Source organism: Gammaproteobacteria bacterium, from assembly GCA_027296625.1.
In the GTDB taxonomy this organism is placed as follows: domain Bacteria; phylum Pseudomonadota; class Gammaproteobacteria; order JAKEHO01; family JAKEHO01; genus JAKEHO01.
This window is the reverse complement of record JAPUIX010000107.1, coordinates 1-57,671: the sequence shown is the minus strand read 5'-3', so window position 1 is coordinate 57,671 and position 57,671 is coordinate 1. Positions and strand designations below refer to the sequence as shown.

Below are 57,671 nucleotides of genomic sequence, written 5' to 3'. Positions count from 1 at the left end.
ACATCAGCAGCAGCACCGTCCAGTGTGCCTACATCTATACCGCGTAACACGATACTGACTCCGAAGCGTTGCCTACGGAAAAACGGATAGCTCCCGACGATTACATCCGGATAATGTGCCTGAATCACCTTTAGACCATTTACAATCTGCCCTTCTGAAAGATTCGTCGACACTGTGCGCGAGAGAATGGGCGCACCCCCGGTAAGTCGGTGAGTAATTCCTTCAAACATGACACGCATGATCGCGGGCACGCCAGCGAGCACCCATACGTTCTCGATCTCGAAACCTGGTGCCGCGCTCACCGGATTGTCAATTAATCGAGCACCCTTTGGAACATTCGCCATTCTGAGCCTCTCTTCGTTCAGATCATCCGGCCCGTAATACGTCTTCAATCGCGCAACCGCTTCTGCATCCCGCTTAATCGGTGTACCAAATGCTTTTGCAATCGATTGAGAGGTTATGTCATCGTGCGTCGGACCAATGCCACCCGTCGTAAACACATAATCGTAGATCCGGCGGCATTGATTCACCGTATTAATAATGGCATCTTCGGTGTCAGGTATCACCCGCGCCTCATCCAGATGGATACCAAGCTCCCCGAGTCGCTGGCCAAGATACGCCAGGTTGGCGTCGCTTGTCCTACCCGACAGGATCTCATTACCGATGATAATCACGCACGCGGTAACTCTCTTATGAAGCGTTTCCATCAGTTGCGAAGGACGAATATTTGGGTGTCGCCATGATAGACGATAGGTCGAGAAACGTGTAACGGCACCGGATGGCTTTACCCGGATCACGCCGGTTAACCACCTCAGCAAATTGAATCAAGACGAAACAGGAGATGACACCTGTCACCGGGTGATGAGGTTCAGATACTCTCGCCCCTATTACTACTGATTATTCGCGGCGTAAACGTTGGCCTCTTATAGAGGCTTCGAGATAACGTTCTGATCATTGTGTCACTCCAAGGGCGAGGATCGATCAGTTCTTCAACCTCTCCCCTGCCGCCACAATAGGCACATTCCTCAAGTGCATCAATTGAGACGACCACCTGCCGAACATCTCCCCGCGTGCCACGGCCACCGCACCTTGTACATATCTTTGTCGTCATTCCAGCACCATGTCCATTAGCGAATTGCAAATCAGCCAAGCATTCGCTGTATCAAAACGCCATTTCCATAAGACCTCGGCGTCGTGCCAAAGTTTAATAAAACCAAAACAGATTATTGGCAAAACACAACGGCACAAATTGGCTGTGATATATCGACTACACCTACGTAGTGGACAGTCGCGTCTACTCGTTGGTTTTGAGAAAGGTTGAACGTAACGGATGTTCAATGCGCAATTTTGATGCAACAGGTATCGAATGCCTCGGACGCCCACTCGTGATCATTCGCTCCAGCAATTCAAAGACCCAAAGACCACTCGATACAGCGACAGCGATTTAGGCCACTTGGACAGGGATATCTTGGCGAGTTTCAGTGGGCTGATTTCGCTCGTCCAGATAGACCAGCTTGGGGTTAAAGTTGGGCGCCTCACTCTGCTCAATGGTTACATAGGCACAGATGATCACGCGATCGCCAGGGTTCGCTTTATGTGCGGCCGCCCCATTCACAGATACGATACCAGAGCCCTCTTCGGCGCGAATGGCATAGGTGGTAAAGCGTTCGCCATTATTGATATTGTAGACCTGGATTTGCTCATACTGATGAATGCCCGCAAGATCCAGCACCCTGCCGTCGATTGCACAAGATCCTTCATACTCCCGCTCTGCGTGCGTTACGCAAGCCCGATGAACTTTTGATTTAAGGAGCGTGATTTTCATGCGGTTACACCAGATCTCGGCAGGGATTCAGATTATGGCTCAACACAGCCGAGGGTTCAACGATAGTTTCGCACTGCAATGTTATCAATAAGCCGCGCCGCGCCGAGCCAAGCGGCGGCAAGAATAATCAGATTCGAATCCCCGTCCCCCGGGTCATTGAGATCCTCGGCATTGGCAACTCTAAAGTATTCTGGCCTAAAGCCGGCTTCAGCAAGCTCCTGCAAGCCTATAGCCTCTATCCTTGCGTAGTCGGTGTTCCCCTGTTTGATCCGTGCGGCCGCGTTTTTCAGGAACTCAAATAATTTCGGTGCGATCCGGCGCTCAGCATCAGTCAAATAGTGATTGCGCGAACTTAGCGCCAAACCATCATCCTCACGTACCGTGGGAACGGCAACAATATCCACTGACATGCAAAGGTCCTTTGTCATCCTTTTTATCAATAACCACTGCTGGTAATCCTTCTCACCGAACACAGCGACCTGCGGTTGCACGATGTTAAGAAGCTTGGCGACTACGGTGGCAACGCCTGTAAAGTGCCCGGGGCGGAATGCACCACAGAGCATATTGTCGAGGGATGGGACAAAGACGCGTGTCTGATCCGCCCATCCCTCCGGGAAAAGCTCATGCACGTTTGGAGCAAACAAGAGATCCACGCCTGATTCCGCCAATTTTCGGGTGTCCTCATCGAATGGGCGGGGATAGGCCTCAAAATCCTCCCCCGCAACAAATTGCATCGGGTTGACAAAAATGGTCGCGACTGTGTGATCGGCGATCGTTCGCGCTTTCGTGACTAGGGCGAAATGCCCGGCGTGGAAGCCACCCATCGTCGGAACCAAGGCAATGCGCTCACCCGCAACACGCCATTGGCTCACAATATCTTGCAATGCCGCGATTTGCTGCACGGTTTGCATTAGTCAAAACCATGTTCTGGCGCGGGAAATTCCCCGGACTTGACGGACCGAACATAATCCTCAACAGCCGCCTGTATTGTTGCGTTAGACGCCAGAAAGTTTCGCGAAAATCTCGGTTGCCGACCGCTAATCCCCAGAACGTCATAAAGCACCAGCACCTGTCCATCGCAGTTGTTACCCGCACCGATGCCAATAACGGGAATCTCTAGCGTGCGCGCAATCTCCTTTGCCACACTGCGCGTCACACATTCGAGAACAAGCAGCGCCGCCCCCGCATCTTGTAACACGATGGCGTCCTTTCTGATCGCATCTGCGGTGCGCTGATTGCGCCCCTGAACAGGATAACCGCTCAATTTGTGTACCGATTGTGGTAACACGCCCAGATGTGCACACACTGGGATCCCCCGTGCATCGAGTTGCTGCACGGTATCAGCCAACCATGCACCGCCTTCCATCTTAACGACCTCCGCTCCGCCTTCGCTGACCAACCGCGCTGCGTTACCTACCGCCTGAGCGGTGTTGACGTAGCTCATAAACGGCATGTCCACCACTACCATCGCGCGCTCCGCACCCCGGCAAACGTGACGTGAGTGATAAATCATGTCGCGTAAGGTCACCTTAAGTGTCGTGTCCTCACCCTGCAGAACCATGCCTAATGAATCACCAACTAACAATATGTCGACACCCGCGCTATCAAGTTGCGCGGCAAAACTTGCATCATAGGCGGTAAGACAAGCAATCTTTTCCCCAGCCCGCTTCATTGTGCGCAAGCTGTTGAGTGTTACCTTTTCACTCATAGTTCTGCTGGGTTGAAATAGCGACGACCTGGTGGAAGGTTGCGAATATGGCGCAGCAGCAACTCATAGTGGTGGTTTTCGTGAACGACGTCGATCTCGGCAGCATTTACGATAAGCAGTGGAGCAATGTTAAAATTGTAAAAGAAATTCACATACGCATCGGCAACGCGTTGCAAATAGGGTTCTTGAATATTGCGCTCGTAGGGTACTCCGCGCTCCGAAATGCGTTTGAGCAGAACCTCGACTGGCGCTTGAAGGTAAATCACCAAATCCGGTACGGGCGCGTCGAGCGTCAATTTCTCGTAAACTTGATTATACAAGGCTAACTCATCGTCGCTCAGGGTGAGCTGAGCAAACAGTCGATCCTTTTCCATCAGAAAATCGGCCACTCCAACCCGCCTGAACATATCAGCCTGCCGCAGCGACTGGATCTGCCGTGCCCGGTTAAAAAGGAAGAACAGCTGAGTCGGTAAGGCCCCAGACACGGGGTCTTCATAGAAACGGGGCAAGAAGGGATTGTCCTCCGCGCCTTCCAGCATCAGATCGGTGCCGAAGCTATCCGCAAGGCGACGCGCGAGTGTTGTCTTACCGACACCAATTGGCCCCTCAATCGCGATATAGTCCGGGTAACCTTTAGTCATCACCCTGCAATCTGCGAAGCCCTTTCGATGGACAGGCTTTTAGTAACTCAGGCAAAGGCCCAAAACCCGGTATATTTAAATTAGGCGCTACCTCGCTCAGGGGATATAGGACAAAAGCGCGTCGCGCGATCCCGGGATGTGGCACGGTCAGTTCACTGCCCGACAACCGCTCTTCACCATAAACCAACAGATCGAGATCCAGCGTTCGAGGCCCCCAACGCTTGCCGGCACGTAATCTTCCCTGGCGTTGTTCAATGTCCTGCAGGTAATACAGCAACTCGTGCGCTGGCAACTCTGTATCCAGCACGGCCACTGCGTTGATATAGTCAGGTTGATCCTGAGGACCCATCGGCTCGGCGTGATACAGAGAAGAGTCTCTCAGCAACGTCGTCCCGGGCAACGCCGACAGGGCGTGCAATGCCATGTGAATTTGTTTCTCTGGATCGTCGAGATTACTTCCCAGCCCAATATAGGCACGTGTCATGGGTACGCACTCTCATGGTCGCATCAGTGATCAGCTTTGATCCTGTGCCGCCGCCGACGTTTTCTCCGCCCGCGACCTGCCGGCAATTCGTCAAGCATCGCTCGGCGTTCGGACTCATTGGCTTCCTGGAAAGCTGTCCACCACTCGGCGGCGGCCTTGACATCTTCGCCGGCTTCAGCGCGCAACAACAAAAAGTCATAAGCCGCACGAAAACGCGGATGCCGCAGCAGACGAACCGGGCGATTGCCGCTCAGGTTTCCAATCCTAGCTTGCAGCGCCCAGATCTCGCGAGCCATCCGTGTCATGACACGCGGCATGGCCATTCGCCTCACTTGCCTCGATATGACCGCGTCACTAGCCAATTGCGTGGCCTCCATTTCATTTAGCCCGTTGGCTCGATATTCATTAGCGAGCCGGCGCATTGGGTCCCATAACAGGGCCGCAAACAAGAAAGCAGGTATAACGGGTTTGTTTTCCGCAACGCGAGCGTCCGTATTTGCAAGCGCGCGCACCAAAAGCATATGCGGGAAGCGCCCTTCCTCCTCGCTCAGGCAGCGCTCCGTCTGAGGGAAAAGGTATACGAATAATGAGTGGTGACGAAGCCGTTCGAACGTCTGTAGCGCGTAGCCACCGAGAAACAGCTTCATCACTTCATCGCACAACCGCGAAGGTGGAATTTCCGCGAGAAGATAACCCAGCTCGTCTATGGGGGTTTCCGTATCCGGATGGATCTTGAAGCCCAGCTGCACCGCGAAACGAATGGCTCGAAGCATACGCACGGGATCTTCACGATATCGCCTAGCTGGATTACCAATGAGACGCAACTGTCCCGCTCTAATATCGCCCATACCTCCAACGTAATCTACAACGGTAAAATCTGCGATGTTGTAATACAGCGCGTTAACTGTGAAATCCCTTCGCCAAACATCATCATCAATATCACCATAGACGTTATCGCGGACAATGCGCCCACCTACAACGCGCCCGTCACCTTCAGGCTCGGCGTCATGAGGCGCGCGAAAGGTGGATACCTCAACAATCTCCCGTCCAAATCGTACGTGTGCGAGACGAAACCGGCGCCCGATTAGGTAGCAGTTGCGAAAGAGTTCCCTGACCTGCTGGGGCCGGGCGTCGGTCACGACGTCGAAATCCTTCGGCTCGCGACCCAGCAATAGATCGCGCACCCCACCACCCACCAGATAGGCCTTATATCCTGCATTCTTAAGGCGATACAGTACCTTTAGGGCATTTTCGCTGATATTGGCACGTGAGATGACGTGCTCTGCTCTAGGAACGATATGTGGCTCGATCGGGAGCCTTGCAATATTGCTTTGGCTCGTTAGCTTTTTCATAAACGCATTTGACCCGCGCAACAGTCTATAGAAACCACTCTTCTAAGGTCGCCGGGATGAATTTGAGCAGTACAGGCGCGCCCGTATAATAGCATCGTTTTCTTATCGTGCTGATCACATCGCCCGCTCCCTTCGTCTAGCGGCCTAGGACGTCGCCCTCTCACGGCGAAAACAGGGGTTCGAGTCCCCTAGGGAGCGCCACATCATGTGACGCGATGCCTCGTCGCACAGATTCCAATCAGACGACCTAAGATGCCGCAAACTATCCGTACGTCTCAACCTAACCATCCCCTGCAGCTTTGCCCACCAAGGATCGGAGCGCATCCGCCTGCTCGTTGCTGACACTACGACGCACAAGAATATCGACTGGTGTTACGGCCTTACCGTAATAAGCGTGATTCCATTTATCCCGAACTGCAATCGCCGCTCCTTCAACCGTCAGTCCCGCAAAGATCCCTTTAGACCGGGAGAAGGCCAGGATATCAGCGGTCGCCACTTTGGCACCGGCGCCGACCGGTCCCGCCGCGACGCTGGCATCTGCACCGAGATTAACAGAGGTAGAAAGCATCGAGTCCAGTCCCTTCTCCGTCATTACCATGAGTACTACCTCAGATAATTCAGCACCAATCTGCAAGCCAAAGGTAATATTCCCCATGGTGTAGAAGGCCGGATAACTCCAGTTGCCAGTCTTCGAATCCCGTGCCAGTAGCGCACCGCTGCCACCGGAGCCCCCAAACCAAAAACCCGCTTTCAAGAGTTCCGGCACGATAAATATTGCCTTTGCGGAACTTACATTATTACGAAACCAGCTCATATTTGGATCCGCAATGAAGTGCTCAAGTGTTGCCTGCGACAGGGTAACAAGCTGCTCGGGCCTCGCGATTTCCTCCTCAGCTGCTGCCACGGAAACATTCAAAAATACAGCGGCCATAATATAAGTCACCCTACGGAATCGAATGTGCTTCATTTCATCCTCCTAAGCCTGTCTCTTTGCCGGCGCAAACGGCTGTCATTGTCCTAAATGGGCAGCTGAGCATATCGCCCAATCACTCGGCCAGACTGGGGGAATTGGTAGGCTATGGCAAGACGAGTATCCGAGGTGCCCGTACGGCATAACTGAAACAAAAACGAGCCAAAAATCCCAATCGCCAAATTAATCATAGGATAGACCAAGCGCACTTCTGCCTACGCAGGCCAGGCATAGCTATTACGACACGATGGATGACGCTCTCGAGGGATGAGCACGGAAGAAAGAAACAGTGCGTCGGCGATTAACGTTTTCGTTCGCCGTGAAAAGGCGATGCGGATCTTAAATTACCGATGCAGCCTCTCAGGGCCCATTTTGTGCGAAGTACTCAACCGAAGTCGAGTCCACGATAGTCGAAACGGCATTGATAACTAAGCCGGGTTCATCCAGGTGAATGGAATGCCCGCTATGTTCGGCAACCAAATGCACTGAGCGTGGCGCTAATGTAGCCAGCTCATCTTGAAGTTCCGTCCATACTTTTTCCATAAGATCGCCATAATAATTAGTCGGCCAGACTCGTTTACCCCGCGTCAAAACCATGAGAGGGACATTCGGCAACGGGCCAGCGCTGGCCACTTGAGACGCACTGATTTTAAAGCTCTCAAGTTCCAGACGCTGAGTGATCCCGGCCTTGCGGGTAGACATGAGCGCAAACGCCTGCAGGCGCACCTCATGGGGGTAATTGTCTGGCATCACGGGTCTCGATATCCAGACGCGTGTAGTGTAAGGCGCATAGGAATCGTATACCTTTACGATGCGGGGCGGTGGCCCGACTTTTTTCGTCTTCCTGCTCGGCAATCGTGCATCCTGGTCGGGATGCGACGAATCAATCAGGACTAGGCCTTGAACATCCGCCGGGTGTTTACTCGCAAAATAGCGGATGTTGTAACCGCCAAAGGAATGGCCAACCAATATATACGGACCGCGGATATTGGCATTCTTCAATAGCGTGTACAGTTCCGTTGCAATCTGTTTGGTCGTGCGAGGTAGCGGCCCAGGATCGCTCCAACCGTAACCGGCGCGATCATAGGTGCAGACCTGATAGTGTTTCGCCAACGCGTTCTGGATACGCGTCCATTCCAGCGAGAACCCACCAACACCGGAGTCAATCACCACCGTCTGCCGCCCGTGGCCCTTGCAGAGGATATGGAGTTTATGGGATCCGACGCTCACGCGTTGTCCAGGGGGGTTCGTCCAATCGAAGCCCGCTTCATCCGTCGCCCCGACGGCGAGCGGCAGCGTGGCAATCAGCACCGCCACAAGGCATACCAAACCCTGTCCCAAACGGTAGGGAAGCTCGAAAATGTCTTGCATGTGCCTGTGGCTCGTATTCATCATTCACACACTACTTGATCTGATGCGATCCATCCGCTTTCCTGCATAGCCGGGGATCCCAGGGCAAACTCCTTAACGGTACCAACGGCACTCTGCCGCTCCGGCGCCTCCTTATTAACCCGTTAAACCATGGGCGCACGACCTATATAACGAATGAACCCGATATTTTGCCCACTTTGTAACCTCTAGCAGCTTGATTGGGGCCTGTCAGCCGAAACCGGACAAAGGGTGCATCTCGGCCGATAAACGGCTGACAACGAATCTCCCTGGTGGGGTTCGGCGCTGTCTCCATAGTACATATGGCTAACTCTATTAAGATCAATAACAACAATGATTAAATTGAGGTTGAGTATAACGTATCCTAAGCATCCGCGCAGGGCGATCGAGCCCCCCTCACCCATCGTAGCAGGGACTTCAATTATTTTACCATAATTTTCAGGTAGTTATATTTGCCTTGCCTAGGCCATCCTGAGACCGTTCAACAATGCGCCGATACCTTCCGCGATCGTGATTGTTGCGCTGCAACATAATGATAGCCCAGATACCCCCCATTGCAACCCCAGCCAGCGCCAGATGGGGATGCACGTAGGCTACAAACGCTCGGTAGCCAAAAGCAAAGCCCAATTCTCGGTGACCACATTGTCTATGCGAGGCAACGCGCGTTTAATACGCCCACCAGTGCCAACCTTCACCACCTCGATGCAATCGAATACATCATCTAACCAGTATGTCGGGCTGGCGCGGCGCCTAGCGGCGATTTCTTACGACGCCTTGCTGTTATTCTCCGTTTTATTTGTCGCAACGCTCCCCTTACTGCGCTTTACCGATGGTGAAGCAATTCCTCCCGGAAGTGCGTTCTATGCAGCGTATCTGCTGCTCATTAGCTTCCTGTACTACGGATGGCATTGGACCCGGGACGGACAGACACTCGGTATGCGTACGTGGCGAATTCGCATTAAGCAGGAAGACGGTCAGAAAGTATCCTGGCGGCGCGCAGCATTACGCTTCCTCTGCGCAATCGGGTCCTGTCTGCTTCTCGGCTTAGGATTTCTCTGGTCTGTGTGGGATCGCGACAAGCTCGCCTGGCACGATCGCCTTTCTGGCACGGTCCTGGTCAGTGCTGAGCCAACTGACGCTGGTCGTCATAAGTGAATATTTTATCTTTGAAAAAAAAATGACCTACGCCCGTCGCATCAGCACTAAAGTGACAGCAATAATGATCAACGTCGGGATAGCCACACTGATCCCGAGGTTAACGTTGTATATAACCCCGAGGTGTGCGCTCAACTGATTGGCAATGTAAAAGGCGATGCCGATTAGAGATGCGATAAATACGCGCTGGGCCATCCCAAACCCCTGCAAGGAGGCGAGCACAATGGGAACCGCAATCAGGACCATCGCGCCAATGCCAATAGGATGCGTTATTTTGCCCCACAGCGCTTGCTCGTAACGAACGCTCTCTTGTGCGTTTGTTTTTAGGTAGCGGATGTAGTCAAACAGTTCCCACCCCGAAAGGTGTTTAGGTTTAAGAATAACCATATTGATCATATCGGGGGTAAGCACTGATTCCCACTTAGCACGATCTATTTTATTTTTGCTGACGCCATCGTCACCAATGGACGTCTGTTCCAAATCCTCGAGAAACCATTGTCCATCCGAGTAGTACGCACTCTTGGCAATTGTGGTTGCCCGTAGTCGGTTCGCATCATCAAATTCATATATATAGATCCCCCTGAGCCTATCTCCTGGCAAGATTGTCTTAACATTAATAAAACTTTGGCCATCGCGCGTCCAATAGCCGTGCTTTCCTTTCAATGAGATTTGTTCGGTCAACGCCACTGAACGAAGATGACGCGCATATTGTGCAGCAGGTGGTGCGATGAACTCGCCCAAAACAATCACCAGTGCAGCCAACACCAATCCAGCCTTCATCACCGACACAAGAACACCTGCAACTGACACGCCGGCCCCTCGGACTATAGTAAGCTCGCCATTCCTTGCGAGAATGCTGAGCGCAACCATACTCCCAACGACGGCTGCAATCGGAAACAGCTCATAGGTATGTTGGGGCACACTCAAGAGGGTAAATTCAACGGCCTGCAAAACACTGTAGTTTGCCTGGCCCGCTCGTCTCAATTCATCGATCAATAGAAAGAAGGCAGATAACGCAAGCAACCCTGCTAGAATGACAAGCGTGGACTGGACCACGGCCAGGCCAATATAGCGATCCAGGATCTTCATGCTTTTGAGGCGAAAACCCGCCGCGCGCCAACGCCTTTCCACCAGCGCCTTAATACAGGAAAGTAGTATAGGATCGCAATCACGATAACTAATGCCCCGTGTGCCCACCAGAGACCAATATAGGTAGGCAGCTCCCCTCGCTTTAGCATATGAATGGATATCTCCAGCAGATTGATATAAAGAACATAGATTAGGATTGCAATTATGAAAACGGCGTGCTGGCGACGACCGAGTGTCATACGAGATAGCAACGCAGCCAGCAGGGGCAATAAAATACAGGCCAGTACTTTTGCGGCACGCGATTGCAGTTCAGCGGCATATTTGGCTTGATCATAGTGCCAAAGCACGCTCGTTGGTATCGCACGAGTGCTGACAGCCGTACTTACATCGCTTGCACTCTCAATGAGCATTGCATAGCGTTTATAATCAGTCACCTTATAATCGAGTTGTCCTGGCGTCCTTTCGTAGTGGCGCCCCTCTTCAAATACCACAAAGCGACCCCCGCTGCTCTCGTCCGTCTCCAGCTGCGCTTGTTTAGCCGTGAGAATCCCTAGCTTGTCGCGTTCACGTACCTGCAAAAACACATCCCTCATGACTCGGCCATCCGAGGACACCTGATCCACATAAACGACGCCATTGCCCTTGCTAAATTCCTTGAAGCGCCCCGCGGCTATCCCCGTGATATCAGACTCCTTTATTGCCTGTGCGCGAAGTTGCAGGGACTCCGACCTTGCCCATGGGCCCGCGTAGAATGAAATCAACCCGACAACCAGTGCAAATGCCAAGGCGAAGCGGAGCACCGCCCCGAGAATAAAGGACGGACCGAGTCCAGAGGCGAAAATCGCCATTAGCTCACTATCGCGCCGCATACACGATAAGGCGATCAGGACTGCAACATACAGCGACACGGGAAGCAGCACGGTAAGCTTTTCTATCAATTTAAAGGCGAGCATCTTATAAATGAGAGCAGTTGCTAGCGCGCCCATCGCAACGTCTGCCAGATACTTAGCGAATAGGATGCCGCCGTACATGACGACGAGCAGCATAGTAATCGTAAACATCCACCGGAAAATCTCGCGATAGATATAACTTCGAATAAGCAACTGGATCTACCCCTTGCTCGCTCTCAAGGACGTGCTTTGCGTCCTACGCTGTAAATGAATACACTTGACAGAAAAATGACAGAAGTACCCAAATCGGGCAAAATTCATTGCCACCGGTTAGATGTTGCTGATTTATACAACGATTGTCTCCAATTAGACTGCTGAAGCTACTATGGAATTCACCGTCAAAAGTGGAAGTCCAGAAAAGCAGCGCACCGCATGTGTTGTTGCGGGTGTGTTTGAACCCAGACGCCTATCGCAAGCCGCGAAAGCAATTGACACTGCCAGCAAGGGCTTCTTATCAAACCTTATAAGGCGAGGCGATATCGAAGGTAGACTTGGGCAGACTCTCCTGTTGCATAACGTGCCGGGGACGCTTGCTGATAGGGTTTTGCTGGTAGGTTGTGGGCATGAGCGCGATCTCGGCAATAACCAGTTTCGCGACATAACATCCAAAACGGCCGCTCAGCTGAATGAAACGGGTTCCATGGAAGCAGTCAGTTATCTAACGGAGCTTAACATAAAAGGCCACGATATCTACTGGAAGGTAAGACAATCGGTTGAAGTGTCTCGAAATGCCCTATATCGGTTTGACGAACTAAAAAGCAAGAAGAATTCCACTCGACGACCTTTGCGAAAGATTATTCTGAGCGTTCCGACTCGGCGTGCCCTTCCCATAGGCGATAAGGCGGTTGCCGAAGGACAGGCTATTGCGAACGGCGTTAAACTCACGAAAGACCTCGCCAACTTACCGGGCAATATCTGTACCCCAACATTCTTGGCCAAGCAGGCTAAAGAACTACAAAAAGTTCACAAGTCAATCAAGATTAAGGTATTGGATGAGGCGGAAATGGAGCAGCTTGGCATGGGGGCATTGCTCGCAGTATCTCGCGGTAGTCACGAGCCTGCCAAACTCATCACACTGGAATACCGCGGTACATCGAAAGATACAAAGCCAGTTGTCCTCGTCGGGAAGGGCGTCACTTTCGATTCTGGAGGGATTTCGATCAAACCCGCGGCACAAATGGACGAGATGAAGTTCGATATGTGTGGCGCAGCGAGCGTGCTTGGAACACTCGCTACTACAGCAGAACTTAACCTGCCAATCAACGTCGTCGGCGTCATTCCGGCGACAGAAAACATGCCAAACGGCAATGCCACAAAACCCGGCGATATCGTCACCAGCCTGTCCGGTCAGACGATTGAAATCCTGAACACTGACGCAGAAGGACGTTTAATTCTCTGTGATGCACTGACCTACTGTGAGCGTTTTAATCCAGACGTAGTTATCGACATCGCCACGCTAACAGGTGCTTGCGTTATCGCGCTAGGTAAATACGCAACTGGCCTTTTAAGTAATCATAGCCCGCTCGCCAATGACCTACTAAATGCCGGAAAAACAAGTAATGACCGAGCCTGGCAACTACCGCTATGGGAGGATTATCATCAACAACTCGATAGTCCCTTTGCCGACATAGCCAACGTCGGTGGACGGGAAGCGGGCACGATTACCGCTGCTAGTTTCTTGTCACGATTTACCAAACAGTTTCATTGGAGCCACCTGGATATTGCTGGGACTGCCTGGACTGGTGGAAAAGAAAAAGGAGCAACTGGCAGACCAGTCCCCCTCCTTGCGCAGTACCTCCTTGACCGTTGCAACTGAAATTATGTTAGGGTCCATGCCATAATTAGCCATGGCCCGTGTGGATTTCTACGTGCTCGCTCATACCACCGCTGAAGACAGAAATCGCTACGCCTGCACATTGGCAGAAAAAGCGTGGCACGAAGGGCACCGTGTTTACATACACGCCAGTTCGCTTGCAGAAGCCGAGGCGATGGACCAGTTACTATGGACATTTAAGGATATCGCCTTTCTTCCGCATGAATTGGTCCGGGGTCATGAGGAGCAAGACGTGCCCATTCTAGTAGGCTGCGGGGAGCATGCCCCGGAAGCACCCGATTTAATGATCAACCTGTCGCATCCTGTGCCGGCATTTGTCAGTCGATTCTCAAGGATCATCGAGCTGGTGGATGAACACGGCGCGGCCCGCGAACGCGCCCGAGACCGCTACCGCTTTTACCGGGAGCAAGGACATACATTGCATAACCACACCATCGACTCAGGCCATGAGTAATCCAGGCTCATCGGACAATCACAACCCCCACCACGATAATGCCACCGAGCGCGCCCTCGATGGCTTGGTTAATGAACTTGAAGATCTGCTGCACGGAGGCCCCCACGCAAGTGTGCCCCCAAGGAAGGGCGAGATGCTGGCCGATGATGATGCGAATGGGGTGATGGATGCGCCAGACGTTCCTGAGATTCCATTGCTCGACGATCTCATCGCACCGGGAGAATTTGGAGAAGATTCCAAGGCAGCATTCGGTGACAACAGTATCTCAGGGTCGCACGCTCACCATATGCTGGATCGAGACCAAGCCACCCCATACCAAAGCCTCATCAAGGAAGTCGAGGATATCCTTGAAATGAGGCTTGGCGAGTTGATGGCCGATGCCAAAGCAACCATGATGGGCGAGATTAAGGCGCATCTGGAAACACGGCTTGCCGAGGTCCTCGCTGGCCGTCGCAGAGAACCCCCTAAACAATCCCATGGGCCATCGCCATCTGCCCAGGACACGGAAACCCCCACGGCCAAAAGGGTGGGTAAAGACGACTTCCAAAGCTCCTGAAAGTTTCTGAGTTGCCCGGTTGCAAAGCCGCGGTCTTTTGCAAGCCTGTGCCATCAAAGCCAGAATACGCGTTGACATGATCGACTTGAGCGATTCTCGGATACCGCGCGGCCCCGATTTTTCGCAAGCCAACCGCTAAAACGCATAATGGAAAAGACCTATAACCCGCATGCCATTGAACAGCGCTGGTATGTCGAGTGGGAGCAACGCGGCTACTTCGCACCGCGCGGCGATGGCCCCGCTTACTGCATCATGCTACCGCCACCTAACGTTACCGGCAGCCTGCACATGGGTCACGCGTTTCAGGACACGCTAATGGACGTACTCATCCGCTACCACCGCATGAAAGGCGACAAGACCTTGTGGCAGTCCGGGACAGATCATGCCGGAATTGCGACGCAAATGGTGGTGGAACGGCAGCTGGCGGAAAAAGGTGAAACCCGTCACAGCCTTGGCCGGGAGGATTTCATCGAAGCCGTTTGGCAGTGGAAAGAGGCGGCTGGTGGCAATATCACCCAGCAGTTACGGCGCATGGGATCCTCCATGGATTGGTCGCGGGAACGATTCACCCTTGACAAAGAGCAATCCGGCGACGAAGGCCAGTTGTCAAGGGCGGTACGAGAGGTGTTCGTACGCCTCTATGACGAGGGCCTTATCTACCGTGGAAAACGGCTGGTGAATTGGGATCCTGTGTTGCACACGGCCGTCTCAGATCTTGAGGTCATTTCCACGGAAGAAGACGGATCTCTTTGGTACATCCATTATCCATTGGCAGATGGGGAGGCCAACCTGACAGTTGCCACCACACGCCCCGAGACAATGCTGGGGGATGTCGCGGTGGCAGTACACCCCGAAGACGGACGTTACCGAAACATGATCGGGAAAGAAGTCTCGCTGCCGCTAACGGGGCGCACAATCCCGGTGATAGCGGATGATCATGTGGACCCGAAGTTCGGGACCGGCTGCGTCAAGGTCACGCCAGCACACGACCACAACGACTATCAAATGTGGATTCGCCACAAGAAGGCGTTGGCCAATCAACCCCTAGAGGGGCTCGTTAACATCTTCAAAATCGATGCACGGCTGAAAGATGCGGCGTCCGACGACATTTCCTTTGCCCAGCGCGCAGGATTTGTTGAAGAGGGGGCGTCGACGGACAGCGGAGGCTTATCGGCGGTAGCCACGTACGAACTCATCCCAAAAGAGTATCGCGGCATGGATCGATACGATGCGCGTAGGCAGATCATTGAGGACCTGAAGGCGCAAGGGTTATTGGAACGCGTTGAAACACATCGTCTGATGGTGCCCCGCGGTGATCGCTCCCACGCTGTGATCGAGCCCTACCTCACGGATCAATGGTTCGTCCAGGTGGGCCCGCTGGCAAAACCAGCGATTGAAGCGGTCGAAAAGGGCAACATCCGGTTTGTCCCGGAGAGTTGGGCCAAAACCTACTTTGAATGGATGCGTCATATTGAGGACTGGTGCATTAGCCGACAGATCTGGTGGGGACACCGCATACCCGCTTGGTACGATGCAAAAGGGCAAGTGTATGTCGGGCATTCAGAAAAGGAGGTCAGAGAAAAGGGGCAAATCCCAGATGACGTAGAGCTCAGACGCGACCCCGACGTGCTGGACACGTGGTTTTCATCAGCGCTATGGCCCTTTTCGACACTCGGTTGGCCAAACGACACGCCGGATCTGGCGACATTTTACCCAACAAGCGTGCTTGTCACGGGGTTCGACATCATCTTCTTCTGGGTCGCTCGAATGATGATGATGGGACTCAAGTTCACCGGCCAAGTACCTTTCAGGGAAGTCTACATCCACGGCCTTATCCGAGATGCGGATGCTCAGAAGATGTCCAAGTCAAAAGGTAACATTCTCGACCCATTAGATCTCATCGACGGCGTCGACCTGGAGTCGCTGGTTACTAAGCGCACCACCAGCTTAATGCGGCCTGCTGACGCACCCCGTATCGAGAAGATCACCCGAGCCCAGTTCCCCAATGGCATCCCCGCTTACGGCACGGATGCCTTGCGTTTCACCTTTGCGTCCCTTGCGACCCAGGGGCGCGATATCCGCTTTGACCTCGGCCGCATTGAGGGTTATCGCAACTTCTGTAACAAGCTATGGAACGCAGCACGTTATGTGCTATTGAGCCGTGACGGCCAAATGATCGATATGGGCGGGGATAACGAGTTTGGGCTCGCAGAGCGCTGGATCAGCTCTCATCTACAACAGACAACCAAACAAGTCATTGACGCAATCGAATCTTATCGCTTCGATCTCGCCGCCCAAGCAATCCATGAATTTACCTGGGATGAATATTGCGACTGGTACTTGGAATTATCCAAAACGATCCTAAATGACCAAGAGAGCAGCGATGCCAGTAAGCGTGGGACATGGAATACGCTAGTGGAAGTATTGGAGCACCTTTTGAGGCTATCTCATCCCTTTATGCCGTTTATTACCGAAGACATTTGGCAGCGTATCGCGCCCCTTGTGGGCATCCAGGACGACACCATCATGCTGCGGCCTTACCCGGCCCCCGACCTGGATCGCCTCGATCAGGATGCGTTGACTGAGATGAACTGGATAAAGGCGTTTATCCTCGGTGTGCGCCAAATCCGCGCTGAACTGAACATCCCCCCCAGCAAGCACTTGCCGGTCCTAATCAAGGACGGAACATCTAAGGAGCGGACCTGGCTGGACAGCAACCGCCACTATGTACATGCCCTTGCCAAGATCGATTCGATCACGCCATCAAACGGTGAAAGCTCTGGTGACGTGGCTACCGCGCTCGCAGGCGAGATGACACTTCTGATCCCGCTAAAGGATCTAATTGATCGCAACGCCGAGCGCAACCGGCTCAGCCGGGAGATCGCGAAGTTGCAAAAAGACCTTGCGCGCTCTGAAGAGAAGCTCAAGAACAACGCCTACCTCAAGAGGGCACCGGCTGACATCGTCCAAAAAGAGCGCAGCCGTTTCAATGAGCTAGGCGCAGCGATCACGAAACTCGAGGCACAACGTGCGCGGATCGAGGCACTCTAGAACAAACGGTCACGCGGTTCACCTTGTCCTTATGGCAATCAGGACAAGCTTGCTCGCGGACGAACAGGCGTTTATCGTTGGGATCCAGCAGGCTTCGACCTGATAATGACGACCATGTTTTCGCGGTTACGAGAAGATATCGCCTGCGTATTTGAGCGCGACCCGGCAGCCCGCACCACGTTCGAGGTGCTGACCACCTCGCCGGGCCTGCATGCTATCTGGTTGCACAGGGTCAGCCACGGCCTCAGCAATCTGGGTTTGAAATGGCTGGCACGCTTCCTCTCCACCCTCGCGCGCTGGCTAACCGGCGTTGAGATCCACCCCGGCGCGAAGATTGGGCGGCGTTTCTTTATCGACCACGGGATGGGCGTCGTTATTGGCGAGACATCGGAAATCGCCGACGATTGCAGCTTGTACCATGGTGTCACGCTAGGTGGCACAACCTGGCAGAAGGGCAAGCGCCACCCCACGTTGTGCAACAGTGTGGTGGTCGGGGCAGGGGCCAAGATATTGGGACCGGTCACCATTGGTGAGAATGCCCGCATTGGCTCCAATGCCGTGGTCGTCATGGACGTGCGCGCCGGGGCGACCGTTGTGGGCGTGCCGGGCCACATCGTGACCCGCAAAACCGGCAAGACCAAAGAACGCATCGCCATGGCGAAGAAAATGGGCTTCGATGCCTACGGGCAAACCCGCGATATGCCTGATCCGATGGCGAATGCCATCGATGCCATCTTGGATCACATGCACCTGGTGGATAGACAGCTGCAGGCCCTACTCACGCGGATGGAAGCCCTTGGGATCGACGTCGCCGATCTGGAGCCGGCCGGCGCCGATAAAACCGCCCCAGAATCAGTAGAAACGGAGCGAATCCCCGGTGCCAAGAAAGAGAAACCCTGAGGTGACCTCGTACCCTGCCTCAGGCGAGAGTCCGTATTCTGGCGCGTTCTAACCGTCTTCAAACACCCCTGTCCGCTGCACTGCACGGAGCACGGCCCCTAAAAATAGGGGCCGCCGTGTTGGCCGGAACTTCCCAAGGCAATAGTTGACTAAAATACTCAGATATGGGATGCTGGCTGGCCCTATTCCCTGAGGCAACCAAACCGGCAGGAAAAGACCATGAGACTCACGACCAAGGGCCGCTATGCGGTCACAGCGATGCTGGATCTGGCGCTGCATGACGACGAGGGGCCGATATCCCTTGCAGACATCTCATTTCGCCAGGGCATCTCCTTGTCCTATCTCGAACAGTTGTTTTCGCGTCTTCGAAAACATGGATTGGTGGCAAGCGCCCGGGGACCGGGAGGGGGCTATCGCCTTGGCCGCTCGGTAGATGAGCTCTCGGTAGCCCACATCATCAATGCGGTGGATGAGCCAGTCGATGCCACCCGATGCGGGGGCACGCAAAATTGCCAGGACGATCAACGTTGTCTGACACATGATCTGTGGGACGACCTGAGTCAGGAGATCTATCGTTTCTTAGACCGCACGACTTTGGGACTGCTCGTGCAGCGTCGCAGGGTCCGGGAAGTATCCCGACGCCAGGATCAAGCAATTGTTCATATGCGCCTACAACAAAACGTCGGCACATCATGACGCGATTGAAGGATCGCCAAAGTTCACACAATTTAAGTTGAAGAAATCAGACATGGGCATCACGTTAACCGAGAGCGCAGCTCGCCACATAAAACGTTATCTAACCGAACACGGTAGCAAGGTAGCATTTCGGGTTGCTGTGAAATCGACGGGATGCTCAGGCTATATGTATGTCATTGAAGCGGCTGATGAGATTAAGGAGCAAGATCATGTGTTCGAGTCAAATGGAATAAAGGTGATTGTCGATCCTGAAAGTTTCAACCTCCTCGCTGGTACCGAGCTCGACTATACCCGAGACGGAATTAACGAGGGATTTAGATTCCACAACCCCAATGTCCAGACGACCTGTGGTTGCGGCGAGAGCTTTAACGTGTAGCGACAAAGCGCATCGCGGAATTGGGCGAGGCAATACAAACATATGACAGGAGTGACGTGAATGGGTACGCAGCCAAAAGAAGTTGAGGCGCTGATAAAAAAGCAATATGACCACGGTTTCTACACCGACGTTGAAACGGACACGGCTCCTCCAGGCCTTAACGAAGACACGATTCGGCTAATCTCAAAGAAGAAGAACGAACCGGAATGGTTACTTGAATGGCGCCTGAATGCCTTTCGCCACTGGTTAACGATGACGGAGCCAAAATGGGCACATGTCCATCACGCCCCGATTGACTACCAGGCTATCTCCTATTATTCAGCGCCTAAATCAGACAAAGATCGCCCGAAAAGCCTGGATGAGATAGACCCGAAGTTACTCGAAACCTACGAGAAACTGGGGATCCCGTTGCGGGAACAAGAAATGCTGGCGGGCGTCGCCGTGGATGCCGTATTCGACAGCGTATCGGTGGCAACAACGTTTAAAGAAAAGCTCGCGGAAGTGGGTATCATTTTCTGCCCTTTCTCAGAAGCAGTTCGGGAACATCCAGAGCTGGTGAAAGCATATCTCGGTTCGGTCGTGCCGCCTAACGACAACTTTTTTGCCGCCCTTAACTCAGCCGTATTTACAGACGGCTCGTTTTGCTACATCCCAAAGAGCGTTCGTTCTCCACTGGAACTTTCGACTTATTTCCGCATTAACGCTGCCAATACAGGGCAATTCGAACGCACCCTCATCATCGCTGAGGAGAAAAGTTATGTCAGTTACCTTGAGGGCTGCACTGCACCCATGCGGGATGAAAATCAGTTGCATGCAGCAGTAGTGGAGCTCATTGCACTTGATCATGCAGAGATCAAATACTCGACAGTCCAGAACTGGTATCCCGGAGACGAACAAGGCAAGGGAGGCATCTACAACTTTGTCACGAAGCGTGGCGAATGCCGGGGCAAGAATTCAAAGATTTCCTGGACCCAAATTGAAACAGGTTCGGCCATTACCTGGAAATATCCGGGTTGCGTGCTAACAGGTGATAACTCGGTAGGTGAGTTTTACTCCCTCGCCGTAACCAACAACTACCAACAAGCCGATACCGGAAGCAAAATGATCCATATCGGCAAGAATACCCGCAGTACCATCATCTCGAAAGCTGTCGCCGCCGGTCGCAGTCAAAATGCCTATCGTGGACTCGTAAAGGTGTTAAAGAGTGCAGATGGCGCCCGCAACTATACCCAGTGTGACTCATTACTCATGGGCGAGAGATGTGGCGCACACACCTTCCCTTATATGGAAGTGAAAAACTCGAGTGCCCAGGTTGAGCATGAGGCATCGACCTCTAGGATTGGTGAAGATCAGCTTTTCTATTGCATGCAGCGCGGAATTTCCGAAGAGGATGCGATTAACATGATCGTAAATGGGTTCGCAAAGAAAGTTTTCAAGCAATTGCCTATGGAGTTTGCAGTAGAGGCACAAAAGCTTCTGGGCGTCAGTTTGGAGGGAGCTATCGGATAAATGGGCCACTGGACCATCAAACCGGATAGATTTGGAAATCGAGTTAACCGAAAGAACAGAACGAAAGTCACTTATGCTTAGTATTAAAAACCTACATGTAAAGGTCGACGGCAAGATGATCTTGCGCGGCATCAACCTCCAGATTAACGCTGGGGAGGTACATGCCATCATGGGTCCCAACGCATCAGGCAAGAGTACCCTTGCACAAGTGCTGGCTGGACGGGACACCTACGAGGTAACGGATGGCAGCGTACGCTACCAAGGCAAGAACTTACTCGCCATGGCACCCGAAGAGCGGGCCCGCGAGGGCGTGTTTCTTGCCTTTCAATATCCAGTAGAGATCCCCGGTGTAAACAATGTTTATTTACTCAAAGCGGCGTTGAACGCTATCCGTAAACATCGCGGCCAAACAGAATTAGATGCCGTGGAGTTCTTAAGCCTCGTTAACGAAAAGATGGGGCTTCTCCAGATAAGTGACGATCTCCTTAAGCGATCGGTGAACGAGGGGTTCTCCGGCGGCGAGAAAAAACGCAACGAGATCTTCCAAGCCGTGGTTCTCCAACCAAAGCTTGCAATCCTCGATGAAACCGATTCCGGCCTCGATATTGACGCCTTACAGATCGTTGCCGAGGGGATCAATAAACTGCGAAGCCGGGATCGCGCTATTTTGTTGGTAACTCACTATCAACGCCTATTGAATTATGTAGTACCTGATTATGTGCATGTTCTTTCGGACGGGCGAATCGTACACTCCGGCGACCACAATCTGGCGTTGGAGCTAGAAGAGCGCGGTTATGACTGGATTAAGCAGGAGGTCGCCAACGCATGAATGCGGCTGCAGGACCCGTTGAACGCTATCTAGCGGACTTTGCCCGTGTGGAGATGACACTTGCGGGCGCTACTGATCCGCGTTTGCGTAAGGCGCGCAAGACGGCCTTAGCACGGTTTGCAGAATCGGGGTTCCCAACACGCCGCAATGAAGACTGGAAGTATACCGATGTGCGTGCTATTGAAAAGCGCACGTTTAAAATTGCCGAGCCGTCACAGAACGGGTTCGCCCGCGAACACATTGACGCTGTCCGCTTCGAGGCGGTCGAATGTCAAGAACTCGTGTTCGTCAATGGCCACTTTTCCGAGACACTCTCGCACGCGCACACCTTACCCCAAGGCACGATCGTAGACAGCCTCGCTTCAGTCCTTCAGCATCAGGGTGGCTCACATCTTGAACACCTCGGACAATATGCGGACGACAAAGCAAACGGTTTCGCGGCCCTCAATACTGCTTTTATGACCGATGGTGCATACATCAATCTGCCAGCCGGAACCTACGTGCAGAAGCCTATCCATCTTCTGTTTTTATCGACAACGCACGATAACGCACTCATTAATTACTTGCGTAACCTGATCGTCGTTGGGGCAAATGCCAAGGTAACGATAATTGAGAGTTACGTCGGACTTGAAGGAGCCAGGAACCTAACAAACACAGTAACGGAAGTTGCCCTCGGCAGCGGCTCCGTGCTGGAACACTACAAACTCCAGCAGGAAAGCCTCACGAGCTTTCACATCGGCAGTTTACATATACGCCAGTCCGCGGATAGCCGGATGTATTCCCACTCTATCTCCCTAGGCGGGGCGATCGTGAGAAACGATATCAATACAGCCCTCACTGCTGAAGGGGCTGAAGTGAATCTAAATGGCCTTTATATGGCGAGCGGGCGGCAACATATAGACAACCATACCCGAATCGATCATGCGAGCCCACACACACGGAGCAACGAAGTTTATAAAGGCGTGCTGGACGGGCACGCACGAGGCGTATTTAACGGCAAAGTGGTCGTCCATGAAGGTGCTGCAAAGACCGATGCGCAACAATCTAACAAAAATCTTCTGCTATCTAACACGGCTGAAGTGGATACCAAGCCCCAACTCGAGATCTATGCGGACGATGTCAAATGCAGCCACGGCGCCACTGTGGGCCACTTGGACAAAGATGCACTCTATTATCTCCGTACACGTGGGATCGATGAAGATGCCGCTACTAGTCTTTTGACCTACGCGTTTGCCGACGACGTCATCAACCATATCAAGTATGCGCCGATCCGTGCGCGACTGGAGAAGGTGGTGATAGGACGGTTACCGAACATGGACCGCATCCGCCAATTCCTATGAGTCGCGCAATGGACGCCACCGCTAAACTCCTCCGGCAGCCCCAACAAGCGCTGGACGTTGGACAGCTGCGCGCTGACTTCCCAATCCTCAAGCAGAAAATTCACGGTAAACCGTTAGTCTATCTGGATAACGCAGCAACGACGCAGAAGCCGCAATCTGTCATTGACATGTTCCGCTGCTACTACAGCGAGATGAACGCCAATATTCACCGTGGTGTACATACCTTGAGCCAAAGAGCAACGCAAAACTATGAAGAAGCGCGCACTAAGGTACAGCACTTCATTAACGCAGATTCGTTTAAAGAAATTATATTCGTACGCGGGACAACAGAAGCCATCAACCTCGTGGCACAAAGCTACGGGCGTCCTAAGCTTAAGGTGGGTGACGAAATTATCATTACTGAGATGGAACATCATTCCAACATCGTCCCTTGGCAACTTCTGTGCGGGCAGACAGGCGCCACACTCAAGGTGATTCCCATCAACGATTCAGGTGAGCTGAAGTTGGACGATTACAAGGACCTCCTCAATGCTCGCACCAAAATAGTCAGCATCGCCCACGTTTCTAATTCACTTGGGACGATTAACCCGATCAAATCCATCATCGATATGGCTCACGCCCATGACGTACCGGTGCTGGTCGACGGCGCCCAAGGAGCTCCCCATTTGAAGGTGGATGTGCAGGATCTCGACTGCGACTTCTACGCCTTTTCCGGACACAAATTGTTTGGCCCAACAGGAGTCGGCGTGCTCTACGGCAAGGAAGCCCTGCTCGATGCCATGCCGCCGTATCATGGCGGCGGTGACATGATCAAGATGGTCACATTTGAAAAGACGCTTTACAACGACTTGCCGTATAAGTTCGAAGCTGGCACGCCCCACATTGCGGGAGTCATTGCACTCGGCACGGCCATTGATTATGTGAGTAGGGTTGGCCTAGATAGCATCGTCGCGCACGAGCATTCCCTCTTAAGCTATGCCACCGAGGCGGCAAGGGAAATTCCGGGGCTCAGACTAATTGGAACGGCTAGCGAAAAAACTAGCATTCTTTCATTTGTGATGGAAGGTATACACCCACATGACCTTGGGACAATATTGGACCACGAAGGAATAGCGATTCGAACGGGGCATCACTGTGCCATGCCCGTAATGGAACATTTCGGCGTGCCGGCTACGGCACGCGCATCGATCGCAATGTACAACACGCTTGAAGATATTGATGACCTCATCAATGGACTAAAAGAGGCCCACAAGGTGCTTATGTAATGTTGGATATCAAAGATCTGTACCAAGACATCATCATCGATCACAACCGTAGCCCGCGCAACTTTGGAAAGCTCGAGCATGCAACACGAGTCGCTGAAGGTTATAATCCCCTATGTGGCGATCGATTGACAGTTTACCTCAACCTGGACGCCAACATAATCAAGGATATTCGCTTTGAAGGTACTGGATGCGCCATTTCAGTCGCCTCCGCTTCGTTGATGACCGACCACCTAAAAAGTAAAACGAAAGCAGAAGCCGAGGAAATCTTCCAAAACTTTCACACGCTATTAACAAGAGATAACGAACAGCCCGAGGCCGAGATGCTAGGGAAACTCTCGGCGCTCGCTGGTGTGAAGGAATATCCGGTACGAGTCAAATGCGCAACGTTGTGTTGGCACACGTTGCACTCGGCCTTAAATGGGAAAGAAACGATCGTATCTACGGAATAAAACTTGGCTTAGACTGACCCGGGCGTAAGCCGTCTCGAACAGTCAGGGCGCTGCCGGAAAGACCAACACATAGCGATGCACGACCACGATCCCATTACCGTCAACCGCGATTGTGATGCCACTCTAATCCCGTCGGGCACACCCGTCACCCTTAAGCAGGGCTCTATCGTATTCATTACCCAAGCCCTAGGCGATACCTATACTGTCAGCATTGAAGGTAACCTTGCGCGCGTTGAGGGCAAGGATGCCGATGCACTGGGCTTAGAGCCGGTTGTCGAAAAGTCAGCGCAGAGTCCGGAAAGCCAAAACGGCACTGTGGATGAATCTCTTATATGGGAGCGGCTAAAGACATGTTATGACCCCGAAATTCCAATCAATATCGTTGACCTCGGCCTGATTTACGATTGCAGAGTCACACCCCTTCCAGACGTTGGCAACCGAGTTGATATTAAGATGACTTTGACAGCCCCCGGGTGTGGCATGGGCCAGATTCTGCTTGAGGATGTGCAAAGCAAGATCGCAACGATACCGAACGTCACGGAGGTGAACGCAGAACTCGTGTTCGATCCACCTTGGCATCAGGGCATGATGTCGGAGGCGGCAAAGTTGGAAACAGGACTCTATTGAAGAACGCGAGTGATGTCAGATTGGGTTAATGTCGCCAGCATAGAGCACCTCGGGCCCAGCGAGTCGCATGTCGTCGACGTTAACGACGTCATGATTGCTGTATTTAACATCAACGGCGATTATTACGCCATTGAGGACATCTGTACCCATGATGGTGCGGAACTAACCGGAGGCAAAGTTGAAGGCGATCAGATTATCTGTCCCCGGCACGGTGCCCGGTTCGCCATCAAAACCGGCGAAGCCCTGACGCCGCCGGCTTACGAGCCGGTCACCACGTTTCCAGTCAGGGTTAAAAACGGAATGATTCAAGTTAAGGACGATCGATGGGACTGACCAGCGGCCTCCGGAACAGAACGAAGCCCGTACCGGCGCTGTGTGTCGCGACCCAAGGTTGCTCGATTCGGACATTGATAATCTGAGCCGAGCTCCGCTCACCCCGGCCTCGACAGAAAATCCTACCCGACCCAGGCAGCATTCAAGCGCCAACTTCGAACAAGACGCCTCCCGACGGCGTCGTTTCACTTCTTTCACCCTATCGAATTCGCACATATAATTCAGCGTTTATATCAATCTCTAATCTTTTCTGGCGTCCAGGGACCCCTTAATGGCGATTGAACGTACGCTTTCCATCATTAAGCCAGATGCTGTCGCGCGCGATCATATTGGCGATATCTACTCCCGATTCGAAAAAAACGGTCTGCGGATCGTGGCCGCAAAAATGCTGCATCTCACCCGCGAGGAGGCAGAAAAGCTCTATGCCGTCCATCATGAACGGCCCTTTTACAAAGAACTTGTCGAGTTTCTCACTTCTGGACCTGTTATGGTACAGGTCCTAGAAGGTGAAAATGCGATTGCAAAAAATCGGCAGTTGATGGGTGCGACAATTCCGAAATATGCAGCACCGGGAACAATCCGCGCTGATTTTGCTCACACCAGTGACGAAAACGGGGTCCATGAAAACGCTGTTCATGGCTCGGATAGTCCCGAAACCGCCATAACCGAGATAAACTTCTTCTTTAAGCCTGACGAGATATCACCCAGGACACGCTAATTGTGAGTACTCCTACCAATTTCCTCGACCTTGATCGAACATCCATGGAGGCCTTCTTCACCGCCATAGGTGAAAAATCGTTTCGCACCTCACAAGTACTCAAGTGGGTTCACCAAGCCGGTTTGGATAACTTTAACGGAATGACCAACCTTAGCAAGTCGTTGCGGCAACAGCTCACTGGCAGCGCCTATGTTAAGGCGCCTCAGATTGTGACAGAACGAATCGCGAACGACGGAACACGCAAATGGATGTTAAGCCTAGAAGGGGGAAACTGCATCGAGACAGTCTTCATTCCAGAAGATGATCGGGGCACCCTGTGTGTATCGTCACAGGTCGGTTGCGCTCTTGATTGCAGCTTCTGCTCAACCGGGAAACAGGGTTTCAATCGAAATCTCAGCGTCGCCGAAATCATCGGCCAGCTTTGGCTCGCCAACCACGCGCTCGGGAACTTTACACACTTCAATAAAGAACAGCGTATCATCACTAATATCGTCATAATGGGAATGGGGGAGCCACTGCTCAACTTTGAAAATGTGGTTAAAGCGATACGCCTCATGATGGATGATCTGGCTTATGGACTATCTAAACGCCGCGTGACCTTGAGCACAGCGGGTGTCATCCCTGCCATTAACCGATTAAGGGAAGCGTGCTCGGTAAACCTTGCGATCTCCTTGCACGCTCCGAACGATCGCTTGCGCAACGAGCTCGTTCCGCTCAACAGGAAATACCCAATCCGAGATTTGCTCGCAGCTTGCTGGCGTTATGCTGAAGGGCAATCTCGCGACGTAGTGACCTTCGAGTATGTCATGCTCGCAGACGTCAACGACAAACCGGCGCATGCGCGCGAACTCGCGAATCTTCTTAAGGGATGTGCAGCGAAGATCAACCTGATCCCCTTCAACACATTTCCGAAAACGACTTACAAACGTTCCCGCCCGGAAATGATTGATCGATTCCGCGATATACTATTAGATGCCGGACTCATGACGATCACCCGCAGGACGCGTGGAGACGATATCGACGCAGCCTGCGGTCAACTCGTCGGTCGCGTAGAACCGCGAGGAAGACAACACCTGATGCACAGAACCGCCTCAGACGTCGGAGTATGAACCCACATGTCCTCTTGGGAGTAGTCATTTTTGGTGTGCTGCTCAGCGGCTGTGAAACCATCAGAGAGACCGGTTCGCAGCACAGCCCGGAGCGGATCGCTGCCGCCAATGTCGAGCTCGGGCTTGCCTACATGCAAGAAAACGAGAATGACGTGGCCCTACAGAAGTTTGAGAAAGCTCTCAAAGCAGACCCTGATTACGTCCCCGCGCACATCGCGACAGGCCTTTTGTATCAGCGTCTCGGCAAATTGGACCAGGCAGAGAAATATTACAAACAGGCGCTCAGGTTGGAACCTGACAACCCTCGGGCATTGAATAGCTATGGCCAGTACCTATGCCAAACAGGCAAAATAACCGAGGCAGAAAAATATCTCCTGAAGGCCGCCGAAAACCCCCTATACGGGGCGCCGGAGGTCGCTTACACCAATGCAGGCATCTGCGCGCTGCGAGAGGGCGATTCAGTCAAAGCTGAAGAATATTTTCGTAAGGCGTTGCAATTCAATCCCAATGTCACGTTGGCACTTTTTCAAATGACAAGGATCAGCTACGAGAAACAGCGTTACCTATCAGCACGCGGGTATCTTCAGCGTTATTTTGAAGTGTCTGATCACTCCCCTGAGGTTCTGTGGCTTGGCATACGCATCGAACGAGAGCTGGGCGACAAGGACGCGGTTGCAAGCTACTCACTGGCACTGAGGGCCAACTACCCGGACTCGGACGAAGCGCAGCTACTGCTTGAGTCAGAAAGAAAATGAACATGCAGGAAGAAATGGCGCAAGCGAGTTCCGGCCAGGAAGACGACACGAGCCCCGGCGAGCAGCTCCGCAGGGCAAGACAAGCGCAAAAGCTGACCCGCCAAGACATTGCGGATCGGCTCCACTTAGACCTGGGTGCGATCGCAGCCATCGAGGCCGATGATTACGATCATCTACCGTCTGCAACCTATGTACGCGGCTATTTGCGCAGTTATGCGCGCATCCTGTCAGTACCCGCGGAGGCGATCATAACGGCATACAACCATTTCGCGCCGGCCCCGCCAGTACTTCGCCCGGATGCTAACCGACCCGAACAGGCGCGGAGCAGCGACACATCTGTCAAAGCCGTAACGTACTTTATAAGCTTGGCGCTCGTCATCCTGCTGCTCGCCTGGTGGCAGAGTCATTATGTACGGACCATGCCCTCCGAAGACCTTGAGATCCCAGCTGATGATGAACCTCTGGAACAGGAAGAAGAATCGTCAATGGTCGTGCCTGACGGCCGGCTATCCTATCCGATCCATGTGGTCATCCATCCCAGCACGATTGCACTCGGAACCGGAGAATTTGACGCAGATGAGCTAGAGGTGCCAGTGACGACGGAGGAAGCACCCTCCAACGACCCGGATCAAAGCTCCGTAGCTGACACCGTCGATACGTCAGATATGATACAAACTGTAGCCCTCTCGGCACCCTCCGAACCATTACTTGAGTCACCGAGTTCGCAAGGCGCCGTTATTCATTCTGCGCCCGATTCCCTATCGATGGATCTCCTGTGGGATTCCTGGATCGAAGTGATTGATGCGACTGGCACGCCGCTTTACTACCAATTGGCAAGAGAGGGTGACACAATATTTTTACAAGGGACATCACCATTTAGCGTCTTACTTGGATATGCACCTGGCGTTGCGGTCGAGTACAACGGCAAACTCTTCGACACCACACCGTATTCGCGAGCAGGCGTGGCTCGCTTTACTCTAGGGGAATACGCCGTCGAAGAATAGGTTTGCCGATCTTCGAATACGCTGCATGCCGGACACAGCATTGCCACGTGGGGCGTCTCCTGCAACGTACGAACGACCTCTGGCAATATTCAGCCCATAGGAACTTGACCCGATCGGTCTTTGCGGATCTACCATGATAGACAGCGCCGAACGGCTACTCTTTGCGATTAATGCCTCAGTACCAACCCATAAACGTAGCTACCTACGAGGAGCTTCCCTTGCCTGATGTAATTGATCCCATTCGCGGGATGAATGACATTCTTCCGGATAAGACGCCAATCTGGCAGCGACTCGAACAGATTGTACGCACAATCGTGGAAAGCTACGGCTATGAGGAAATCCGCTTGCCCTTGCTCGAGAAGACAGCCCTTTTCGCACGGTCCATTGGCGAGCTAACAGATATTGTCCAAAAAGAAATGTATACATTTGTCGATCGAAACGGCGACAGTATCACGTTGCGACCGGACGGTACTGCAAGCTGCGTCCGTGCTGGCCTGCAATCCGGTTTATTCTACAAGCAACCTCGACGCCTATGGTATGTGGGGCCCATGTTCAGACATGAGCGTCCACAAAAAGGACGATATCGACAGTTCCACCAGGTCGGAGTTGAGGCCTTCGGCATGCCCGGTCCCGACATCGACGCTGAATTGATTCTAATGACAGCACGCATATGGCAGGCGCTCGAATTGGCTGACGTGCGTCTTGAAATAAACTCGCTAGGTACTACGCGATCGCGTGCATCATATCGGGAAAAACTGATCGCGTATTTTTCAAAACGCTTGTCAGAGCTCGATGAAGACAGCAAACGACGCCTCAAGAGCAATCCACTCAGAATCCTCGATAGCAAGAACCCAAAGATGCAAGATATGATCGCGGAAGCCCCGAGTATCCAGGATTATCTGGATGATGAATCGTCCGTGCATTTTGAAGGGCTGCGTTTAATGCTGGATGAGGCGGGAATCGCCTATAAGGTCAACCCGCGGATGGTGCGGGGATTAGACTACTATGGCAAGACGGTATTTGAATGGATAACGAAAAGTCTCGGGGCACAGGGCACGGTCTGTGCCGGTGGGCGTTATGATGGGTTGGTAGAACATTTTGGTGGCAAGGCAACACCGGCAATTGGCTTTGCCATAGGTGTAGAACGATTGGTGGCCTTGATGGATGACGCGAGTCCAGACCAATCGCCCAGCCAGCCACCTCACGCGTACATTATCTCCGTTGGTAACGATGCCAACAATCCCGGTCTTCAACTAGCAGAATCATTACGCGATACATTGCCGAGCGTTAGGCTGCTCACTGACTGCGTTGGCGGCAGTTTCAAAAGCCAATTCAGACGAGCCGACAGATCGAATGCCCTGATAGCACTAGTACTTGGCGAAGACGAAATCGCTAACGACACTGTGAGCATCAAGCACCTTCGCGAGAAGAAGCCACAAATCACCTTGCCACAGAGTGAGCTCGTTAACTACATCAGGCGATTTGTCGACAAAAAGAACCTTCCCTAGAATTCGCCATTATAAGGTGCACATTGAGCATCGGCCTCTTGCAGCGAAACCAGGGGAAGGCGCGTTATAATAGCTTAGCTACTATTGCCGAGCGTGCCGGGTAAAATCGCAGCACCAGTAAATTACGTAACCCCAAGGAGGGTGTCGTGGAGATTTATACCACCGAAGAGGAGCAAGTCGAAGCCCTAAAGAAATGGTGGCGAGAAAACGGTAAAGCTGTCATTACCGGATGTGTCATTGGTTTTGGGGCGATATTCGGCTGGCGCGAATGGCAAGCACACGTTACCGAAGAAGCTCAAAAAGCCTCTCGACAGTTCCAGGAAATGGCGATTCAGGCCAAGCAAGGGCAAAGTAAGGCTGCTCACGAGCTCGGCGAGTCAATTATCGATCAATTTGAGGGTAGCGCTTACGCGACACTTGCAGCGTTCAGTCTGGCAAGAATGGCAACAGAAGACGATCGGATCACGGATGCAAAAGGATACCTAATGTCGATTCTCGAGCAATCGAATCAGAGTGAATTCCAACACATCGCCAGATTACGCCTTGCACGGCTGTTACTTGCTGAGGGGGACAGCGCCGACGCGGAGGCAATGATCGGCGGGGTCGATGTAGGGCAATTTCTCGGCACTTACCAAGAGCTAAGAGGTGACATCCTTGTTGCGCAAGGTAAACCTTACCAGGCCCGTGCTGCCTACTTACAGGCGCTCGCGAGCACCGACGCCACCGCCAGTGACCGTTCCATATTGCAATTGAAACTTGATGACTTGGGACAATTGGCCGCCCCAGAAGCTGACGAGCAATGATCCTAAGACTGTGCCTGATCGCCGGCATCATCCAATTAAGCGGCTGTGGTGTCGGCGACTACATCACAACCTTCTTGGGCGGGGAAGATAATGCGGATCCCCCGGCGCCACTCGAAGAGTTCGATGCTGAAATTGAGATCGTAACGCTTTGGACCAAAAGCGCCGGTAAGGGCGCTGGTAAACAATATCTCAAACTAACACCCGCCGCGACTTATGACCACGTTTTCGTCGCGGATCCACGTGGAGAGATCCGTGCATTTGACGCAACCAACGGACAACTCGTATGGCAGTTGGATACGGATGCGCCAATTTCAGGTGGCCCGGGTATCGGTGACGGGCTCGTGGTGGTCGGCACAATCGAGGGACAGGTTCTCGCTGTGGCGGAGCAGGAAAAAGCATTGCAATGGCAATCACATGTTTCCAGCGAGGTCCTCGCCTCGCCTCGGATCGCAAATAACGTCGCTGTCATTCGTACCGTGGATGGGAAGGTCTTTGGCCTTGATGCCGGAGGCGGTGAGCGCCTGTGGGTTTACGAGCGCACCGTACCGGCCTTAACGTTGCGTGGCACCGGCACCCCAGCGATAACCGATAACATGGTGATCGGGGGCTTCGCCAGTGGCCGATTGGTTGCGCTTGAACTGAATTCTGGAAGACCCATCTGGGAGACGCCGATCGCAATACCCTCAGGACGAACGGAACTCGAAAGAATTGTTGACATCGACAGTGAGCCGTACGTCATCGATGGAACCGTTTACGTCGCGACCTTTCAAGGCCGCATCGCAGCGATCGATCAACAAACCGGGCGCATGATTTGGAACCGAGAGATTTCCTCATACGCAGGTATTGGCGTAGACGAACACAATCTCTATGTTACTGATGATCAAAGTCACGTCTGGGCTTTAGACCGCTTCACCGGAACATCACTCTGGAAGCAGGAAAAGCTTCATGCCCGCGCCGCCACCGCCCCGGCTAGCTTTGGGGACTTCGTCGTGGTCGGAGATCTTGAGGGCTATTTACATTGGATGCATAAAAACGATGGCCGGTTTGTCGCTCGGAACCATGTAAGCGATGACAGCATTATCGCACCACCCATAGTCATCAATAACATCTTATTCGCCTACACGACGGGCGGCACGCTAGGCGCCTATCGTTACCAGTAAAATTCACACAGAGCTTCAACGATGAAACCGGTAATCGCCATAGTTGGGCGCCCCAACGTAGGCAAGTCCACGCTCTTTAATAGGCTCACCAGAAGTCGCGATGCCCTTGTCACAGCCGAGCCTGGCCTGACGCGGGACCGTCAGTTTGGCCGAGGGCAACACAGTCAATGGTCCTACCTCGTTGTCGATACTGGAGGGCTCGGGGACGGAGAAAAAGCCAGCGCGTCCATGGCGGGATTGATCGCGCGCCAATCGCTTCAGGCAGTCCGCGAGGCTGACCTCACATTGATGCTAGTTGATGGGCGTACGGGCCTAACTGTTGCAGACGAAGGCATTGCTGGCCAATTGCGTGTCCTCGGTAAACCCGTATACCTCGTTATCAACAAAACCGAAGGGCTTGACACGGATGTTGCAAGCGCCGAATTTCACGCCCTTGGATTCCAACCGCCTCATGCGATCTCGGCTAGGTACGGCCATCGGATCAATCGCATGATGGATGCTATTCTCTCTACGCTGCCGGAGAGCGCTTGCGAGGCTGAGGAAGACTATTCGGAAGATACGCTCAGAATCACCGTCATTGGCCGCCCCAATGTGGGAAAATCCACCCTGGTCAACCGAATCCTCGGGGAGGAACGCGTACTCACTGATGAACAGCCCGGCACCACCCGAGATAGTATCGTCATCCCCTTTACGCGCAACGGCGAAGACTACACGTTTATCGATACAGCTGGCGTACGCCGGCGCGCTCGGGTTAAAGACGCTGTCGAGAAGTTTAGTATCATAAAAACATTACAGGCCGTAGACACGACCCACGTCGTTATCATGGTATTAGATGCCAATGAAGGAGTAACAGGCCAGGATACGAAGTTACTCGGGCTTGTGTTGGACAGCGGCAAAGGTCTCGTACTCGCCGTCAACAAATGGGACCGCTTAAATGTGTCTCAAAAAGCCGAAAAAACTAATCAAATCGAGCGCAAGCTGCACTTCATCGACTTCGCCCCCGTATACTATATTTCAGCTCTCTATGGCACCGGAATCGGCAAACTCTTCAACGCGATTGATCGCGTAGGTAGAGCCACCTTCACGAAGATTCCAACATCGAGGCTAACACGTCTGCTTCATGCGGCCGTCGAGTCTCAGCCGCCGCCGGTGGTGCGCGGCCGACGCATAAAACTGCGGTACGCTCATCTAGGAGGGCATAATCCGTTGCGTGTCGTCATCCACGGCAACCAGACCGAGCATGTTCCGGAGCCCTACCGCCGCTATCTGGAAAACACGCTGCGCAAGGCGCTAAGGCTTGAGGGAACTCCTGTGCGGGTGGAGTTTAGACGTGGAGAAAATCCATTTAATCGCAGTCAAGCATAACAAATGGCGCATTATGGAATGAAAGAACCTTGATTAAACTGCTCTTCGAGCAGACTCAAGATGTGCCCGGCTCCTACACTGCTATCCCATTCACCATCTTCATCCAGGATCACCATTTCCGTATTGTCCCCCACACTCGTCAGACTGAGCACATACTGCTCGCCAGCAGGCGACTGATCTTTGTCGCCCTTCCAAAAGGCCAGCTTTGATAATAAGCCTTCTTTATCTTCCGAAGCCGCCGCCGGCGGCTGCATATCTTCGCTATAACGGACATAATAGACACCCCGTATGCGATCCTTGTCGTCGATCATGAGCCCCGCTTCGTCAAGCGCCATTGCAGTATGTGGCCACGCGTTAGAGAACTCTTCAAGCACTGTGAGATAGACCTTCCCGTCACCGACACTCACTAGCTCCGCAAGTTTGGCAGGTGCGGGCGCACCGACCGGCTGGCCATCGTACGATAACGCCGCCGAAGTCGCGGCCACAGCCACCGCACCCGGCGCCGTCGTACCACCGCCAAAGTAGGCTTTTAACTGGGCAACGGCCTGTTGTTCCAGTTCGACACCATCGCTCCGCGCCTGCCATGCCAAGGTTCCTTCATTGAGCACCTGCACTTCACCCACGTGCGAGACAAAGAGCGCCGTGGTGCCGGGCTGAGCACCGGGTTCCGTAAAGACCTTATATTTATCCCGCAGCACCGTCCCGGAACTCGTACGCGTCTCCACCCAATCCGTTTCCAGGACACCTAACTCCTCGTCGTCTAAATCCAGAACGTAATTTTTCTTCGCCCAGAATTCGCGAAGCCGCGGCCAGACGTCAGATTGTTTCCCCTTGACAATGAGCCACTGCTCGTCGGGGAGCGATTCAAGGGCAATGACACCCGCGCCGCCGGTGGCCGTCGAACCCGCTGTACCTTCCCGCTTGGCACGAGACCTCGACTCCTTCTCCTCCGCATAAGCCGACAGTGTAGTTACCCCTTCCGGAAGCCCTCCTGGAATAGCCATGGTGTCCTGAATCGAGTCGGCAGTAAGGTCCGGCGGGATCTCGAGATCGTCCAGCGTCTGCGCCTTTCGGTACTCCTTCCGTCGATCCGGCGCCACAGTATCGAGGGTCGGAAAGTATTGACAACCCACAAGCGTGATCGCCAGGAGCAGCACCACTCCATTCAATTTACGTGACATCACACTCTGAACCTAAAGTACGGAAACCTCAGCCTGTACCATCGCCATCCTCAACTCATCATGGAACTCTTCCGCCAACCACGTCAAAGGCAAGCGGATCGCTTCATCGATCAGTCCCATGCGGTACAAGCTCCACTTGACCGGGATAGGATTTGACTGGACGAATAAAGCCTTGTGTAACCCGTCCAGTTTGTCGTTTATCGCAGACACTGCCCGGTCACCGGCAATGGCGGCCGCAGAAATCTCGTGCATCGCCCTTGGTGCCACATTGGCCGTCACAGAAATCACACCATTGCCGCCTAATAGCATGAAATCCATTGCCGTAGCGTCGTCTCCACTCAATAGGAGAAAATCCTTCCCACAAAGTTCCCTCAGTTTCGCAACCCTGACAAGGTCAGCCGTTGCTTCTTTAATCCCGATAATGTTGGCAACCTTTGCCAAGCGCCCGACCGTTTCGGGCAGCATGTCACACGCGGTCCTCCCGGGAATGTTATACAAGATTTGAGGGATCACGACGGCCTCCGCCACAGCTTTATGGTGCAAATAGAGGCCCCCCTGGGTGGGTTTGTTATAGTACGGGGTAACTAAGAGACAGGCATCAGCACCCGCTTCTTTGGCACACTGGGTCAGTCTAATAGCCTCCGTCGTGGAATTCGCCCCGGTACCCGCTATCACGGGCACCCGGCCCGCAACCTGCTTAACAACGACTCGTATGACCTCGCAATGTTCCTGTTCGTCTAGCGTTGCCGATTCGCCCGTGGTTCCGACAGCAACTATGCCATCTGTCCCATTTTCAATGTGAAACTCCAGAAGGTCCCTCAGGCGTTTGTAATCAACAGGCGAATCATGCGTTACGCCCCCCTTCATGGGCGTAACAATCGCAACCATACTGCCTTGAAGCATCGAATCAGCCTAACATATTGAATTCAAACATTTCATACTACTGGCCTGGCATCGACATGACAACAATAGAGCAGGCCAGACAAGCGTCCAAACAAACACGACTCATGGTTCCCCCACGTCAATACCGTGACCTGTAAACGCCCTTGCGGGTCGTGCCGCAATCAATGCACAATGATTCACATGCTCACGAGGCGCGCCCCCAACTTGTAGCGATTTCCTATGCAAAACCACCTCGTTATTGTCTCACTCGGACAGAACCAGCCCGGGATAGTCGACCAATTTTCCAAAGCCATCAAGGACAGTGGCTGCAATATCGTGGATAGCCGAATGACTGTACTGGGGGGCGAAATCGCAATGATTCTTATGGTATCTGGCACCTGGAATGCCATCGCAAAGATTGAAGACATGTTGCCACGTCTTGAGGAAAGACTTGATTTAAGTATCACCGCGAAGCGTACTGACTCTCCGAAGCCAGCAGCGACGTTTGTGCCATATGCCGTAGACGTTGTGTCCCTAGATCGTCTGGGCATTGTTAACGACATAGCCCACTTTTTTGCGACCCGAGATATAAACATCCAAGATATGTACACAAATAGCTACCATGCCGACCATACCGGCACTCCCATGTTCTCGCTGCACATGACAATAAATATACCAAGTCGCCTTTCCATCGCTGCCTTGCGCGGGGAGTTCATGGATTTTTGTGATCATCTTAACCTCGATGCGATCATCGAACCCGTAAAGTGACAAACCCGTAATAATGTTATTCACGAAGGCGTAACTCCCATTATGAGCCGAGCTACACTCGGAAAGTCTGTTCCTAACTTTGAACTGCCCGCGACCGGCGCAAAGACTGTGCGCCTTTCTGGTCTTAGAGGGAAAAAAGTGATCCTTTATTTCTATCCCAAGGACAATACCCCAGGTTGTACCCGCGAGGGCCAAGAATTCAGCGATCACATTGCCGAATTCGCCACCCATAATGCCGTGATTTTGGGCGTCTCAAGGGACAGCATCCGATCCCACGAAGAGTTCAAGAGCAAGCTGCAGTTACCCTTCGATCTACTATCCGACGCGGATGAGATACTATGTAGCCAGTATGACGTAATCAAAGAAAAAACCATGTTCGGCAGGAAGGTCATGGGCGTAGAGCGAAGTACCTTCTTGATAGATGAAAACGGTATCCTACGTAAGGAATGGCGAAAAGTTAAAGTAGCTGGCCACATCAGCGAGGTGTTAGACGCCATAAGATCTACCTGATTCGTACTACCCCTGCCTCATGACCATGGCCAAGACAAAACAGCGCCAGCTTTTCATAATAGACACCAACGTGTTAATGCACGATCCCGGGGCACTCTTTCGGTTTAAAGAACATGATGTATACGTTCCGATGGTGGTACTAGAAGAACTAGACGCTGCCAAAAAAGGGTCATCAGAGGTTGCGCGCAACGTTCGCCGGGTCAGCCGAATTTTGGATGACTTGATCGGGAACACGCATAAAAACACGATCGAGCAGGGACTGGCGTTGCCAGCCATCCAACATCAAAACGGTAACCCAATACCACATGGTCGCCTTTTCCTGCAGACTCGCACGCTGATGGAAGACTTGCCGGCGCACTTACCGGGCAGCATTCCAGATAACTCAATACTTGGCGCTGCCTTGGCGCTACAAAAGTTACACAAACAAAGAACCGTCACACTCGTATCAAAAGACATCAATTTACGTATCAAGGCACATGTCCTTGGGATTCCAGCTGAAGATTATTACAACGATAAGGTCTTGGATGACGTGAGCCTACTTTACACAGGCATGGGGAAACTCGGAGAGGATTTCATAGAAAGGCCAGAAATAAACGAAGTATCCGCACAAAAAGGTATACATTCAAGCTACGCCCTCCCTAATCCGACCGGCGGCGGATTTTATCCGTACCAGTGCCTATTCTCGGATTCCAACGACGCGTTTGAAGCGATCGTCCGCCATGTCAATAAAGAAGAGGCGATCATTGAGCGTGTCATTGACTACCGCAGTACGGGAAACACCATCTGGGGCATTAATGCCCGCAACCGAGAGCAAAACTTTGCCCTCAACCTCTTGATGGCAGAGGATGTTGATTTTGTGACGCTGCTAGGTGCAGCAGGGACCGGCAAGACGTTGCTGGCGCTAGCCGCCGGCCTCGTTCAGACGCTGGAACACAAGCGTTATCGGGAAATCGTCATGACTCGCGTGACCATTCCAGTCGGGGAAGATATCGGCTTTCTCCCCGGGACCGAGGAAGAGAAGATGACCCCTTGGATGGGCGCGCTACTGGATAATCTGGAGGTCCTTACCAATACGGACATAGGTGGCGACTGGGAACGTGCAGCAACTGCACATTTACTAAAAAACCGCATTAAGTTGCGTTCACTCAACTTGATGCGTGGACGCACTTTTCTTAATCGATACATCATTATTGATGAAGCGCAGAACCTGACTTCCAAGCAGATGAAAACTCTCATCACACGTGCAGGCCCCGGCACTAAAGTTGTGTGCCTGGGGAACATCGAGCAGATTGATACACCGTATCTGACGGAAACAACATCAGGACTGACATATGTTGTCGACCGCTTCAGAAACTGGGCGCACAGCGGACATATTACTTTGCGTCGTGGAGAGCGATCACGACTCGCGGATTTCGCTACCGAAGCGCTTTAACGATACGTTCACTCGCAACTTCTGTATTGAGTACGACGCACAGCCACCAATCGAAAACTTGACTAGGCTGCCTCGTCGGCTTTGGGCTTATCAGGTGCCGCAACTGAACCGGGTTCGTGCCCCGATCGTGGCCAAACATTGATTAGTGCTTTTACCAAGGTCGCAAGCGGGATAGCGAAGAAAACACCCCAAAACCCCCACAAACCACCAAATACCAAAATCGCACCGATGATGGCAACAGGATGAAGGTTAAGGGCTTCAGAGAACAAGATTGGGACAAGGACATTACCATCAAGAAATTGGATCCCGGCGTACCATACAAGCAGCCAAGCGAATTCGGAACTCAAGCCCCATTGAAAATACCCTACCAGCGCCACCGGCAAGGTCACCACAGCAGCACCTATATAAGGTATGAGCACCGAGAGACCCACGATCACCGCAAGCAATGGTGCATAAGACAGATCCATCAGGTTAAAAACAATATAAGTTACCGCCCCAACGATGATGATCTCGTAGAACTTACCTCGAACATAATTTCCGATCTGTGCATCCATTTCCTTCCACACTTCCTTTACCAAACGGCGCTCACGAGGCAAAAACCCACCTAGCCAAGCGGTAATCTCGGACTTGTCTTTGAGGAAAAAGAACACCAGCAGAGGCACAAGGATCAGATACACCAGGACAGTAATAATGGCTGGAATGGAAGCCAATGAATAAGACACCACATTTTGACCTAAGCCACTGATGCCAGCTTTTATTCCCGCAATGACTTCGGCAACCTGCTCTGCAGATATGAGTTGTGGGTACTTCTCCGGTAGTCTCAACAGCAACTCCTGCCCGCTCCCAATCATTTTAGGTAGCTCTTGGAAAAACTCAGTCAGCTGGCGAGACAGAAGCGGAAAGAGTCCTAGTACGAGAAAAACAATAAATGCCAAAAACACGAGGAACACAGAGGTTACTGCAAGAATACGCACAATCCCGCGCTTTTCCATCTGATAGACGGACCCCTCAAGAAGATACGCAATGATGACGGCGGCGAGTAACGGGGCGAGCATCTCCCCCATTGTCATGATGACAGCAAAGCTCAGCACCAAAAGGATGGCAAGCAGTGCTGCCTGTGGATCAGAAAAGTACCGGTGATACCAGCTCTTTAGGTACTCAATCATCTAAAAAGTCAACCATGTAGCTCAGCTCTGCCACTTTTTAACCTTGGAAGAATCATGACGTGGACCCTTTATATCGATACATCATAGCCCCTGCAAGATGAGGATTAAAGTTCGTTCCCGGTGAGCCCAGCCGCCGAGCGAGACTATCGAGCAGTATGATGCGTTGATCAAATACATTGGCTTTTTGTCCGTGATGAAAAAAGCTTACACTTATCTATAAGGAGCCTCTAACCGATTCCTAGATGTGAACACAGCGATGCTAACGACAAGAAAGCATTCGGCCGCCGACTACGTAACCCTTGCACAGCAGATCAAGCAATGGGGTAATCAGCTTGGCTTTCAGCAGGTCGGTATCACTGATACCAACCTGAATAACGATGAAGTCCACCTGCTCAACTGGCTCGCCAAAGGGATGCATGGCGCGATGGACTATATGTCATACCACGGTATGCGACGGAGTCGCCCGATCGATCTTGTGCCTGGCACAATTCGCGTTATTTCTGTTCGTATGGACTACCTTCCCCCCGACGCGAAACACCCGCAAACCGTGCTCCACGACCCAACACTCGCCTATGTCTCCCGATATGCCTTGGGGCGGGACTACCACAAAGTGATGAAAAAACGCCTAAAGGTACTTGCTGACAAAATTGAGGCCGTAACCGGGTCGTTCGGATACCGCGCCTTCGTCGACAGTGCCCCAGTGCTTGAAAAGGCGCTGGCACAAAAGGCAGGCCTTGGCTGGATCGGCAAACATACCAACCTAATTAATCGCAACGTTGGATCTTGGTTTTTCTTAGGAGAACTCTATACCGATCTTCCCTTGCCCACAGACCCGGAAAGCGACGGCAACCATTGCGGAACTTGTACGGCCTGCATCGACATATGTCCAACCAAAGCAATTCTCGGCCCCTATCAGCTTGATGCACGTCGTTGCATTTCGTATCTCACAATTGAACTTCGGGGGACAATACCCGAGGAATTTCGTCCTCTGATTGGCAATCGCATTTATGGTTGCGATGACTGCCAGCTGGTGTGCCCCTGGAACCGCTTTGCACAGAATACAGAAGAAAATGATTTTAGGGCGCGCAGCGGATTAGACGCGCCGGCGCTTATTGACCTATTTTCATGGACCAAAAGCGAGTTCCTTGCGCGTACAGAGGGCTCCGCGATACGACGCATTAACTATGAAATGTGGCTTCGAAATATCGCAGTTGCCCTGGGTAACACGCCCACGTCACAGAAGGTAATCGCCGCACTCGAGGAAAAACAATCGTACCCATCGGCGCTAGTACAAGAGCACGTTGCCTGGGCATTACGCCAGCATGGCCGTAACGTATAAGCATTAGAGGCCCTCAAACGCTAAAGCCCTCACGAGACGGATAATACGCGATCTCCGTTTTGTTAAAGCAGGACCCATTGCACTGTGCATCAAGACCATGTTTCGCGTTCAAGACCGGGGCTCATCAAATCAGGCCAATGCCAAGAATGAGGGCAAAAATTAATAGGAGCCCCCCAACAAGATCTCTCACCCTCGTGATGCTTACTGCTTTGATGAACCTTGAACCAATAAATGTTCCAATAAAAGCCGCTAGGGCCGCCGTGGCTACCAGGGTAATCGAATTATTGAGTCCTTGAGCAGTATAGTGAGATCCATATACAGCGATGCGTGCAACATCGACCAGGCAGGCGATCACTGCGCTGGTGCCAATAAACGTTGCCGTTGAAAGATTACAACCGACCAGAAACGCGCTGCGAAGCGCGCCTTGGTATCCGGAAAGTCCACCAAAAAATCCACTTGCTAGCCCACCAAGCGGAAGGTATCGCTGATTGAATGAGGCTGACGGTACTTCTGACATCACATCGTATATAGCGAAAACAAAGATCAGGACCGCGACCGTCAATTTGATTGGCGTGACGTAAAATGTGTGGTTCGATATTTCGTACTCATAAAGGGGAGGAATGTCGATTAGCCAAACAAGTAGCCAAGCACCAAGAAAGGCGGCACCGATTGCAGGGAACCCGAAACGCAATACGATCCTTTTGTCCACATATTTGCCCACTAGGAAGAGCTTAAACAGATTGTTCAGAAAGTGAACCACGGCCGTTAAGGCTACAGCGACATCGACCGTAAAGAAGATCGCAAAAACCGGTAAGATGAGCGTGCCCAGCCCGAACCCGGAGAAAAAGGTCATGGCACTGGCACCCATACATGTCAGGGCCACTATCAGATAGTCCATCTATCTTTTGCACCTTTTATATAGGAAGTGCCTCTTGTTTCAATTGGCCGTACGGGGATCAGGGCAATCGAGTGTGTTGCCTACATCTTCGCCACACTGCTTATCCCCACTTTTTCGCTATATGAATCATCACAGATATCTGCCTGCACTCGCGATAATCGACACTAAAAAACCCAGTATGAGGTTGATGGCGACAATCAACTGAATGCGACCAAATTGACACCCAGCTTCCTTTAGATTGTTCTTGGCCAGTACCTTCGTGAGTCGCTGATAGGGTACAAAGAACAGATAGACAAAAAGTAGGGCCATGAAAATCCCGAGACCCATCATTAATTGAACGTACAGTGGCCAGTTCGACAGGGCTTTGAACAGACCAAAGCCCATCCAAAACCCCGTTGTCAGAAGAAGAATAATGGCAACCCATACCCATCGGAAAAATCGCTTCAGGACTCCAGATAATAACGGCAAACGCTGCGGCGTTTCTAACAGCGAGCTTGCAACAGGACGTAGACACACGTAGGCGAAGAACATACCACCTACCCATATGATTGCGGATAGAATATGAATAGCCAATGCGATTGCCATGCCAGGATCCTCTTCAACGATTCCTTTCTAGGCTTTTTGGTTAAGGGTTACCATCGTACCGAAGGGATCGGTGCAAGGCTATGGGTCACGCTGAGTGGCCATCGGTGGCCTAATACGGTAAAGTTGCGCTCTTTAATTTTCGACAATGAGACGCTTTCCTGGGAGCAACATGCCTAAGTATCTGATAGCCCCCTCAATCCTGTCTGCTGATCTTGCGCGGATCGGTGACGAGGCGAGTCGTGTTCTCAACGCAGGCGCAGATTTTATTCATGTCGATGTGATGGATAACCACTACGTGCCCAATCTCACGTTTGGCCCCGTGATCTGCGAGGCACTCAGAAATTATGGGATCACCGCCCCGATTGATACACATCTGATGATTAAACCAGTAGACCGCATCATTCCGGATTTCGCGAAGGTCGGGGCATCCTACATTACGTTTCACCCTGAAGCCAGTGAACATATTGATCGCACACTGCAACTGATACGCGATTCCGGTTGTAAGTCCGGGCTCGTATTCAACCCGGCAACGCCGCTCGATTGCCTCAAGTACGTATTAGATAAAGTCGATATGATATTGCTTATGTCCGTTAATCCAGGATATGGCGGGCAGCAATTTATCCCGGGCGTGCTCGCAAAGTTAAAGGAGGCACGTCATATAATCAATGAAAGTGGTCATCGCATTCGTCTTGAGATTGATGGCGGGGTAAGGGTCGAGAACATTCAAGAAATTGCTAGCGCCGGTGCAGATACCTTTGTCGCGGGTTCGGCAATCTTTGGAAGTGATGATTACAAAACGACGATTGATGCCATGCGCCATGAGCTTGCGAAGTTAGGGAGATAGTCGTGTGGCAACCGGATAGTACCGCTTGCAAAATGACGTAAATCGATCTGTTAAGGTCCCGTACTCCTAGAATCCAATGTGTCTCAGCAAACCTGAAATGGTGCTCCTCGATCTGGACGGAACGCTGGTCGACAGCGTACCGGATCTTGCCTATTGCATCGACCGGATGCTTGAGCACCTTGGCCTTCCGCCACGCGGCACTGAGAAGGTTCGCCAGTGGATGGGAAACGGCCTGCAGCGCCTCGTGAAACGGGCGCTGGTCGATGGTTTTGAGGGGAAACCAGACAATGCGTTGTTCGATCGTGCGTTCGCCATATTGCTCGAGCTTTATGGGGAAAACACTTGCGAGCGCAGCACGCTGTATCCAGGTGCACGTGAGGGTCTGACTTACCTTCAGCAGTCAGCCTACCAATTAGGCTGCGTAACCAACAAACTTGCGCAGTTCACTCAGCCAATGCTCCAGACACTTGGCATTTATGACGACTTTGCCATCATTATCTGTGGTGACACACTGCCCAAGAAGAAGCCAGATCCGATGCCCTTGCTGCATGCCGCACAGTATTTCGGCGTTGAGCCAGAAAAGGCTCTGATGGTCGGCGACACGGTGAATGATATCCAGGCTGCCCGTGCAGCAGGTTTTCAAATCTTGTGCGTAACATACGGCTACAACCAAGGGGGGAACATCGACGGCGCCGGGCCGGATGCAACCGTCGATTCGCTCGCTGAATTACCGTCGTTGATCTAGGCGATGAAATCCTCGGCCGTTACTCACCAAGAATTCGAGACGTACAACGCGCAGGGGTACAATCGAATCCCAGTGATGCGCCAGGTCTTGGCGGATCTGGACACGCCGTTAAGCGCCTATCTGAAACTCGCAAAAGGCCGATACTCCTATTTGTTCGAGTCCGTCCACGGCGGCGAAAAATGGGGTCGTTACTCCATAATTGGCCTGCCAGCCAAAACCGTCGTGCGTATCGCCGGCAACGAAATCAAAGTTGAGGAAGACGGCAACGTTATCGAGCACACAGAAGCTGACGATCCGTTAGAGTGGATCGAATCGTTTCACGGACGATTTCGTGTTGCACCTATCCCCGGTCTTCCCCGTGTGACCGGCGGACTTGTTGGCTATTTTGGCTACGATACGGTCCGCTACATCGAGCCTAGACTTGCCAATCTGCGCCAAGACGATCCGCTAGGCTGTGCGGACATTTTGTTGATGGTGTCTGACGAGGTTGTCGTCTTCGATAATCTCAGCGGGAAACTTTACATTATTGTGCACGCTAATCCTGAAGATAGCTCTGCTTTTGAGCAGGTCCACCACCGTCTTGACACGCTTGTAGAGCAATTGATGCAGGCGCCTCTATCAGATCCGAACACGCCCGATCCTCGGTCCGTAAAGGAAGAAGATTTCGTTTCAGGATTTACCCGAGAAAAATTTGAGGACGCAGTTAAACGGATTAAACACTACATTGTCGAGGGCGATGTAATGCAGACCGTACTATCACAACGATTATCTATCCCGTTTGCAGCACCACCTCTCAATCTTTATCGTGCCCTGCGTTGTTTAAATCCGTCCCCTTACCTCTATTATTTGGACTTGGATGACTTCCATATCGTCGGCTCCTCGCCGGAAATCTTAGTACGCCTGGAAGACGGTTTGGTGACGGTACGGCCGATAGCGGGAACCCGGCCCCGTGGCCAAAATGAGGAAGAAGACCAAACACTAGAGCGCGACCTGCTGAGTGATCCAAAAGAACTCGCTGAACACCTGATGTTAATCGACCTTGGCCGAAATGATGTTGGCCGTGTTGCCGAGATGGGAACTGTTCGTGTAACGGAACAGATGATCATTGAATACTACTCCCACGTGATGCATATCGTGTCTAACGTTACGGGCAAATTGAAGCCTGGAAAGACGGCAATTGATGTGCTGCGGGCAACCTTTCCGGCAGGAACGGTGTCAGGCGCTCCCAAGATCCGTGCTATGGAGATCATTGATGAACTCGAACCAGTTAAACGCGGAGTCTATGCCGGTGCTGTGGGCTACCTGTCCTGGGCTGGTAACATGGACACTGCCATTGCCATACGCACCGCACTAATCAAGGATAAAACCTTGCATATCCAGGTTGGCGCTGGGATCGTAGCCGATTCGATACCCAGCCGGGAATGGGACGAGACGATGAATAAAGGACGCGCTATCTTTCGTGCCGTATCGATGGCCGAAAAAGGACTCAACGGGCAATAGACACGTCAATGACGTAATCATGTTGCATCTAAGCTGAGCAGGTAATTGTATGCTGCTGATGATAGACAACTACGATTCCTTCACCTACAACCTCGTGCAATATTTCGGGGAGCTCGGAGCCGACGTTCGCGTCTACCGCAACGACCAGATCACCTTGGCTGAAATTGAAGGACTTGCGCCTAATCATATTGTGATTTCTCCTGGCCCATGCACACCAAACGAAGCCGGCATATCAATTGATGTGATTAAGCGCTTTAGTAGCGAAACCCCCGTGCTCGGCGTCTGCCTTGGTCATCAAAGCATCGGCCAAGCTTTTGGTGGCCGAATCGTTCACGCGAATGAGATCATGCATGGCAAAACCTCATTAATTAAACACAAAGGCAGTGACGTTTTTACGGGGCTCGAGAATCCGTTCGTCGCAACGCGCTATCACTCGCTTGTCGTGGAAAAAGATACGCTCCCGGACTGCCTGGAGACAACCGCTTGGACTGAGACGCCCGACGGTGAGATCGACGAAATTATGGGGGTGCGGCACCGAGATTATCCTGTCATTGGTGTCCAGTTTCATCCGGAGTCTATCCTCACGCGCCATGGGCATGATTTGCTGGCGAACTTTTTAGCCCTAAATTGAGTGCGATGACCGAGATGAGGGCACATGAGCTTGGGTACGACGCGCAACCCGGCGCCGCCCCCAGAATTCGCTGACGCGCATCTTCGTTCACTCCTAAACACACCGAAGAGCTGCCAGGAGTCGCAAGTGGAAATGCAAGCGGCCATTCGCGCCGTAACTGAACACCGCAATCTGACGTCCGACGAGATGAGCACCGTGATGCATACCATCATGAGCGGCAAGGCAACACCTGCGCAAATTGGTGCATTTCTCGTTGGACTGCGCATGAAGGGCGAGACCGTAACCGAGATCGCAGCGGCGGCCCGGGTGATGCGCCAACTTTCAACCAAAGTAGTTGTCTCCAAAGACCACCTGGTTGACACATGCGGAACCGGCGGTGATGGAGTGGGTACCTTTAATATTTCCACAACGGCCGCTTTTGTCGCTGCTGCGGCGGGGGCCCGGGTCGCGAAGCACGGGAACCGCGCCGTTTCAAGCCGGTGCGGAAGTGCCGACGTCCTCGAAGCGGCTGGTGTGAAGCTCGACCTCACACCCGAGCAAACCGCAAGTTGCATCAATAATATCGGTCTCGGGTTTATGTTTGCACCCTTGCATCACAGCGCTATGAAATATGCCATTGGGCCACGCCGTGAATTGGGGATGCGTACGATATTTAACCTTTTGGGTCCCCTAACCAATCCGGCTGGTGCACCGAATCATGTACTCGGCGTTTTCAGCAAGGAATGGGTCGAAGCATTCGCCCTTGTACTTAAAGATCTCGGAAATAAACACGTGATGGTTGTCTACGCCGCAGACGGGATGGACGAGCTCAGCATATCGGCACCGACATCTGTCGCGGAACTAGTAAACAACACAATCGAAACCTATGACATAACACCAGAACAATTCGGCCTAACACGGGCCAGCGCAGACGTGCTCACTGTGGACAGTGTGGATGCAAGTCTAGCAGTTATGCGCGCAGTCCTTGACAACAAACTGGGCCCCCCTCAGGATATCGTCACCTTGAACGCCGGCGCCGCAATTTATACCTCAGGATTAGCTGAGGATCTAAAAGGCGCAATCGAAACAGCACAATCGGTGATCGCTACGGGTGCCGCTCGGAAAAAACTCAATTCCCTAATTGAGTTCACGAACAGCATCTAGCAACGTAGTCTCCTAGGATCAACCAACACTAACACGAATTTCCTGGTTCCATTCTACCTATGACTGACACACCAGATATCCTCAAAGAGATTCTTCGATGCAAACAAGAGCATATTGACGATCAGAAGGCACGATCGCCGTTAGATTCACTGAAACAGCGAGCTGCGGATCAACCGCCTACCCGAGGATTTGTTGCCGCCATCACACAACAACTCACAGCTGGGAAAGCCGCAGTCGTTGCGGAGCTTAAAAAGGCCTCACCGAGTAAAGGGATCATTCGGGAAAACTATGAGCCTGCAGCGATCGCTGTATCCTACGAAAAGGCCGGCGCAACTTGTCTATCGGTGCTTACCGATGGCGCATTTTTCAAGGGTGCTGACGATCACCTTCGGCAGGTACGCGCTGCCTCATCATTGCCCGTGTTGCGCAAAGACTTCACGGTTGATCCGTATCAAGTCTACGAAGCACGAGTGATCGGTGCCGACTGCATTCTATTAATAGTAGCAATCCTCACAGATCGGCAGATGCAAGACATTTCAGAGCTTGCAGCAGAACTTGGGATGGGGGTGCTCGTTGAAGTTCATAACCGGGAAGAACTAGAACGCGGTCTCATGTTACGCGTCCCATTGATTGGAATTAATAATCGAGACCTTCATACCTTTGAGACGGATATTGAAACAACCATCGGGCTACTAGTCGATGTGTTTCATGACCGCACCGTGATTACGGAAAGCGGAATCCATACCCGGGAGGATGTGGCGTTAATGCGAAAACAGGGCGTCAATGCATTCCTGATTGGTGAGGCGCTTATGTCAGCTGATGACCCAGGCGCAAAACTCACAGAGCTATTCGGTGATTTATCAGCCGCAAACTAGAAACAGGAGACAACGATGGCAAAACGAATCGCGCTTACCTGCTTCACTTGCCTGCTAGGCTTGATACTGCCACTCAATATTTCGGCACATGGCGAGGATCTGGTTCTGATCTGGGAAACCCCTGCGGTATTCAAGCAGCCTGAATCTGTCATCCACGATCGCAAACGCGATATTCTCTACGTCTCCAACGTTAATGGTCCAGCAGACGAGAAAAACGGCCAAGGATATCTTTCCAAGGTCGCCATGGATGGTGAAATCATTGAACTTGAATGGGTAACCTCGCTCAATGCACCAAAAGGGCTTGCGCTGCACGAAGACACCCTCTATGTGTCCGACGTCGACGCCCTCGTGGAAATCGATATCGCTAAGGCCAAGATCATAAACCGCTATGAGGCGTCGGATGCTGTGTTCCTTAACGACGTCACGGTGGATCACCATGGCAATGTCTATGTCTCTGACATGATGACCGATACTATCTACCGGTTAAGCGATAACACCTTTGAGGTTTGGCTCATTAGTCCCCAATTAGAGTCTCCAAACGGGTTACATGCCGAACAGGATCGACTCGTCGTTGCTGCGTGGGGAGTTCGAACACAAGGTTTCGATACAAAGGTCCCAGGGCACCTCAAAGTCGTGGCTTATAAAGACAAGTCTATAAGCAGCCTCGGGAACGGCATGCCTGTTGGCAATCTCGACGGCGTCGAATCAGATAGGGATGGCGACTATTACGTCACCGATTGGGTGGCTGGCAAGCTCTATCACATCAAACCCACAGGAGAAGCAGAAGTATTGCTTACACTGGCAAAAGGAGCAGCCGATCACGAGTATATTGGAGAGCGCGATCTCATCATAATCCCCATGATGCTGAATGATAAGATCGTCGCCTATAGAGCTCACGATTCTGACTAGGGCACAACCGTTAGACGCAGTTCAAAATTTTAGCCGCCCGGAAAACGCAGCGCTTCCTACTCAGAAACAACGTGAGACTCTGAGTTTAACTGATTCCAAATGCTTACGATGCACTGACCTTATTGGGAAATAAACTCCAAGAGTTTTTCATCGGAGACCACGCGATCCAACACCTTAGCAAGGGTCTCATTGATGAGTTTTTGATTGTCCTCTGTGTCGGGTGTAATGAAAATATCTCTTGAGGTGTTGCCTCTGTAGCGGCCTGTGAATTCCCGTGTCCCATTGACGCATACAACTCCAACGACTGCACTCGTTGTCACCCCGGTTACGCGAGATCCACCGGATGCCACATAATCAATCGACTCAATCACCACTTTCATCTTCAGTGACCCGTCAGCATCCCCTTCGACCACAGAAAACTGATAATCACTGAGCACGGCACTGACAGCCCGCCATATATTTGGCGTAATGTCACCCGTCGTGCTGATGGATGACGTCTCGGGGTACACCCCGCCGCGCTTGCCAATAATAGGGCTTGGCCTGCTATCCACCACCTCCAGTGCAAGAGTTCTCCCCTGGCCAATAGCCTGAGCCCGTTCCACCTGTAGGACCGGGTCGATGGTGATTGTCTGCGGGCTCAGGGCACACCCCGGCAATGTCGCAAGCACGCATACAAAGATCATGTAGCAAGAAATTCGCATAAAGCCTCCGAACCGAACGATGTCGTATCGACGTCTGGTCAGGCCATCTCCATCCTGCAACCCGTCATCAGATCGCTGGACGATACAGCGCGGCAGCAATGAGACCCGCAATGATCATCTCGATGAGGCCACCGATTGACCAAGCGACAACGAGTATTGCTGGTAGCGGTTGCACAGCATAGATAATGAGATTTGGACCAATGAACAATAATCCAATCAATAGCCCATACCGGATCCCCTCACCTAACCCTTTATTCTCATAACCCTTAACGAAAATCAAACAAAATAGCACAGCAAACCAAAGTTGGCCGATATGCAACCAATGAAGGTATCCTTGCATGTTTGCCTGTCCACGCCAAAGTGTTGGTGTCTCTGCGTACAGGTCACGGAGCAAGACACCATGGAATAGCCACTCATAGGCAAATATAAAAATAAAAACCACCACACAGGCAATTAAGAATCGCTTCATGTTCATCTGGTCCTACCTCCACGTAACGCCGTATGATTTCTCCCCATGGCGTGAATGCATTCAGTTTACCGTCTGACGTCCCATTGCGCCACGTGCACCCATATGGGAGAAAACAAAGATCTTTTGTGGAATCCGTATACATCGCCGGGAATGTTCAGACATCTTGCTTACCGTAATCCCGGAACTTCTCAAGCACCCTTTGCATTTCATCTTCATCAAGCAGGGTCACTCCGCCGATTTGCAAAGCAATACAGTATTGCTTGGCTAGATACTCAATCTCCCTGGCTAAACGGTAAGCCGTTTCCAGATTAGGTCCAATAGCCACCATGCCATGGTTGGCGAGTAAACAAGCCTGACACCCCTTCAATGCCTGGACCACGTTCACAGAAAGCGCCTCCGTTCCGAAGGTCGCATACGGTGCACACCGTATCGAGTTGCCCCCAGCAAATGCCACCATATAGTGAAACGCCGGAATGCCTCTGCCAGTACAGGCAAGAGCCGTAGCATAAGGAGAATGCACATGAATGACAGCATTGGCATCATCACGGGCAACCAGAATTGCGCGGTGGAAATACCATTCACTTGACGGTTTAAGCTGTCCGGGGGGGCCATGGCCATCGATCTCCACCTCCACAATGTCCTTAGCTTCAATGACCTCGTAGCTAATCCCCGTTGGTGTGATTAGAAAGCCACCCTGAATGCGGGCGCTTACGTTTCCTGATGTCCCTTGATTCAACCCGCACTGATTCATTGCCCGGGCAAACCCGATGATCTCCACGCGAAGTTTGTGGTGTTTCATGTTGGCCCGTGCTAGCCAGCTAGTCAGATTCCATCGAGGCTTTGCGTTTTCGCCCGTTCCCTTTGTCTAACCACTGCAGATAATCGCCTGAGGGGATTTGGGTAAGTTGTTCGGTCGGTAAATTATATAGATAGACCCAAGCCTTCACACGATCGCCCGTATAGAGGCGCACATCAAAGTATTCTCTACGATATTCAGCTCGCCGAGCCTCAGGCGCAATGCATCCTTCGTACCGATCCAGTTTGTCCAAAATACGTTGCGGTTCTCGCAGATAATAGAGCTCCCCATGTATGACCTCGGTGCCATCAGGTGCGGGAACAGCCGCAGGATAATCCCCTGCGTCATAGAGACGACCTGGCATAATAGCATCGCCCACGAATTCCCCGTAGATCGTAAGGACCTCGTGCAATGGGTGTTCGAGCACTTTTCTGAGCGTTCCATAAACGAACAAATAGCTCTTAGACCCTTCCGTCATCGATGACACACTCGCCAATCCCCTATACCTTAACCAAATTCGCTATGTACTTTAAGCCAGCAATCCGGCCAAATTCACTTGGCCATTTCACTGATCCCTGACGTTTTCTTTAAACAGACTACACGTTAAACCGGAAAAAGATCACATCGCCATCCTGAACAACGTAGTCCTTACCTTCGAGTCGTAATTTCCCCGCTTCCTTTGCGCCCTGTTCGCCCTCGCAGGCGATGAAATCTTCGAATGAAATGACTTCTGCGCGAATAAAGCCACGCTTGAAATCACTATGGATCATCCCCGCGGCATCTAGTGCAGTAGCGCCCGCTTTAATGGTCCAGGCACGTCCTTCATTTGGTTGCGCGGAGAAAAAGGTCTGCAGACCTAACAAGGAATAGCCTGCATGAATGACGCGATTCAGTCCAGGTTCATCGATGCTGAGCTCAGCCAAAAACGCTTCCTTTTCCTCATCTGATAGTCCACTCAACGCCGCCTCAAACGCGGCACAGAGGGGCACAACAACCGCGCCTTCCCTTTCAGCTAACTCACGTAGCTCAGAAAGCCCGGGGTCATTGCACAATCCGTGCTCATCCACGTTGGCAATGTAAAGGGTCGGCTTTAACGTGAGAAGATGCAGCTCATCTAGTACAAGTTGTTCCTTATGCGCAAGCACCATGGTTCGAACGGGCAAGCCACCATCGAGGTGATCCCGTGCCTTCCCAAGGATCGCATGCACCGGTAGCGCTTTGTTATTTCCCGTCTTGATCTTCTTCGATTCCCTGACAAGTGCATTTTCGACTGTTTCCAGATCCGCCAAGCAAAGCTCCGTATTCACGACGTCGATGTCAGAAACTGGTTGCACCACGCCACGCACGTGTACAACGTTTGGATCCTCGAAACAACGTACGACGTGGGCAATTGCTTGAGTTTCGCGAACGTGCGCAAGAAATCGGTTACCCAGTCCCTCACCTTTTGAGGCGCCCGCGACAAGCCCGGCGACATCAACAAACTCCATATGCGCAGGCACCACACGCGGAGGCTTAATAAGCGCGGCGATCTGCTGTAGCCGCCCGTCCGGCACCTCCACAACACCAACATGTGGGTCAATCGTACAAAATGGATAGTTTTCCGCCGCCACTGCGGCGCCGGTTAGGGCATTAAAGAGGGTTGATTTACCGGCATTCGGGAGACCGATGATCCCGCATTTGAATCCCATGAGTCGGCCTTTAGTTTATCAATGCTTTGATGGTTGCTCGGCGTGCTCCCGAACCAACAGAAAGTCTGCCGGCTTGTGTCCTTTACTACGTTAGTCCACATCCTCGGCGGGTGCATCTGGTGGTTGTGCGTGCAGCGTGTTCATCGCTTGCTGCAGGTCCCCTTCAATTACCATCGGCATTACTTCCATTGCATCATCTATTGCGGTCTGAATTGCGTCGCGCTCGGCCTGTGTTGCACGCCCAAGGACATAGGGCGTGACCAAGTCACGATCACCAGGGTGCCCTACGCCAACCCGCAGCCTCACGAATGCATCCTCACTCAAGTGCTTAATGACATCCCTCAATCCATTGTGACCGCCGTGCCCACCCTGTTCCTTGAGGCGCACATAACCCGGGGGCAGATCAATCTCATCATGGGCAATCAAGATACGTTCGGCCGGGATACGATAAAAGTGGGCGAGTGCAGCGACGGACCGTCCGCTCTCGTTCATAAACGTATTGGGCTTTAACAGCCAGCAATCGTGGTCGTCTTCACTGATGCGGCACACGCTGCCGTAAAACTTCGCTTCCGTGTGGAACTCGAGGCCATGCTGACGGGCGAGCTGATCAACAAACCAAAACCCGGCATTGTGCCGCGTGTCAGCGTATTCACGGCCAGGATTACCCAAGCCCACGATCAAATCAATCCGTGAAGGCAAAAGCAACGCTCTGGGTCAGTGCTATTCCTGCTTCTCTTCTGGCTCCTCAGCAGCTTTGGGCTCCTTAGCCTCTTCACCGACAGCCGCTTCCTCCTCCGCGGCAGCGACCTCCGCTTCTTCTGCCACCTCTTCCTCTATCTCGATCACTTGCGGCGGCTGGACCGCCACCACAGGTCGAGAGTGCCCACCCTCTTTGGAAAGCGCCATAATCTCCACACCATCCGGGATTTTGATGTCGCCAAGCGTGACTGTATCGCCGACGCGCAGCGCTCCGCAGTCGACATCCATATACTCGGGCAGATCCTTTGGCAAACACATCACTTCAAGATCCGTCATTAGATGCGTAACAATCCCGCGTTCCTCCTTAACGCCGGGGGAGGTGCTTTCATTGACAAAATGCAACGGTACACGCATCGTCAATTTTTCGTCCATCTGAACGCGCTGCAGATCCATGTGTAGGATTTGAGGCTTACTTGGATGACGCTGTAGATCCTTGAGGACAACCTGTTCAACCCGATCCCCGATCTTGAGCGTCATGATGCTCGAGTAAAATGCTTCGTGCGCAAGCTGTTGGGTAATCTGATCATGATAAAGAGCGACCGGAATGGGTTCATCGCTCGCACCGTAAATTATCGCCGGGATCCTGCCGGCGCGACGTAGCCGGCGGCTCGCACCTTTCCCTACGATTTCTCGCAACTCTGCATTGAGTTCAAATTGGCTCATTATCGCACTCCTCTTCTGGTGCCAAAGCCGCTTTTCGGCGGCGACCATCGACTCCAATCCCGCGACCAGGCTTGGAGTCAACTGAATCAGTCTATAAACATCGAGCTCAGCGATTCGCCTTCACTGATGCGGCGCACACTCTCCGCCATCATCCCTGCCACGCTGAGCTGGCGAATCCGCTTGGAATTGGCGGCGTCTTCACGTAACGGAATGGTATCGGTAACCACCACCTCGTCCAACTCTGACGATTCGATATTCTGAACTGCATTCCCTGAGAGCACCGGATGCGTACAGTACGCCACCACATTCTTTGCCCCATTGTTTTTCAATGCGCTTGCCGCTTTGCAAAGTGTTCCAGCTGTATCAACGACATCATCAATGATGATACAGGTGCGACTATTCACGTCACCGATGATGTGCATCACCTGGGCTTCATTCGGGTTGGGCCTGCGCTTGTCGATGATTGCAAGTTCCGTATCGTCGAGACGCTTGGCCGACGCCCTTGCCCGTGCCACGCCCCCAATATCAGGTGAGACCACCACGAGGTCCGAATCCTTGTGTGTCCAAATGTCCCCGAGCAGAACCGGCGATGCATAGACATTGTCAAGCGGCATATCAAAGAAACCCTGGATTTGGTCGGCATGGAGGTCAACCGTTAATACCCGGTCTATTCCAACACTCGCGATCATGTTAGCCACGACCTTTGCGCTGATGGGCACCCGTGCCGAGCGAGGCCGGCGGTCCTGACGCGCATAGCCCATATACGGTATTACAGCCGTGATTTGTGCCGCCGAGGCCCGACGAATCGCATCCGTAATTACCAGTAGCTCCATCAGATTGTCGTTGGTCGGCGGGCATATCGGCTGCACGATGAAGACATCGCGGGCCCGGACGTTGTCCATGATCTCGACCATCACCTCACCGTCGCTAAAGCGCCCCACGTTGATCTTGCCTAAGGGGATTTTGAGATGTCCGGCTATCGCTTCCGCCAACCGCGGGTTGGCGTTGCCGGTAAAGATCATCATTGTTGCGAGTGACATGCTGCCCTCAATCTCCCGCCATTAGGAACTGGCTGGGGTGCCAGGATTCGAACCTGGGAATGCGGGGATCAAAACCCCGTGCCTTACCACTTGGCGACACCCCAGTGCGAACTGTCATATCGATATCAGCACCTACTGACCCGGCTAGTTAGGCCTCGTTATCCACGCGATCGAGCAAGGGGGAACGGTTCATCCCTTTGGCCACAAAGCCCTTCCAGCGGTTCGGCACTTCAATGAGTATGTCTCTAGCCATTCGCTCGGAGTCGAATTTTGCAAACACGCAGCCACCTGTCCCGGTCATACGTGCTTCGACCCGGTTCGCTAGCCAATCTAGGACCTCTGCTACCTCCGGGTAGCGGGCTCGCACCACTGCTTCGCAATCATTGCGCCCACCGCCCGCAAGGAAGGCGCGTATTTTGATCGGAGGCGTATTGCGTGTCAAATCCGGTGCGTTGAACACCTCGGCTGTGGAAACGGTGCAGGGTGGCTGGATGACGAGAAACCAGGGCTCGTCGAGTGTCAGGGGAGTCAACTCCTCACCGACGCCCTCCGCCCACGCCGAGCGGCCATAAATAAACACCGGCACATCAGCACCCAACGAAAGACCAATCTCAGCGAGCGTCTGCCTCGATAGGTCAAGCGCCCAAAGCTGATTTAGTGCGACCAACGTAGTCGCGGCGTCCGAACTGCCTCCCCCGAGACCCGCTCCCACCGGCAAGCGTTTCTCCAGGTCAATATCCGCCCCGAGTGAGGTGCCTGTTGCGCTCTGCAGGCTTCGGGCCGCACGCACTACCAAGTCATCCTTGGGCTCCACGCCATTGACGTCGCTCGTCCGCCGCACAACTCTGTCGCGACGCACGGTAAAACGAATCCTGTCCGAGCGCCCAAGGAATTGAAAAACCGTCTGCAAGACATGATACCCATCCGCTCGCTGGCCGATGACGTGTAGAAAGAGATTAAGTTTAGCGGGTGCCAGCCAAACGTTGCTCGTCATAGCGCACCCGTGTCCCAGTTTTGCACCACCAAGCGCACCTTAAACTTGGCATTGTGCATGAAAAGCTTTTCAGGGAGTGTCAGATCACCATCCTGAACGTAACGCAGTACACTGACACGCCATCCGGATTGCTGAAGATCCGTCATGTATCCCTCGTCATTCAGCACAATATTGTCAACTGGTTGCCCTGGTTCAGGGATCCCGCGCACCCAATAACGCAATCCCGTTACCGGGATACTCCAACCCAGGCTTTGCAGCATCAGGACCTCCGCGTCCTCCGCGACAAGGATCTGATTGTCCGCGGTGCGCATGACAACACCATCGGCTCCTCCCTGTAGCTCGTAGGACCCTTGGCCAAACGGGGAGATGAGGCGCATGGAGTACGCATCCTCGTGCTGAGTCCATCGCAACGTCGCGCTCCACCCTTCGCTTTCCGTTTGAATCGCGACACGGCCCGTCAATGACCAATGTTGAAGGGTAGCAAGCTTGGCTTGGTGGGTGCGCCAGGCCCGCTGCAGCGCGGTATCCCCAGAGGGGGTCGTAGAAAGCCCAGCACAGGCTGTGAGCAAGACAGCCAGTGCTGAGAGGATAAAGCATCTCACGGGTTGAATACGTTGACTGAGCATAAGTGCTTGATATAACTGATATCTATATCACCGGCTGGGTTCTAGCTACTCAGTTAGCTACACGGTCGGGGCTTGCTACGAACCATAGTATATTTCCCTTGAGCCCATTTCCGCGGCCTGCTGGGCATGACGATAAGGTGGCTATGATAGTCGATTCATGGCGTTCCCACTTAGACTGCTACTCTCCGTGCGAATAACTGGCGTCGCAGCGTAAGCCACAAGCCCCAACGTCTGCTTCCGACCCATAGCGAGGGTTCGGTGCGACGCCTAAAGCGTGTTATTAACGCGTCTTGTAGTCAGGAATTCCTACAGGGCGTAGCATT

Annotated in this window: 60 protein-coding genes and 2 tRNA genes (1 of these 62 running past the window's edge); 35 read left to right on the top strand and 27 right to left on the bottom strand. The window is 52.6% G+C overall.

All coding sequences use genetic code 11. The annotated features are described in order from the left end of the window. The 7 genes from O6944_05950 to pcnB all read right to left on the bottom strand — a co-directional run. Positions 1–707 carry the 5' portion of a molybdopterin-binding protein gene (locus tag O6944_05950; protein ID MCZ6718677.1) on the bottom strand. Its footprint begins 55 nt before the window's first position, so the window shows 707 of its 762 coding nt (coding positions 1–707); it begins with the start codon at positions 705–707; its stop codon lies beyond the left edge, outside the window. Between the two features lie 737 nt (positions 708–1,444). Further along, positions 1,445–1,825 (bottom strand): aspartate 1-decarboxylase, encoded by a 381-nt coding sequence (locus tag O6944_05945; protein MCZ6718676.1) that lies wholly within the window; start codon positions 1,823–1,825, stop codon positions 1,445–1,447. A 56-nt stretch (positions 1,826–1,881) separates the two neighbouring features. Continuing rightward, positions 1,882–2,736, bottom strand: coding sequence for a pantoate--beta-alanine ligase (gene panC / locus O6944_05940; GenBank protein ID MCZ6718675.1), 855 nt, complete (start codon positions 2,734–2,736; stop codon positions 1,882–1,884). Continuing rightward, entirely contained in the window at positions 2,736–3,533 is a 798-nt protein-coding gene (panB, locus tag O6944_05935; GenBank protein ID MCZ6718674.1) for a 3-methyl-2-oxobutanoate hydroxymethyltransferase, read from the bottom strand. Before panB ends, panC begins: the two co-directional genes overlap by 1 nt. Further along, on the bottom strand, positions 3,530–4,174 hold the full coding sequence (locus O6944_05930; GenBank protein MCZ6718673.1) for a deoxynucleoside kinase: 645 nt from the start codon (positions 4,172–4,174) through the stop codon (positions 3,530–3,532). Before O6944_05930 ends, panB begins: the two co-directional genes overlap by 4 nt. Next, entirely contained in the window at positions 4,167–4,658 is a 492-nt protein-coding gene (gene folK / locus O6944_05925) for a 2-amino-4-hydroxy-6-hydroxymethyldihydropteridine diphosphokinase (GenBank protein ID MCZ6718672.1), read from the bottom strand. The genes O6944_05930 and folK overlap by 8 nt, the downstream gene beginning before the upstream one ends. Before the next feature lie 23 nt (positions 4,659–4,681). After that, complete coding sequence (gene pcnB, locus O6944_05920; GenBank protein MCZ6718671.1) at positions 4,682–6,010, bottom strand: polynucleotide adenylyltransferase PcnB; 1,329 nt, start codon at positions 6,008–6,010, stop codon at positions 4,682–4,684. 125 nt (positions 6,011–6,135) lie between these two features. Between pcnB and O6944_05915 the strand changes: the two genes are divergently transcribed. Next, positions 6,136–6,211: transfer RNA gene (locus O6944_05915), tRNA-Glu, on the top strand. 79 nt (positions 6,212–6,290) lie between these two features. On the opposite strand, the gene O6944_05910 is transcribed toward O6944_05915, so the two are convergent. Next, a complete protein-coding gene (locus O6944_05910; GenBank protein MCZ6718670.1) occupies positions 6,291–6,977 on the bottom strand; it encodes a lipid-binding SYLF domain-containing protein in 687 nt (228 codons plus the stop codon). Between the two features lie 363 nt (positions 6,978–7,340). Then, entirely contained in the window at positions 7,341–8,351 is a 1,011-nt protein-coding gene (locus O6944_05905; protein MCZ6718669.1) for an alpha/beta hydrolase, read from the bottom strand. Positions 8,352–9,050: 699 nt separating this feature from the next. Between O6944_05905 and O6944_05900 the strand changes: the two genes are divergently transcribed. Then, complete coding sequence (locus tag O6944_05900) at positions 9,051–9,524, top strand: RDD family protein (GenBank protein ID MCZ6718668.1); 474 nt, start codon at positions 9,051–9,053, stop codon at positions 9,522–9,524. 27 nt (positions 9,525–9,551) lie between these two features. Here the strand turns inward: O6944_05900 and lptG are convergent, their stop codons facing one another. Both lptG and lptF read right to left on the bottom strand, forming a co-directional pair. Beyond that, positions 9,552–10,613, bottom strand: a complete 1,062-nt coding sequence (gene lptG, locus O6944_05895) for an LPS export ABC transporter permease LptG (GenBank protein MCZ6718667.1) — start codon at positions 10,611–10,613, stop codon at positions 9,552–9,554. Beyond that, on the bottom strand, positions 10,610–11,716 hold the full coding sequence (gene lptF / locus O6944_05890; GenBank protein MCZ6718666.1) for an LPS export ABC transporter permease LptF: 1,107 nt from the start codon (positions 11,714–11,716) through the stop codon (positions 10,610–10,612). The genes lptG and lptF overlap by 4 nt, the downstream gene beginning before the upstream one ends. 172 nt (positions 11,717–11,888) lie before the next feature. Between lptF and O6944_05885 the strand changes: the two genes are divergently transcribed. The 22 genes from O6944_05885 (at position 11,889) to der (ending at position 34,204) form a co-directional block, all read left to right on the top strand. Next, complete coding sequence (locus O6944_05885; GenBank protein ID MCZ6718665.1) at positions 11,889–13,379, top strand: leucyl aminopeptidase; 1,491 nt, start codon at positions 11,889–11,891, stop codon at positions 13,377–13,379. 31 nt (positions 13,380–13,410) lie between these two features. Beyond that, positions 13,411–13,851 (top strand): DNA polymerase III subunit chi, encoded by a 441-nt coding sequence (locus tag O6944_05880; protein MCZ6718664.1) that lies wholly within the window; start codon positions 13,411–13,413, stop codon positions 13,849–13,851. Continuing rightward, on the top strand, positions 13,844–14,407 hold the full coding sequence (locus O6944_05875; protein ID MCZ6718663.1) for a hypothetical protein: 564 nt from the start codon (positions 13,844–13,846) through the stop codon (positions 14,405–14,407). Before O6944_05880 ends, O6944_05875 begins: the two co-directional genes overlap by 8 nt. A 147-nt stretch (positions 14,408–14,554) precedes the next feature. Further along, positions 14,555–17,458 (top strand): valine--tRNA ligase, encoded by a 2,904-nt coding sequence (locus O6944_05870; protein ID MCZ6718662.1) that lies wholly within the window; start codon positions 14,555–14,557, stop codon positions 17,456–17,458. 114 nt (positions 17,459–17,572) lie between these two features. Then, positions 17,573–18,358 carry a serine O-acetyltransferase gene (gene cysE, locus O6944_05865; protein ID MCZ6718661.1) on the top strand — a complete coding sequence of 262 codons (786 nt, stop codon included), beginning with the start codon at positions 17,573–17,575 and terminating at the stop codon, positions 18,356–18,358. Between the two features lie 219 nt (positions 18,359–18,577). Next, a complete protein-coding gene (locus O6944_05860; protein ID MCZ6718660.1) occupies positions 18,578–19,054 on the top strand; it encodes an Rrf2 family transcriptional regulator in 477 nt (158 codons plus the stop codon). Positions 19,055–19,106: 52 nt separating this feature from the next. Further along, complete coding sequence (locus tag O6944_05855) at positions 19,107–19,430, top strand: iron-sulfur cluster assembly accessory protein (protein ID MCZ6718659.1); 324 nt, start codon at positions 19,107–19,109, stop codon at positions 19,428–19,430. Between the two features lie 60 nt (positions 19,431–19,490). Next, entirely contained in the window at positions 19,491–20,939 is a 1,449-nt protein-coding gene (sufB, locus tag O6944_05850; GenBank protein ID MCZ6718658.1) for a Fe-S cluster assembly protein SufB, read from the top strand. Between the two features lie 73 nt (positions 20,940–21,012). Next, complete coding sequence (gene sufC / locus O6944_05845) at positions 21,013–21,768, top strand: Fe-S cluster assembly ATPase SufC (protein ID MCZ6718657.1); 756 nt, start codon at positions 21,013–21,015, stop codon at positions 21,766–21,768. Continuing rightward, positions 21,765–23,108 carry a Fe-S cluster assembly protein SufD gene (sufD, locus tag O6944_05840; GenBank protein MCZ6718656.1) on the top strand — a complete coding sequence of 448 codons (1,344 nt, stop codon included), beginning with the start codon at positions 21,765–21,767 and terminating at the stop codon, positions 23,106–23,108. The genes sufC and sufD overlap by 4 nt, the downstream gene beginning before the upstream one ends. After that, positions 23,105–24,373, top strand: coding sequence for a cysteine desulfurase (locus tag O6944_05835; protein ID MCZ6718655.1), 1,269 nt, complete (start codon positions 23,105–23,107; stop codon positions 24,371–24,373). Before sufD ends, O6944_05835 begins: the two co-directional genes overlap by 4 nt. Next, the gene (locus tag O6944_05830; protein MCZ6718654.1) at positions 24,373–24,822 is read left to right on the top strand and encodes an SUF system NifU family Fe-S cluster assembly protein; all 450 of its coding nucleotides are present in this window, start codon (positions 24,373–24,375) and stop codon (positions 24,820–24,822) included. Before O6944_05835 ends, O6944_05830 begins: the two co-directional genes overlap by 1 nt. A 75-nt stretch (positions 24,823–24,897) precedes the next feature. Continuing rightward, positions 24,898–25,449, top strand: a complete 552-nt coding sequence (gene sufT / locus O6944_05825; GenBank protein MCZ6718653.1) for a putative Fe-S cluster assembly protein SufT — start codon at positions 24,898–24,900, stop codon at positions 25,447–25,449. A gap of 12 nt (positions 25,450–25,461) precedes the next feature. Then, positions 25,462–25,782 carry a non-heme iron oxygenase ferredoxin subunit gene (locus O6944_05820; GenBank protein MCZ6718652.1) on the top strand — a complete coding sequence of 107 codons (321 nt, stop codon included), beginning with the start codon at positions 25,462–25,464 and terminating at the stop codon, positions 25,780–25,782. A gap of 271 nt (positions 25,783–26,053) precedes the next feature. Next, positions 26,054–26,500, top strand: a complete 447-nt coding sequence (gene ndk / locus O6944_05815) for a nucleoside-diphosphate kinase (GenBank protein ID MCZ6718651.1) — start codon at positions 26,054–26,056, stop codon at positions 26,498–26,500. Further along, entirely contained in the window at positions 26,500–27,609 is a 1,110-nt protein-coding gene (gene rlmN / locus O6944_05810; protein MCZ6718650.1) for a 23S rRNA (adenine(2503)-C(2))-methyltransferase RlmN, read from the top strand. Before ndk ends, rlmN begins: the two co-directional genes overlap by 1 nt. Next, the gene (gene pilW / locus O6944_05805; protein ID MCZ6718649.1) at positions 27,606–28,364 is read left to right on the top strand and encodes a type IV pilus biogenesis/stability protein PilW; all 759 of its coding nucleotides are present in this window, start codon (positions 27,606–27,608) and stop codon (positions 28,362–28,364) included. Before rlmN ends, pilW begins: the two co-directional genes overlap by 4 nt. 2 nt (positions 28,365–28,366) lie before the next feature. Further along, a complete protein-coding gene (locus O6944_05800) occupies positions 28,367–29,368 on the top strand; it encodes a DUF4115 domain-containing protein (GenBank protein MCZ6718648.1) in 1,002 nt (333 codons plus the stop codon). 248 nt (positions 29,369–29,616) lie between these two features. Further along, a complete protein-coding gene (gene hisS / locus O6944_05795) occupies positions 29,617–30,876 on the top strand; it encodes a histidine--tRNA ligase (protein MCZ6718647.1) in 1,260 nt (419 codons plus the stop codon). 146 nt (positions 30,877–31,022) lie between these two features. Further along, complete coding sequence (locus O6944_05790; GenBank protein MCZ6718646.1) at positions 31,023–31,679, top strand: tetratricopeptide repeat protein; 657 nt, start codon at positions 31,023–31,025, stop codon at positions 31,677–31,679. Beyond that, the gene (gene bamB, locus O6944_05785; protein ID MCZ6718645.1) at positions 31,676–32,839 is read left to right on the top strand and encodes an outer membrane protein assembly factor BamB; all 1,164 of its coding nucleotides are present in this window, start codon (positions 31,676–31,678) and stop codon (positions 32,837–32,839) included. The genes O6944_05790 and bamB overlap by 4 nt, the downstream gene beginning before the upstream one ends. Positions 32,840–32,860: 21 nt before the next feature. Beyond that, positions 32,861–34,204 (top strand): ribosome biogenesis GTPase Der, encoded by a 1,344-nt coding sequence (der, locus tag O6944_05780; GenBank protein ID MCZ6718644.1) that lies wholly within the window; start codon positions 32,861–32,863, stop codon positions 34,202–34,204. Positions 34,205–34,215: 11 nt separating this feature from the next. Here der and bamC read toward each other — a convergent pair whose 3' ends face one another. Together bamC and dapA are read right to left on the bottom strand one after the other, a co-directional pair. Continuing rightward, the gene (gene bamC / locus O6944_05775) at positions 34,216–35,385 is read right to left on the bottom strand and encodes an outer membrane protein assembly factor BamC (GenBank protein ID MCZ6718643.1); all 1,170 of its coding nucleotides are present in this window, start codon (positions 35,383–35,385) and stop codon (positions 34,216–34,218) included. 12 nt (positions 35,386–35,397) lie between these two features. Beyond that, positions 35,398–36,288 carry a 4-hydroxy-tetrahydrodipicolinate synthase gene (dapA, locus tag O6944_05770; GenBank protein ID MCZ6718642.1) on the bottom strand — a complete coding sequence of 297 codons (891 nt, stop codon included), beginning with the start codon at positions 36,286–36,288 and terminating at the stop codon, positions 35,398–35,400. Between the two features lie 219 nt (positions 36,289–36,507). Between dapA and O6944_05765 the strand changes: the two genes are divergently transcribed. From O6944_05765 to O6944_05755, 3 genes are read left to right on the top strand one after another with little or no spacing between them, the layout of a single operon-like run. Next, positions 36,508–37,035 (top strand): glycine cleavage system protein R, encoded by a 528-nt coding sequence (locus O6944_05765; protein MCZ6718641.1) that lies wholly within the window; start codon positions 36,508–36,510, stop codon positions 37,033–37,035. Positions 37,036–37,077: 42 nt separating this feature from the next. Further along, entirely contained in the window at positions 37,078–37,545 is a 468-nt protein-coding gene (locus O6944_05760; protein MCZ6718640.1) for a peroxiredoxin, read from the top strand. A 25-nt stretch (positions 37,546–37,570) separates the two neighbouring features. Continuing rightward, complete coding sequence (locus tag O6944_05755; protein MCZ6718639.1) at positions 37,571–38,977, top strand: PhoH family protein; 1,407 nt, start codon at positions 37,571–37,573, stop codon at positions 38,975–38,977. Positions 38,978–39,039: 62 nt separating this feature from the next. Here the strand turns inward: O6944_05755 and O6944_05750 are convergent, their stop codons facing one another. Beyond that, positions 39,040–40,143 (bottom strand): AI-2E family transporter, encoded by a 1,104-nt coding sequence (locus O6944_05750; protein ID MCZ6718638.1) that lies wholly within the window; start codon positions 40,141–40,143, stop codon positions 39,040–39,042. A 256-nt stretch (positions 40,144–40,399) separates the two neighbouring features. Between O6944_05750 and queG the strand changes: the two genes are divergently transcribed. Then, positions 40,400–41,482: a tRNA epoxyqueuosine(34) reductase QueG gene (gene queG, locus O6944_05745; protein ID MCZ6718637.1), complete on the top strand. Its 1,083-nt coding sequence runs from the start codon at positions 40,400–40,402 to the stop codon at positions 41,480–41,482. A gap of 124 nt (positions 41,483–41,606) precedes the next feature. On the opposite strand, the gene O6944_05740 is transcribed toward queG, so the two are convergent. Continuing rightward, a complete protein-coding gene (locus O6944_05740; protein ID MCZ6718636.1) occupies positions 41,607–42,380 on the bottom strand; it encodes a sulfite exporter TauE/SafE family protein in 774 nt (257 codons plus the stop codon). Positions 42,381–42,509: 129 nt separating this feature from the next. Then, positions 42,510–42,965, bottom strand: coding sequence for a CopD family protein (locus O6944_05735; protein ID MCZ6718635.1), 456 nt, complete (start codon positions 42,963–42,965; stop codon positions 42,510–42,512). Between the two features lie 169 nt (positions 42,966–43,134). Between O6944_05735 and rpe the strand changes: the two genes are divergently transcribed. The 7 genes from rpe (at position 43,135) to O6944_05700 (ending at position 49,612) form a co-directional block, all read left to right on the top strand. Beyond that, positions 43,135–43,809, top strand: coding sequence for a ribulose-phosphate 3-epimerase (gene rpe / locus O6944_05730; GenBank protein MCZ6718634.1), 675 nt, complete (start codon positions 43,135–43,137; stop codon positions 43,807–43,809). A gap of 76 nt (positions 43,810–43,885) precedes the next feature. Next, positions 43,886–44,554 (top strand): phosphoglycolate phosphatase, encoded by a 669-nt coding sequence (locus tag O6944_05725; GenBank protein ID MCZ6718633.1) that lies wholly within the window; start codon positions 43,886–43,888, stop codon positions 44,552–44,554. Between the two features lie 3 nt (positions 44,555–44,557). Next, positions 44,558–46,054, top strand: a complete 1,497-nt coding sequence (gene trpE / locus O6944_05720; protein ID MCZ6718632.1) for an anthranilate synthase component I — start codon at positions 44,558–44,560, stop codon at positions 46,052–46,054. Between the two features lie 49 nt (positions 46,055–46,103). Further along, positions 46,104–46,685 carry an aminodeoxychorismate/anthranilate synthase component II gene (locus tag O6944_05715; GenBank protein MCZ6718631.1) on the top strand — a complete coding sequence of 194 codons (582 nt, stop codon included), beginning with the start codon at positions 46,104–46,106 and terminating at the stop codon, positions 46,683–46,685. Positions 46,686–46,811: 126 nt separating this feature from the next. Next, positions 46,812–47,828: an anthranilate phosphoribosyltransferase gene (gene trpD, locus O6944_05710; protein MCZ6718630.1), complete on the top strand. Its 1,017-nt coding sequence runs from the start codon at positions 46,812–46,814 to the stop codon at positions 47,826–47,828. A gap of 59 nt (positions 47,829–47,887) precedes the next feature. Then, a complete protein-coding gene (gene trpC, locus O6944_05705; protein MCZ6718629.1) occupies positions 47,888–48,703 on the top strand; it encodes an indole-3-glycerol phosphate synthase TrpC in 816 nt (271 codons plus the stop codon). Between the two features lie 15 nt (positions 48,704–48,718). Beyond that, a complete protein-coding gene (locus O6944_05700; GenBank protein MCZ6718628.1) occupies positions 48,719–49,612 on the top strand; it encodes an SMP-30/gluconolactonase/LRE family protein in 894 nt (297 codons plus the stop codon). A 119-nt stretch (positions 49,613–49,731) separates the two neighbouring features. Here the strand turns inward: O6944_05700 and O6944_05695 are convergent, their stop codons facing one another. From O6944_05695 to lolB, 11 genes are all read right to left on the bottom strand, one after another. Beyond that, positions 49,732–50,313 carry a YajG family lipoprotein gene (locus O6944_05695; protein ID MCZ6718627.1) on the bottom strand — a complete coding sequence of 194 codons (582 nt, stop codon included), beginning with the start codon at positions 50,311–50,313 and terminating at the stop codon, positions 49,732–49,734. Between the two features lie 67 nt (positions 50,314–50,380). Further along, on the bottom strand, positions 50,381–50,782 hold the full coding sequence (locus O6944_05690; GenBank protein ID MCZ6718626.1) for a hypothetical protein: 402 nt from the start codon (positions 50,780–50,782) through the stop codon (positions 50,381–50,383). Positions 50,783–50,936: 154 nt separating this feature from the next. Next, entirely contained in the window at positions 50,937–51,581 is a 645-nt protein-coding gene (locus tag O6944_05685) for a class II aldolase/adducin family protein (protein MCZ6718625.1), read from the bottom strand. 19 nt (positions 51,582–51,600) lie between these two features. Further along, positions 51,601–52,056: a gamma-glutamylcyclotransferase gene (locus O6944_05680; GenBank protein MCZ6718624.1), complete on the bottom strand. Its 456-nt coding sequence runs from the start codon at positions 52,054–52,056 to the stop codon at positions 51,601–51,603. Positions 52,057–52,174: 118 nt separating this feature from the next. Then, positions 52,175–53,266: a redox-regulated ATPase YchF gene (gene ychF / locus O6944_05675; GenBank protein ID MCZ6718623.1), complete on the bottom strand. Its 1,092-nt coding sequence runs from the start codon at positions 53,264–53,266 to the stop codon at positions 52,175–52,177. Between the two features lie 90 nt (positions 53,267–53,356). After that, positions 53,357–53,965 carry an aminoacyl-tRNA hydrolase gene (gene pth, locus O6944_05670; protein MCZ6718622.1) on the bottom strand — a complete coding sequence of 203 codons (609 nt, stop codon included), beginning with the start codon at positions 53,963–53,965 and terminating at the stop codon, positions 53,357–53,359. 21 nt (positions 53,966–53,986) lie between these two features. Next, positions 53,987–54,688 carry a 50S ribosomal protein L25/general stress protein Ctc gene (locus tag O6944_05665; protein ID MCZ6718621.1) on the bottom strand — a complete coding sequence of 234 codons (702 nt, stop codon included), beginning with the start codon at positions 54,686–54,688 and terminating at the stop codon, positions 53,987–53,989. Positions 54,689–54,774: 86 nt separating this feature from the next. After that, a complete protein-coding gene (locus O6944_05660; GenBank protein ID MCZ6718620.1) occupies positions 54,775–55,728 on the bottom strand; it encodes a ribose-phosphate pyrophosphokinase in 954 nt (317 codons plus the stop codon). Positions 55,729–55,757: 29 nt separating this feature from the next. After that, positions 55,758–55,832, bottom strand: a tRNA-Gln gene (locus O6944_05655). A gap of 44 nt (positions 55,833–55,876) precedes the next feature. Then, positions 55,877–56,722, bottom strand: coding sequence for a 4-(cytidine 5'-diphospho)-2-C-methyl-D-erythritol kinase (gene ispE, locus O6944_05650; protein ID MCZ6718619.1), 846 nt, complete (start codon positions 56,720–56,722; stop codon positions 55,877–55,879). Continuing rightward, positions 56,719–57,348: a lipoprotein insertase outer membrane protein LolB gene (gene lolB / locus O6944_05645; protein ID MCZ6718618.1), complete on the bottom strand. Its 630-nt coding sequence runs from the start codon at positions 57,346–57,348 to the stop codon at positions 56,719–56,721. The genes ispE and lolB overlap by 4 nt, the downstream gene beginning before the upstream one ends. Positions 57,349–57,671: the final 323 nt, after the last annotated feature.

Bases quoted from the DNA above. Each gene is read 5' to 3' on its own strand.
- O6944_05725 (MCZ6718633.1), top strand. From the start codon at position 43,886: ATGTGTCTCAGCAAACCTGAAATGGTGCTCCTCGATCTGGACGGAACG.
- ndk (MCZ6718651.1), top strand. From the start codon at position 26,054: ATGGCGATTGAACGTACGCTTTCCATCATTAAGCCAGATGCTGTCGCG.
- O6944_05910 (MCZ6718670.1), bottom strand. From the start codon at position 6,977: ATGAAGCACATTCGATTCCGTAGGGTGACTTATATTATGGCCGCTGTA.
- lptG (MCZ6718667.1), bottom strand. From the start codon at position 10,613: ATGAAGATCCTGGATCGCTATATTGGCCTGGCCGTGGTCCAGTCCACG.
- O6944_05820 (MCZ6718652.1), top strand. From the start codon at position 25,462: ATGTCAGATTGGGTTAATGTCGCCAGCATAGAGCACCTCGGGCCCAGC.
- ispE (MCZ6718619.1), bottom strand. From the start codon at position 56,722: ATGACGAGCAACGTTTGGCTGGCACCCGCTAAACTTAATCTCTTTCTA.
- cysE (MCZ6718661.1), top strand. From the start codon at position 17,573: ATGTTTTCGCGGTTACGAGAAGATATCGCCTGCGTATTTGAGCGCGAC.
- O6944_05835 (MCZ6718655.1), top strand. From the start codon at position 23,105: ATGAGTCGCGCAATGGACGCCACCGCTAAACTCCTCCGGCAGCCCCAA.
- O6944_05905 (MCZ6718669.1), bottom strand. From the start codon at position 8,351: ATGCAAGACATTTTCGAGCTTCCCTACCGTTTGGGACAGGGTTTGGTA.
- folK (MCZ6718672.1), bottom strand. From the start codon at position 4,658: ATGACACGTGCCTATATTGGGCTGGGAAGTAATCTCGACGATCCAGAG.
- panC (MCZ6718675.1), bottom strand. From the start codon at position 2,736: ATGCAAACCGTGCAGCAAATCGCGGCATTGCAAGATATTGTGAGCCAA.
- O6944_05695 (MCZ6718627.1), bottom strand. From the start codon at position 50,313: ATGCGAATTTCTTGCTACATGATCTTTGTATGCGTGCTTGCGACATTG.
- pcnB (MCZ6718671.1), bottom strand. From the start codon at position 6,010: ATGAAAAAGCTAACGAGCCAAAGCAATATTGCAAGGCTCCCGATCGAG.
- der (MCZ6718644.1), top strand. From the start codon at position 32,861: ATGAAACCGGTAATCGCCATAGTTGGGCGCCCCAACGTAGGCAAGTCC.
- O6944_05945 (MCZ6718676.1), bottom strand. From the start codon at position 1,825: ATGAAAATCACGCTCCTTAAATCAAAAGTTCATCGGGCTTGCGTAACG.
- O6944_05700 (MCZ6718628.1), top strand. From the start codon at position 48,719: ATGGCAAAACGAATCGCGCTTACCTGCTTCACTTGCCTGCTAGGCTTG.
- O6944_05760 (MCZ6718640.1), top strand. From the start codon at position 37,078: ATGAGCCGAGCTACACTCGGAAAGTCTGTTCCTAACTTTGAACTGCCC.
- O6944_05660 (MCZ6718620.1), bottom strand. From the start codon at position 55,728: ATGTCACTCGCAACAATGATGATCTTTACCGGCAACGCCAACCCGCGG.
- hisS (MCZ6718647.1), top strand. From the start codon at position 29,617: ATGAATGACATTCTTCCGGATAAGACGCCAATCTGGCAGCGACTCGAA.
- sufB (MCZ6718658.1), top strand. From the start codon at position 19,491: ATGGGTACGCAGCCAAAAGAAGTTGAGGCGCTGATAAAAAAGCAATAT.
- bamB (MCZ6718645.1), top strand. From the start codon at position 31,676: ATGATCCTAAGACTGTGCCTGATCGCCGGCATCATCCAATTAAGCGGC.
- pilW (MCZ6718649.1), top strand. From the start codon at position 27,606: ATGAACCCACATGTCCTCTTGGGAGTAGTCATTTTTGGTGTGCTGCTC.
- O6944_05765 (MCZ6718641.1), top strand. From the start codon at position 36,508: ATGCAAAACCACCTCGTTATTGTCTCACTCGGACAGAACCAGCCCGGG.
- O6944_05665 (MCZ6718621.1), bottom strand. From the start codon at position 54,688: ATGAGCCAATTTGAACTCAATGCAGAGTTGCGAGAAATCGTAGGGAAA.
- trpE (MCZ6718632.1), top strand. From the start codon at position 44,558: ATGAAATCCTCGGCCGTTACTCACCAAGAATTCGAGACGTACAACGCG.
- sufT (MCZ6718653.1), top strand. From the start codon at position 24,898: ATGCACGACCACGATCCCATTACCGTCAACCGCGATTGTGATGCCACT.
- O6944_05750 (MCZ6718638.1), bottom strand. From the start codon at position 40,143: ATGATTGAGTACCTAAAGAGCTGGTATCACCGGTACTTTTCTGATCCA.
- O6944_05870 (MCZ6718662.1), top strand. From the start codon at position 14,555: ATGGAAAAGACCTATAACCCGCATGCCATTGAACAGCGCTGGTATGTC.
- O6944_05880 (MCZ6718664.1), top strand. From the start codon at position 13,411: ATGGCCCGTGTGGATTTCTACGTGCTCGCTCATACCACCGCTGAAGAC.
- O6944_05740 (MCZ6718636.1), bottom strand. From the start codon at position 42,380: ATGGACTATCTGATAGTGGCCCTGACATGTATGGGTGCCAGTGCCATG.
- O6944_05875 (MCZ6718663.1), top strand. From the start codon at position 13,844: ATGAGTAATCCAGGCTCATCGGACAATCACAACCCCCACCACGATAAT.
- O6944_05860 (MCZ6718660.1), top strand. From the start codon at position 18,578: ATGAGACTCACGACCAAGGGCCGCTATGCGGTCACAGCGATGCTGGAT.
- O6944_05830 (MCZ6718654.1), top strand. From the start codon at position 24,373: ATGTTGGATATCAAAGATCTGTACCAAGACATCATCATCGATCACAAC.
- O6944_05855 (MCZ6718659.1), top strand. From the start codon at position 19,107: ATGGGCATCACGTTAACCGAGAGCGCAGCTCGCCACATAAAACGTTAT.
- queG (MCZ6718637.1), top strand. From the start codon at position 40,400: ATGCTAACGACAAGAAAGCATTCGGCCGCCGACTACGTAACCCTTGCA.
- O6944_05885 (MCZ6718665.1), top strand. From the start codon at position 11,889: ATGGAATTCACCGTCAAAAGTGGAAGTCCAGAAAAGCAGCGCACCGCA.
- panB (MCZ6718674.1), bottom strand. From the start codon at position 3,533: ATGAGTGAAAAGGTAACACTCAACAGCTTGCGCACAATGAAGCGGGCT.
- trpC (MCZ6718629.1), top strand. From the start codon at position 47,888: ATGACTGACACACCAGATATCCTCAAAGAGATTCTTCGATGCAAACAA.
- O6944_05735 (MCZ6718635.1), bottom strand. From the start codon at position 42,965: ATGGCAATCGCATTGGCTATTCATATTCTATCCGCAATCATATGGGTA.
- sufC (MCZ6718657.1), top strand. From the start codon at position 21,013: ATGCTTAGTATTAAAAACCTACATGTAAAGGTCGACGGCAAGATGATC.
- lolB (MCZ6718618.1), bottom strand. From the start codon at position 57,348: ATGCTCAGTCAACGTATTCAACCCGTGAGATGCTTTATCCTCTCAGCA.
- O6944_05930 (MCZ6718673.1), bottom strand. From the start codon at position 4,174: ATGACTAAAGGTTACCCGGACTATATCGCGATTGAGGGGCCAATTGGT.
- rpe (MCZ6718634.1), top strand. From the start codon at position 43,135: ATGCCTAAGTATCTGATAGCCCCCTCAATCCTGTCTGCTGATCTTGCG.
- O6944_05755 (MCZ6718639.1), top strand. From the start codon at position 37,571: ATGGCCAAGACAAAACAGCGCCAGCTTTTCATAATAGACACCAACGTG.
- O6944_05715 (MCZ6718631.1), top strand. From the start codon at position 46,104: ATGCTGCTGATGATAGACAACTACGATTCCTTCACCTACAACCTCGTG.
- ychF (MCZ6718623.1), bottom strand. From the start codon at position 53,266: ATGGGATTCAAATGCGGGATCATCGGTCTCCCGAATGCCGGTAAATCA.
- bamC (MCZ6718643.1), bottom strand. From the start codon at position 35,385: ATGTCACGTAAATTGAATGGAGTGGTGCTGCTCCTGGCGATCACGCTT.
- dapA (MCZ6718642.1), bottom strand. From the start codon at position 36,288: ATGCTTCAAGGCAGTATGGTTGCGATTGTTACGCCCATGAAGGGGGGC.
- O6944_05685 (MCZ6718625.1), bottom strand. From the start codon at position 51,581: ATGAAACACCACAAACTTCGCGTGGAGATCATCGGGTTTGCCCGGGCA.
- O6944_05680 (MCZ6718624.1), bottom strand. From the start codon at position 52,056: ATGACGGAAGGGTCTAAGAGCTATTTGTTCGTTTATGGAACGCTCAGA.
- O6944_05690 (MCZ6718626.1), bottom strand. From the start codon at position 50,782: ATGAAGCGATTCTTAATTGCCTGTGTGGTGGTTTTTATTTTTATATTT.
- O6944_05800 (MCZ6718648.1), top strand. From the start codon at position 28,367: ATGCAGGAAGAAATGGCGCAAGCGAGTTCCGGCCAGGAAGACGACACG.
- sufD (MCZ6718656.1), top strand. From the start codon at position 21,765: ATGAATGCGGCTGCAGGACCCGTTGAACGCTATCTAGCGGACTTTGCC.